General features: G+C 70.7%; 56 protein-coding genes and 2 tRNA genes (2 of these 58 only partly in view). 24 read left to right on the forward strand and 34 right to left on the reverse strand.

All coding sequences use genetic code 11. From position 1 onward, the window contains the following. From P5G59_RS04225 to rplU, 5 genes are all read right to left on the reverse strand, one after another. Window positions 1-588 carry the 5' end (the start) of a glutamate-5-semialdehyde dehydrogenase gene (locus P5G59_RS04225; RefSeq protein ID WP_301216303.1) on the reverse strand. 693 nt of this gene lie to the left of the window's left edge, so only the first 588 of its 1281 coding nucleotides appear in the window; it begins with the start codon at window positions 586-588; its stop codon lies off the left edge, out of view. Between the two features lie 9 nt (window positions 589-597). Beyond that, on the reverse strand, window positions 598-1452 hold the full coding sequence (gene proB / locus P5G59_RS04230; protein WP_301216305.1) for a glutamate 5-kinase: 855 nt from the start codon (window positions 1450-1452) through the stop codon (window positions 598-600). Then, window positions 1449-3002 (reverse strand): GTPase ObgE, encoded by a 1554-nt coding sequence (obgE, locus tag P5G59_RS04235; RefSeq protein ID WP_301216307.1) that lies wholly within the window; start codon window positions 3000-3002, stop codon window positions 1449-1451. The genes proB and obgE overlap by 4 nt, the downstream gene beginning before the upstream one ends. A gap of 84 nt (window positions 3003-3086) precedes the next feature. After that, the gene (gene rpmA, locus P5G59_RS04240) at window positions 3087-3344 is read right to left on the reverse strand and encodes a 50S ribosomal protein L27 (RefSeq protein WP_018190815.1); all 258 of its coding nucleotides are present in this window, start codon (window positions 3342-3344) and stop codon (window positions 3087-3089) included. A gap of 30 nt (window positions 3345-3374) precedes the next feature. Next, window positions 3375-3683 carry a 50S ribosomal protein L21 gene (gene rplU / locus P5G59_RS04245; RefSeq protein WP_175337332.1) on the reverse strand — a complete coding sequence of 103 codons (309 nt, stop codon included), beginning with the start codon at window positions 3681-3683 and terminating at the stop codon, window positions 3375-3377. Window positions 3684-3939: 256 nt separating this feature from the next. On the opposite strand from rplU, the gene P5G59_RS04250 reads away from it, so the two are divergent. After that, on the forward strand, window positions 3940-4206 hold the full coding sequence (locus P5G59_RS04250) for a DUF4031 domain-containing protein (RefSeq protein ID WP_301216312.1): 267 nt from the start codon (window positions 3940-3942) through the stop codon (window positions 4204-4206). Between the two features lie 65 nt (window positions 4207-4271). On the opposite strand, the gene P5G59_RS04255 is transcribed toward P5G59_RS04250, so the two are convergent. Then, window positions 4272-6815: an Rne/Rng family ribonuclease gene (locus P5G59_RS04255; protein WP_301216314.1), complete on the reverse strand. Its 2544-nt coding sequence runs from the start codon at window positions 6813-6815 to the stop codon at window positions 4272-4274. Between the two features lie 309 nt (window positions 6816-7124). Between P5G59_RS04255 and P5G59_RS04260 the strand changes: the two genes are divergently transcribed. Next, entirely contained in the window at window positions 7125-7739 is a 615-nt protein-coding gene (locus P5G59_RS04260; protein WP_301216316.1) for a vitamin K epoxide reductase family protein, read from the forward strand. Window positions 7740-7808: 69 nt separating this feature from the next. On the opposite strand, the gene ndk is transcribed toward P5G59_RS04260, so the two are convergent. From ndk to P5G59_RS04290, 6 genes are all read right to left on the reverse strand, one after another. After that, window positions 7809-8231: a nucleoside-diphosphate kinase gene (gene ndk / locus P5G59_RS04265; RefSeq protein ID WP_301216318.1), complete on the reverse strand. Its 423-nt coding sequence runs from the start codon at window positions 8229-8231 to the stop codon at window positions 7809-7811. Beyond that, on the reverse strand, window positions 8228-8665 hold the full coding sequence (locus P5G59_RS04270) for a DUF4233 domain-containing protein (protein WP_301216320.1): 438 nt from the start codon (window positions 8663-8665) through the stop codon (window positions 8228-8230). Before P5G59_RS04270 ends, ndk begins: the two co-directional genes overlap by 4 nt. Continuing rightward, entirely contained in the window at window positions 8662-10029 is a 1368-nt protein-coding gene (locus P5G59_RS04275) for a bifunctional folylpolyglutamate synthase/dihydrofolate synthase (RefSeq protein ID WP_301216322.1), read from the reverse strand. The genes P5G59_RS04270 and P5G59_RS04275 overlap by 4 nt, the downstream gene beginning before the upstream one ends. After that, entirely contained in the window at window positions 10026-13397 is a 3372-nt protein-coding gene (ileS, locus tag P5G59_RS04280; protein ID WP_301216324.1) for an isoleucine--tRNA ligase, read from the reverse strand. The genes P5G59_RS04275 and ileS overlap by 4 nt, the downstream gene beginning before the upstream one ends. 298 nt (window positions 13398-13695) lie before the next feature. After that, window positions 13696-14091: a hypothetical protein gene (locus P5G59_RS04285; protein WP_301216326.1), complete on the reverse strand. Its 396-nt coding sequence runs from the start codon at window positions 14089-14091 to the stop codon at window positions 13696-13698. Window positions 14092-14195: 104 nt separating this feature from the next. Then, window positions 14196-14813 carry a TetR/AcrR family transcriptional regulator gene (locus tag P5G59_RS04290; protein ID WP_301216328.1) on the reverse strand — a complete coding sequence of 206 codons (618 nt, stop codon included), beginning with the start codon at window positions 14811-14813 and terminating at the stop codon, window positions 14196-14198. Window positions 14814-14877: 64 nt separating this feature from the next. Between P5G59_RS04290 and P5G59_RS04295 the strand changes: the two genes are divergently transcribed. From P5G59_RS04295 to P5G59_RS04315, 5 genes are all read left to right on the forward strand, one after another. Continuing rightward, a complete protein-coding gene (locus P5G59_RS04295; RefSeq protein ID WP_301216329.1) occupies window positions 14878-16200 on the forward strand; it encodes an MFS transporter in 1323 nt (440 codons plus the stop codon). A gap of 94 nt (window positions 16201-16294) precedes the next feature. After that, a complete protein-coding gene (valS, locus tag P5G59_RS04300) occupies window positions 16295-18901 on the forward strand; it encodes a valine--tRNA ligase (RefSeq protein WP_301216331.1) in 2607 nt (868 codons plus the stop codon). Then, complete coding sequence (locus P5G59_RS04305; protein WP_301216333.1) at window positions 18898-19344, forward strand: GNAT family N-acetyltransferase; 447 nt, start codon at window positions 18898-18900, stop codon at window positions 19342-19344. Before valS ends, P5G59_RS04305 begins: the two co-directional genes overlap by 4 nt. 70 nt (window positions 19345-19414) lie before the next feature. Further along, window positions 19415-19888 carry a GNAT family N-acetyltransferase gene (locus P5G59_RS04310; protein ID WP_301216335.1) on the forward strand — a complete coding sequence of 158 codons (474 nt, stop codon included), beginning with the start codon at window positions 19415-19417 and terminating at the stop codon, window positions 19886-19888. Then, window positions 19888-20157 carry a hypothetical protein gene (locus tag P5G59_RS04315; RefSeq protein WP_301216337.1) on the forward strand — a complete coding sequence of 90 codons (270 nt, stop codon included), beginning with the start codon at window positions 19888-19890 and terminating at the stop codon, window positions 20155-20157. The genes P5G59_RS04310 and P5G59_RS04315 overlap by 1 nt, the downstream gene beginning before the upstream one ends. Window positions 20158-20207: 50 nt before the next feature. On the opposite strand, the gene P5G59_RS04320 is transcribed toward P5G59_RS04315, so the two are convergent. Genes P5G59_RS04320 through P5G59_RS04330 form a run of 3 tightly spaced genes read right to left on the reverse strand, consistent with a single transcriptional unit; the run spans window position 20208 to window position 22332 of the window. After that, on the reverse strand, window positions 20208-20393 hold the full coding sequence (locus P5G59_RS04320; protein WP_301216339.1) for a hypothetical protein: 186 nt from the start codon (window positions 20391-20393) through the stop codon (window positions 20208-20210). Then, window positions 20390-21643 carry an MFS transporter gene (locus P5G59_RS04325; protein ID WP_301216341.1) on the reverse strand — a complete coding sequence of 418 codons (1254 nt, stop codon included), beginning with the start codon at window positions 21641-21643 and terminating at the stop codon, window positions 20390-20392. Before P5G59_RS04325 ends, P5G59_RS04320 begins: the two co-directional genes overlap by 4 nt. Next, complete coding sequence (locus P5G59_RS04330) at window positions 21643-22332, reverse strand: ArsR/SmtB family transcription factor (RefSeq protein ID WP_301216343.1); 690 nt, start codon at window positions 22330-22332, stop codon at window positions 21643-21645. Before P5G59_RS04330 ends, P5G59_RS04325 begins: the two co-directional genes overlap by 1 nt. 108 nt (window positions 22333-22440) lie before the next feature. Between P5G59_RS04330 and P5G59_RS04335 the strand changes: the two genes are divergently transcribed. After that, on the forward strand, window positions 22441-24480 hold the full coding sequence (locus P5G59_RS04335; protein ID WP_301216345.1) for a M3 family metallopeptidase: 2040 nt from the start codon (window positions 22441-22443) through the stop codon (window positions 24478-24480). Between the two features lie 131 nt (window positions 24481-24611). Then, window positions 24612-25919 (forward strand): ion channel protein, encoded by a 1308-nt coding sequence (locus P5G59_RS04340; protein ID WP_301216347.1) that lies wholly within the window; start codon window positions 24612-24614, stop codon window positions 25917-25919. Here P5G59_RS04340 and clpX read toward each other — a convergent pair. From clpX to P5G59_RS04375, 7 genes are all read right to left on the reverse strand, one after another. Then, window positions 25876-27150: an ATP-dependent Clp protease ATP-binding subunit ClpX gene (gene clpX, locus P5G59_RS04345; RefSeq protein WP_175337351.1), complete on the reverse strand. Its 1275-nt coding sequence runs from the start codon at window positions 27148-27150 to the stop codon at window positions 25876-25878. The two genes, P5G59_RS04340 and clpX, sit on opposite strands and share 44 nt — an antisense overlap. A gap of 99 nt (window positions 27151-27249) precedes the next feature. Continuing rightward, entirely contained in the window at window positions 27250-27996 is a 747-nt protein-coding gene (locus tag P5G59_RS04350; RefSeq protein ID WP_301216350.1) for an AAA family ATPase, read from the reverse strand. A 13-nt stretch (window positions 27997-28009) separates the two neighbouring features. Next, window positions 28010-28696, reverse strand: coding sequence for an ATP-dependent Clp protease proteolytic subunit (locus P5G59_RS04355; protein ID WP_301216352.1), 687 nt, complete (start codon window positions 28694-28696; stop codon window positions 28010-28012). Between the two features lie 27 nt (window positions 28697-28723). Next, entirely contained in the window at window positions 28724-29317 is a 594-nt protein-coding gene (locus tag P5G59_RS04360) for an ATP-dependent Clp protease proteolytic subunit (protein ID WP_301216354.1), read from the reverse strand. Window positions 29318-29408: 91 nt separating this feature from the next. Next, on the reverse strand, window positions 29409-29897 hold the full coding sequence (locus tag P5G59_RS04365) for a tetratricopeptide repeat protein (RefSeq protein ID WP_301216356.1): 489 nt from the start codon (window positions 29895-29897) through the stop codon (window positions 29409-29411). A 175-nt stretch (window positions 29898-30072) separates the two neighbouring features. Beyond that, window positions 30073-31479: a trigger factor gene (tig, locus tag P5G59_RS04370; protein ID WP_301216358.1), complete on the reverse strand. Its 1407-nt coding sequence runs from the start codon at window positions 31477-31479 to the stop codon at window positions 30073-30075. Window positions 31480-31539: 60 nt separating this feature from the next. Beyond that, window positions 31540-31614 (reverse strand) — tRNA-Pro (locus P5G59_RS04375). A 131-nt stretch (window positions 31615-31745) separates the two neighbouring features. Here P5G59_RS04375 and P5G59_RS04380 point away from each other — a divergent pair. The 4 genes from P5G59_RS04380 to P5G59_RS04395 all read left to right on the forward strand — a co-directional run bounded on the left by P5G59_RS04380 (window position 31746) and on the right by P5G59_RS04395 (window position 34343). Further along, a tRNA-Gly gene (locus P5G59_RS04380) sits at window positions 31746-31816 on the forward strand. Window positions 31817-32227: 411 nt separating this feature from the next. Next, window positions 32228-32572, forward strand: coding sequence for an ArsR/SmtB family transcription factor (locus tag P5G59_RS04385; RefSeq protein ID WP_301216360.1), 345 nt, complete (start codon window positions 32228-32230; stop codon window positions 32570-32572). Next, a complete protein-coding gene (locus P5G59_RS04390) occupies window positions 32569-33225 on the forward strand; it encodes a cation diffusion facilitator family transporter (RefSeq protein ID WP_301216362.1) in 657 nt (218 codons plus the stop codon). The genes P5G59_RS04385 and P5G59_RS04390 overlap by 4 nt, the downstream gene beginning before the upstream one ends. Before the next feature lie 410 nt (window positions 33226-33635). After that, window positions 33636-34343, forward strand: a complete 708-nt coding sequence (locus tag P5G59_RS04395; protein ID WP_301216364.1) for a hypothetical protein — start codon at window positions 33636-33638, stop codon at window positions 34341-34343. Window positions 34344-34363: 20 nt separating this feature from the next. Here P5G59_RS04395 and P5G59_RS04400 read toward each other — a convergent pair whose 3' ends face one another. From P5G59_RS04400 to P5G59_RS04410, 3 genes are all read right to left on the reverse strand, one after another. Then, window positions 34364-34576 (reverse strand): antitoxin, encoded by a 213-nt coding sequence (locus P5G59_RS04400; RefSeq protein ID WP_301216366.1) that lies wholly within the window; start codon window positions 34574-34576, stop codon window positions 34364-34366. A gap of 16 nt (window positions 34577-34592) precedes the next feature. After that, window positions 34593-35243, reverse strand: a complete 651-nt coding sequence (locus tag P5G59_RS04405; RefSeq protein ID WP_301216368.1) for a response regulator transcription factor — start codon at window positions 35241-35243, stop codon at window positions 34593-34595. Between the two features lie 124 nt (window positions 35244-35367). After that, complete coding sequence (locus tag P5G59_RS04410) at window positions 35368-36741, reverse strand: sensor histidine kinase (protein WP_301216370.1); 1374 nt, start codon at window positions 36739-36741, stop codon at window positions 35368-35370. 156 nt (window positions 36742-36897) lie between these two features. Between P5G59_RS04410 and P5G59_RS04415 the strand changes: the two genes are divergently transcribed. Beyond that, window positions 36898-37380 carry a Dps family protein gene (locus tag P5G59_RS04415; RefSeq protein WP_301216372.1) on the forward strand — a complete coding sequence of 161 codons (483 nt, stop codon included), beginning with the start codon at window positions 36898-36900 and terminating at the stop codon, window positions 37378-37380. 221 nt (window positions 37381-37601) lie between these two features. Here P5G59_RS04415 and P5G59_RS04420 read toward each other — a convergent pair whose 3' ends face one another. The 4 genes from P5G59_RS04420 to P5G59_RS04435 are packed head-to-tail and all read right to left on the reverse strand — an operon-like array spanning window position 37602 to window position 41177. After that, on the reverse strand, window positions 37602-39059 hold the full coding sequence (locus P5G59_RS04420; RefSeq protein ID WP_301216374.1) for an amidohydrolase: 1458 nt from the start codon (window positions 39057-39059) through the stop codon (window positions 37602-37604). Further along, entirely contained in the window at window positions 39056-39694 is a 639-nt protein-coding gene (locus P5G59_RS04425; protein WP_301216376.1) for an FMN-binding negative transcriptional regulator, read from the reverse strand. The genes P5G59_RS04420 and P5G59_RS04425 overlap by 4 nt, the downstream gene beginning before the upstream one ends. Before the next feature lie 8 nt (window positions 39695-39702). Continuing rightward, window positions 39703-40689 (reverse strand): Fpg/Nei family DNA glycosylase, encoded by a 987-nt coding sequence (locus P5G59_RS04430; protein ID WP_301216378.1) that lies wholly within the window; start codon window positions 40687-40689, stop codon window positions 39703-39705. Beyond that, window positions 40689-41177, reverse strand: coding sequence for a ribose-5-phosphate isomerase (locus tag P5G59_RS04435; protein WP_301216380.1), 489 nt, complete (start codon window positions 41175-41177; stop codon window positions 40689-40691). The genes P5G59_RS04430 and P5G59_RS04435 overlap by 1 nt, the downstream gene beginning before the upstream one ends. Window positions 41178-41280: 103 nt before the next feature. On the opposite strand from P5G59_RS04435, the gene pepN reads away from it, so the two are divergent. From pepN to P5G59_RS04475, 8 genes are all read left to right on the forward strand, one after another. After that, entirely contained in the window at window positions 41281-43827 is a 2547-nt protein-coding gene (gene pepN / locus P5G59_RS04440) for an aminopeptidase N (protein ID WP_301216382.1), read from the forward strand. A 147-nt stretch (window positions 43828-43974) separates the two neighbouring features. Next, window positions 43975-44886, forward strand: a complete 912-nt coding sequence (locus P5G59_RS04445; protein ID WP_301216384.1) for an ATP-binding cassette domain-containing protein — start codon at window positions 43975-43977, stop codon at window positions 44884-44886. After that, window positions 44883-45752 carry an ABC transporter permease subunit gene (locus P5G59_RS04450; protein ID WP_301216386.1) on the forward strand — a complete coding sequence of 290 codons (870 nt, stop codon included), beginning with the start codon at window positions 44883-44885 and terminating at the stop codon, window positions 45750-45752. The genes P5G59_RS04445 and P5G59_RS04450 overlap by 4 nt, the downstream gene beginning before the upstream one ends. 71 nt (window positions 45753-45823) lie before the next feature. After that, complete coding sequence (locus tag P5G59_RS04455; protein WP_301216388.1) at window positions 45824-47131, forward strand: sensor histidine kinase; 1308 nt, start codon at window positions 45824-45826, stop codon at window positions 47129-47131. Then, on the forward strand, window positions 47128-47802 hold the full coding sequence (locus P5G59_RS04460) for a response regulator (RefSeq protein ID WP_301216390.1): 675 nt from the start codon (window positions 47128-47130) through the stop codon (window positions 47800-47802). Before P5G59_RS04455 ends, P5G59_RS04460 begins: the two co-directional genes overlap by 4 nt. Window positions 47803-47845: 43 nt before the next feature. Beyond that, window positions 47846-49021, forward strand: coding sequence for a mechanosensitive ion channel family protein (locus tag P5G59_RS04465; protein ID WP_301216392.1), 1176 nt, complete (start codon window positions 47846-47848; stop codon window positions 49019-49021). After that, the gene (locus tag P5G59_RS04470; RefSeq protein WP_301216394.1) at window positions 49018-49416 is read left to right on the forward strand and encodes a globin; all 399 of its coding nucleotides are present in this window, start codon (window positions 49018-49020) and stop codon (window positions 49414-49416) included. Before P5G59_RS04465 ends, P5G59_RS04470 begins: the two co-directional genes overlap by 4 nt. A gap of 35 nt (window positions 49417-49451) precedes the next feature. Then, the gene (locus P5G59_RS04475; protein WP_301216396.1) at window positions 49452-51098 is read left to right on the forward strand and encodes an FAD-binding dehydrogenase; all 1647 of its coding nucleotides are present in this window, start codon (window positions 49452-49454) and stop codon (window positions 51096-51098) included. Between the two features lie 85 nt (window positions 51099-51183). Here P5G59_RS04475 and P5G59_RS04480 read toward each other — a convergent pair whose 3' ends face one another. Then, window positions 51184-51873: a DUF8185 domain-containing protein gene (locus tag P5G59_RS04480; protein WP_301216398.1), complete on the reverse strand. Its 690-nt coding sequence runs from the start codon at window positions 51871-51873 to the stop codon at window positions 51184-51186. 42 nt (window positions 51874-51915) lie between these two features. On the opposite strand from P5G59_RS04480, the gene P5G59_RS04485 reads away from it, so the two are divergent. Continuing rightward, window positions 51916-52788, forward strand: coding sequence for an acyl-CoA thioesterase (locus tag P5G59_RS04485; RefSeq protein WP_301216400.1), 873 nt, complete (start codon window positions 51916-51918; stop codon window positions 52786-52788). 15 nt (window positions 52789-52803) lie between these two features. Here P5G59_RS04485 and P5G59_RS04490 read toward each other — a convergent pair whose 3' ends face one another. Both P5G59_RS04490 and P5G59_RS04495 read right to left on the reverse strand, forming a co-directional pair. Beyond that, entirely contained in the window at window positions 52804-53559 is a 756-nt protein-coding gene (locus P5G59_RS04490; protein WP_301216402.1) for a zf-HC2 domain-containing protein, read from the reverse strand. Further along, on the reverse strand, window positions 53556-54113 hold the full coding sequence (locus P5G59_RS04495; RefSeq protein ID WP_301216404.1) for a sigma-70 family RNA polymerase sigma factor: 558 nt from the start codon (window positions 54111-54113) through the stop codon (window positions 53556-53558). The genes P5G59_RS04490 and P5G59_RS04495 overlap by 4 nt, the downstream gene beginning before the upstream one ends. Before the next feature lie 76 nt (window positions 54114-54189). On the opposite strand from P5G59_RS04495, the gene P5G59_RS04500 reads away from it, so the two are divergent. Further along, complete coding sequence (locus tag P5G59_RS04500) at window positions 54190-54612, forward strand: QcrA and Rieske domain-containing protein (protein ID WP_301216406.1); 423 nt, start codon at window positions 54190-54192, stop codon at window positions 54610-54612. A gap of 50 nt (window positions 54613-54662) precedes the next feature. Here the strand turns inward: P5G59_RS04500 and P5G59_RS04505 are convergent, their stop codons facing one another. Together P5G59_RS04505 and ettA are read right to left on the reverse strand one after the other, a co-directional pair. Further along, window positions 54663-55151 (reverse strand): acyl-CoA thioesterase, encoded by a 489-nt coding sequence (locus tag P5G59_RS04505; protein WP_301216408.1) that lies wholly within the window; start codon window positions 55149-55151, stop codon window positions 54663-54665. 11 nt (window positions 55152-55162) lie between these two features. Continuing rightward, window positions 55163-55672 carry the final stretch of an energy-dependent translational throttle protein EttA gene (ettA, locus tag P5G59_RS04510; protein ID WP_175337378.1) on the reverse strand. It continues 1173 nt past the right edge of the window, so only the last 510 of its 1683 coding nucleotides appear in the window; its start codon lies off the right edge, out of view; its stop codon occupies window positions 55163-55165.

A 55672-nucleotide genomic window follows, 5' to 3' on the forward strand; every position in this document is an offset into this window, starting at 1 on the left:
GCCCTCGCGGCCGAAGTCGTCGATGGTCTGCACCGCCTCGGCCGGCAGCCCGGCGGACGCCAGCGCCTCGCGGATCACGCCGACGAGCACCCGGTTGGTCTCGATCGCTGCGCTGCCGCCGCGCAGCACCGCGGCGTTGCCGCTCTTGATGGCGAGGGCCGCGATGTCGATCGTGACGTTCGGCCGTGCCTCGTAGATCGCGCCGACCACGCCGAACGGCACCCGCACCTCGGTGATCTTCACGCCGTTCGGGAGCGCACTGCCGCGCACCGCCTGGCCCACCGGGTCGGTCAGTGCGACGACCTCGAGCACCGCGTCGGCGAGCCCCTGCAGGCGTGCCGGGGTCAGGGTCAAGCGGTCGAGCAGGCCCGTCGACAGGCCGTTCTCGCGGCCGTTGGCGAGGTCGAGCTCGTTGGCCGGGAGGATGTCGGCCGATGCGGCCAGAACGCCGTCGGCGATGGCCCGCAGCGCGCGGTTCTTCTGCTCCGTCGTGGCCGTCGCCAGGGCACGCGACGCCGTCTTGGCGGCGGCCAGCCGCTCCTGCAGCGAGAGGGCGGCCGTGGGGGCCGCACCGGTGATCGAGGACATGCGTCGATTCTAGGACGCGGCCGCGCCCGGAGTGACGGCCGGGACGGAACCTGTGGAAAGCCCGGAGGCGCGCTCTGCTGTGGACGGAGCGGGCGCGAACCACGTCCCGACCCGCTCTCCCCGCAGCGCGTTCGACACCAGCGCGGTCGAGGTCAGCACGACGGCGGTGCCGCGCTCCGCGGCCTGGCGGGCGGCCGAGACCTTGGTGACCGCTCCCCCGGTGCCGACGCCGGACGACCCGGTCGAGCCGATCTCGACGCCCTCCAGCTCGTCGTCCCACCCGACGTGCTCGATGCGCTCCGCGCCGGGCTCCTGCGGCGGGCGGGTGTACAGGGCGTCGACGTCCGACAGCAGGACGAGGAGGTCGGCCTCCACCAGCAGCGCCACCAGCGCTGCCAGCCGGTCGTTGTCGCCGAAGCGGATCTCGTGCGTCGCCACGGTGTCGTTCTCGTTGACGATGGGCAGGATGCGCAGCGAGAGCAGCCGCTCCATCGCCCGCTTCGCGTTGCTCCGGTGCGTCGGGTTCTCCATGTCGCCCGCCGTCAGCAGCACCTGGCCCGCGACGATCTCGTAGCGGTCGAGGCTGTCCTGGTACCGGTAGATCAGCACGTTCTGGCCGACCGCCGCGGCGGCCTGCTGGGTCGCCAGGTCGGTGGGCCGCTCGGAGAGCGAGAGGTACGGGATGCCGGTCGCGATGGCGCCGGAGGAGACCAGGATGACCTGCGTCCCGCGACCGTGGGCCTCCGCGAGGGCGTCGACCAGCGGCCCGATCTGTCCCGCGTTCTCTCCGCTGATGGAGGATGAGCCCACCTTGACGACGATGCGCCGGGCGGACGGGATCTGGCTGCGGTCGTCGATCGTCATCCCTCGCTGCTCTCCCCGCCTGCCGTGCGTGCGGCGTTCTCGTCGTAGTCGTCGTCCTGCCAGAGGCCGGCCTCGCGCTCGCGGATGAGCTCCTCGCGCGCCGCGGCCTTGCCGTCCATCCGCTCGAAGTACTCCTCGCGGCGCTGCGCACGCGTCGGACGCTGGTTGGTGTCCAGGCGCGTGTCGCTGCCGCGCGGCGACGAGATCAGCTCGGCGGTGGAGGTCAGCGTCGGCTCCCAGTCGAAGACCACGCCGTTGTCCCGGCCGATGACCACCGTGGATCCGGCCACGGCGCCCGCACGGACCAGTTCGTCCTCGACGCCGAGCTTCGCCAGCCGGTCGGCCAGGTAGCCGACGGCCTCGTCATTGGCGAAGTCGGTCTGCGCGACCCAGCGCTCCGGCTTGCCGCCGAGGATCCGGTACACCGGGCCGTCGGTGCCGCCCTCGACCTTGACCACGAAGCCGGAGTCGTCGACGGCCTTCGGGCGGATGACGATGCGCGGGCGGGACTCCTCCAGCGCGGCCTGCTCCTTCCGGGCGGTCTCGACGATCTCCGCGAGGGCGAACGACAGCGGCCGCAGGCCCTCGTGGCTGACCGTCGAGATCTCGAAGACGCGGTAGCCGCGCTGCTCGAGCTCCGGCCGGACGAAGTCGGCGAGCTCGCGCGCATCCGGCACGTCGATCTTGTTCAGCGCGACGAGCTGCGGGCGCTCCAGCAGCGGGATCTGCCCCTCCGGCACCGGGTAGGCGGCGAGCTCGGTGAGGATGACCTCCAGGTCGCTGAGCGGGTCGCGGCCCGGCTCCAGCGTCGCGCAGTCCAGCACGTGCAGCAAGGCGGAGCAGCGCTCCACATGCCGCAGGAACTCCAGGCCCAGGCCCTTCCCCTCGCTCGCGCCCTCGATCAGCCCGGGCACGTCGGCGACGGTGTAACGCACGTCGCCCGCCTGCACGACGCCCAGGTTCGGGTGCAGCGTCGTGAACGGGTAGTCGGCGATCTTCGGCTTCGCGGCGGAGAGCGCGGCGATCAGGCTCGACTTGCCCGCCGACGGGTAGCCGACGAGCGCGATGTCGGCGACCGTCTTGAGCTCCAGGCGGATGTCGCCCTCCCAGCCGGGCGTGCCCAGCAGGGCGAAGCCGGGCGCCTTGCGCTTCGGGTTCGCCAGGGCGGCGTTGCCGAGACCGCCGATGCCGCCGGGGGCTGCGACGAAGCGCATCCCGGGCTCGGTCAGGTCGGCGAGCTCCACACCGTCGGCGTCCTTCACCACGGTCCCGACGGGGACGGGAAGCTCGAGGTCTTCGCCGGTGTGGCCGCTGCGGTGGTCGCCCATCCCGAAGCCGCCGTTGTCGCTCGCGCGGTGCGGGTGGCGGTGGTAGCCGAGCAGCGTCGTCACCTGCGGGTCGGCGACGAGGACGATGTCGCCGCCGTTGCCGCCGTTGCCGCCGTCGGGGCCTGCCAGCGGCTTGAACTTCTCCCGGCGCACCGAGACGCACCCGTTGCCGCCGTTTCCGGCGCGCAGATGCAACGTCACGCGATCCACGAACGTCGCCATGGTGTGTCTCCTAGATCCGAGGGGTGAAATGCGGATGGGCGGGCCGAAGCCCGCCCATCCGGAAGGTGATGCTCGCGCTGAGGCTCAGGCCTCGGCAGCGACGATGTTGACGACCTTGCGGCCGCCCTTCGTGCCGAACTCGACCGCACCCGCCGCGAGGGCGAACAGCGTGTCGTCGCCGCCACGGCCGACGTTCACGCCGGGGTGGAAGTGGGTGCCGCGCTGGCGGACCAGGATCTCACCCGCGTTGACGGTCTGGCCGCCGAAGCGCTTCACGCCGAGGCGCTGCGCGTTGGAGTCGCGGCCGTTGCGAGTGGAGCTCGCTCCCTTTTTGTGTGCCATGTCTTCTTCTCCTCGAGAACGGTCTGTCGGCTACTTGATGCCGGTGATCTTGACGCGGGTGAGCTCCTGGCGGTGGCCCTGGCGCTTCTTGTAGCCGGTCTTGTTCTTGAACTTCTGGATGACGATCTTCGGGCCGCGCAGGTCGCCCAGCACCTCGGCCGTCACGGTGACCTTGGCGAGCGACTTGGCGTCGGAGGTGATCTTGTCGCCGTCGACCAGCAGCACCGGCGCGAGCTCGACCTTGCCGTCCTTGTCGGCCTTGATGCGGTCCATCGTCACGATGGTGCCGACCTCGACCTTCTCCTGCCGGCCACCGGCGCGCACAACTGCGTAAACCACTTGTCAGTACCTTTTCATCGGGGAACAGCTCCTGGCGTAGCCTTCGGACCTGGTCCTGCTCTTCAACTGTTCTGGAAAATGAGTCCAGCCGGCTGCTACTGCTGCCGGCGGCTCTCAGAAAACCATGATGGCGGTTCGGGTCGGGCCCGACACACACCAACGGTCAACTTTACCCGACACGCCACTCACCGTCAATTCAGCGGGGGCGTCGGGAGCGCACGATCCCGCCTGCGGGACCGGTTCCTAGAATCATTCTATGACGGTCCTGATCGATCCCCCGGCATGGCCGGCCCACGGCATGTTGTGGTCGCACCTGGTCAGCGACGCGTCGCTCGCGGAGCTGCACGCCTTCGCCGAGGCCAACGGGGTGCAGCGCAGGGCGTTCGACCTCGACCACTACGACGTCCCCGACCGCCGCTACGACGAGCTGGTCGCCGCGGGGGCGCATCCCGTCTCCGGCCACGAGCTGGTCTCACGCCTCATCGCGAGCGGGCTGCGGGTGCGCGCGAAGGACCGCCACTGACGAACAATGGGGCGCAACACGCCGCGTCGCTCGCGCGATAACGGCGTGTTGCGCCCCATGGATGCTTACTCGGACTTGGGTGCGAGCTCCCCGCCGGCGATGACGGCCGTGCTGGCGCGACGGCTGCGGCTGCGGCCCTGACCCGGCTCCTTCGGAGCGGGCAGTGCGTCGAGCACGGAGTCGAGCAGCAGCTCGGTCTCCTCGGCCGACGGGCGCGGCGCGGGCTCGTGCACGACGGCGGGCTCGGGAAGGTCGAGCAGCGGGAGCACGTGCTCCTGCTCCGGCTCGGCCTCGGCGGCCGCGTGGGGCGCTGCGTCGACGTCGGACGCCGCCGGCTCGGCCGCCGGTTCCGTCTCCCCGGCCGGCTCCGTCTCGGGCGCCTGCTGCCGGTCGGCGCCGCCCTTGCCCTTGCGGCGGCGCTTCTTCGTCGCGGTGACCTCGGTCACCACGACCTCCGCGACGCTGATCTCCGTCACCTCGGCGGACGCGTCGGCGTCGTGCGCCTTCGCCTCCTCCTCGTGGTGGATGGTGGAGGCGGCGATCTTGGCGAGCGCGTTCTTGGCGTCGTCGGTGATGGCGTGCGTGCCGGTGTGACCGTTGCCGTTCCCATTCCCGTTGCCGTTCGCGGGGGCGCCGCCGTTGCCGTTGCCGCCCCGGCCGCGCCTGCGCTCGTTCTGCTGCTGCGGCTGCTGCTGCTGGCGGTGCTTCACGACCGGGTCGTGGTGCACGATGACACCGCGTCCTGCGCAGACCTCGCACGCCTCGCTGAAGGTCTCCAGCAGGCCGAGGCCGAGCTTCTTGCGGGTCATCTGCACGAGACCGAGCGAGGTGACCTCGGCGACCTGGTGCTTCGTCCGGTCGCGGCTCAGGCACTCCACCAGGCGGCGCAGCACGAGGTCGCGGTTCGACTCGAGCACCATGTCGATGAAGTCGACGACGATGATGCCGCCGATGTCGCGCAGGCGCAGCTGGCGGACGATCTCCTCTGCGGCCTCGAGGTTGTTCTTGGTGACCGTCTCCTCCAGGTTGCCGCCGGAGCCGACGAACTTGCCGGTGTTGACGTCGACGACTGTCATCGCCTCGGTGCGGTCGATGACCAGCGACCCGCCGGAGGGCAGCCAGACCTTCCGCTCCAGCGCCTTCTCGATCTGCTCGGTGATGCGGAACTCGTCGAACGCGTCCCGATCCCCCGTGTACGCCTCGACGCGGTCGAGGAGGTCGGGGGCGACCTGTCGCAGGTAGTTCTCGATGGTCTGGCGGGCGTCGTCCCCGGCGATGACCAGCTTCTGGAAGTCCTCGTTGAAGACGTCGCGAATGATCTTGATCAGGAGGTCGGGCTCGCTGTGCAGGAGCGCAGGCGCCTGCTGCGACTCGACCCGGGTGCTGATGTCGGCCCACTGCGCCTTCAGACGGTTGACGTCGAGAGTCAGCTGCTCCTCGGTGGCGCCCTCGGCGGCGGTGCGGACGATGACGCCCGCGCTCTCCGGCAGCACCTCCTTGAGGATCTTCTTGAGGCGCGAGCGCTCGGTGTCCGGGAGCTTGCGGCTGATGCCGTTCATGGAGCCGTTCGGCACGTACACCAGGTAGCGGCCGGGCAGCGAGATCTGGCTGGTCAGGCGGGCGCCCTTGTGGCCCACCGGGTCCTTCGTGACCTGCACGAGCACGCGGTCGCCCGCCTTCAGCGCCAGCTCGATGCGGCGCGGCTGGTTGCCGGTCTCGACCGCGTCCCAGTCCACCTCGCCGGAGTAGAGGACGGCGTTGCGGCCGCGGCCGATGTCGACGAAGGCGGCCTCCATGCTCGGGAGGACGTTCTGCACCCGGCCGAGGTAGACGTTGCCGATGAGCGACGCCTCCTGCGAGCGGGCGACGTAGTGCTCGACGAGGACCTTGTCCTCCAGCACGCCGATCTGGATGCGGCCGCCCTTCGAGCGCACCACCATCTGCCGGTCGACGGACTCGCGGCGGGCGAGGAACTCGGCCTCGGTGATGACCGGACGGCGGCGCCCGGCGTCGCGGCCGTCGCGGCGGCGCTGCTTCTTCGCCTCGAGGCGCGTGGAGCCCTTCACCTTCTGCGGCTCGGTGATGAGCTCGGGCTCGCGCGGGGTGCGCACCTTCACGACTGTGTTGGCCGGGTCGTTCGCGCTCTCGCGGCCGGACTCCCCCGCGCGGCGGCGGGAGCGGCGGCGGACACCGCCGGCCGGCTCCTCGTCGTCCTCGGGGAGCGGCGGGAGCGGCAGCACGTCGGGCGCCTGGAACAGCAGCGTGGTCGGCGGCAGCCCCGGGGCGGCGGCTCCGGCGGCCGGGGCCTCCGGCTCGCCGTGCTGCTCCGGGAGCGCAGGCGGCTCGTGCGCGGCGCCGGGACCGGCGGGAGCGGCGGCCTCGGCCGGCGCGGCCTCGGCCTCCGCCTCCGGCGCGTTCGCCTCCGCCGTTCGGGCGTCGGGCGAGCTCGCCTCAGCGGCGGGTGCCGCCGGAGTCTCGGAAGCGTCGGCGTTCTCGGCCTGCGAACCCCGTCTCACGACGCGTCGTGCGCCGAAGAGGCCCTTCCGCTTCCGTCCCCCTGGTTCCGTCTCGTTGTTGTCCGTGTTGTCGATATTCTCGTTATCCACCATCGCTGGTGCACTCCTCGACCGGTGGCGGTTCCCCGCTCACCGGGTACTCTCCGTCGGGAGGCGGCGCGTGCGGCGCCTCCCTCAATCCTGTTCGGATGCCTCCGGGCTCGTGGCGCGGCCTGCATCCGGCTCATGTTCTCGACCGGCCACCAGGGCCGGAAGTTCTCCGGGCGCTCCGGGCGCCCTCAAGCCTTCTGTCGGTGCTCCCGGCCTCGGCCGGGACGACTGCTGCAACGATTATCGCACGGGCCGGGCCCCTGACGGGTCTCCTCCCAGGGCGACACGCAGAGGGCGTGCCATAATCCGAGGGTGTCAGCCAGTCCTGCCGAGGCCGCGTACCGCCGCCCGACCGCACTCGCCATCTTCCTCATCGTCGCCGGAGCCATCGGGTTCTGGGCCGCGTTCATGCTCACGGTGGACAAGTTCCACCTGCTGCAGGATCCCGGCGCCCAGCTCTCCTGCAACTTCTCGGTGCTGGTGGGGTGCTCGAAGAACCTGAACTCCTGGCAGGGGTCCCTGCTGGGCTTCCCGAACCCGATCCTCGGCCTCGCCGGCTGGACCGCGACCATCGCGGTCGGCGTGGGGCTGTTCGCCGTGCGGGCCCGGTTCGCCCGGTGGTACTGGATCGCGTTCAACGTCGGCGTGGTGCTGGCGCTGGCGCTCGTCATCTTCCTGATCACGACGTCGCTGACCGTGCTGAATGTGCTCTGCCCGTGGTGCATGGTCACCTGGGCGGTCACGATCCCGACCTTCTGGGCGGTGACCCTCTACAACCTCAAGGAGGGCAACATCCCCGTCCCCGAGCGGGCGAGGAAGCTCTTCGGCACCCTGTACAGCTGGGTGCCGCTCATCACGCTCGTCTGCTACGCCATCGTGGCGGTGCTGGCGCAGATCCAGCTCGACTGGATCCACCGCGCGTTCTGAGCCGGTTGACGCGACACGCCGCCCGGCCGGGCGGCCGGACGGCGCGTCGCGTCAACCAGGTGGGCCGGTTCAGCCGAACCAGAGGGCGAGCTCGCGCTGGGCGGACTCGGGCGAGTCCGAGCCGTGCACGAGGTTCTGCTGCACCTTGAGACCCCAGTCGCGGGCCAGGTCGCCGCGGATGGTGCCGGGGGCGGCGGTGGTCGGGTCGGTGGCGCCGGCGAGCGAGCGGAAGCCCTCGATGACGCGGTTCCCGGCGAGCCGGATGGCCACAATCGGGCCGGATTCCATGAACTCGACCAGCGGCTCGTAGAAGGGCTTGCCCTCGTGCTCGGCGTAGTGCTGCGCCAGCAGGTCGCGGTCCGCCTGCAGCATCCGCAGGTCGACGAGCGAGTAGCCCTTCGCCTCGATGCGGCGCAGGATCTCGCCGGTCAGGCTGCGGGCGACCCCGTCGGGCTTGATGAGGACGAGGGTCTCTTCGACGGCGGTGGTCATGGGTTCTCCGTTCCGTTGTCGGCCGCGCGGGCGGCCTGATTGTTTCGGTCGATGCGTGCGGCGGCGATCATGCAGTACGCCCACATGGCGGTGAAGATCGCGCCGACGATGAAGAAGGCGGGCACGAGGAGGCCGGCGGCGACCAGCACGAGCTGCACGATCCAGCCGAGGACGACGCCCACGGTGTTCCGCAGCAGCGCGATCGCGACGATCATCAGCACGATCAGCGCGGCTCCCCCGCCGAGCGCGACGGCGGCGGGGAGCGAGTGGAGCCCGAACAGCACGAGCGCGCCGAGGAAGACGACCAGCAGCTCGAAGCCGAGCACGATCGAGCCGAGCGACTCGCGCAACGAGCGCTGACGGCGCGGCCGTCCGGCGCGGGCAGGGGCTGCGTCGTCCGCGCCGCCGTCCGGGCCTGTGGGGGCATCCGTCACGACGCGGCCTGCTTCCACTCCTGCTGCTCGGCGTAGGCCATCGCCTGACCGACGAGCACGATGCTGCCGGCGACGACGACAGCGCGGCGCGGCTCCTCGGCCGCCCACTCGCGCGCCGCCTCGAGAGCGTCGACGGCGTCGGAGTAGACGATCGTCGCCTCGTCGCCGACCTCCTCGCGCACCAGGTCGCCGAAGTCCTCGGCCTCGCGGGCACGCTCCGACTCGGGCCGGGTCACGAAGAACTGCGTGGCCACCGGGGCGAGCGCGCGGATGACGCCGCGCGCATCCTTGTCGCCCAGGATGCCGACGACGAACGTGATCTCGTCGAAGCCGAAGTAGCTGCGCAGCGCCTCGGCGAGCGTCTCGGCCCCGGCCGGGTTGTGCGCCGCGTCGACCAGGATGCTCGGCTCGATGCCGATCAGCTGCAGCCGCCCCGGCGAGGTCGCGGTGGCGAACCCCTCCTCGACCAGGTCGGCCTTGAGCGGCTGCGTGCCGCGGCCGAGGAACGTCTCCACCGCGGCGACCGCGACGGCCGCGTTCTGCGCCTGGTGGTCGCCGTACAGCGGCAGGAAGACGTCCTCGTACGTCGCCGCACGGCCGCGGATCGTGACGAGCTGACCGCCGACGGCGACGCGCGTCGAGGCGACGTCGAAGTCGCCCGGCTGCTCCGCGAAGGTCGACTCCGTCAGCTCGGCCGCCTCGCGCAGCACCCGGTCGGCCTCCGGCGTCTGCCGCGACGACACGACGTCGGCGGACGGCTTCACGATCCCGGACTTGGTGCGGGCGATCTCCTCGACGGTGTCGCCCAGGGACTTGGTGTGATCCAGGGCGATCGGCGTGAACACGGCGACCTGGCCGTCCCCGACGTTGGTCGAGTCCCACTCGCCGCCCATGCCCACCTCGATCACGGCGACGTCGACGGGAGCGTCGGCAAAGGCCGCGTAGGCGAGCGCCGTCAGCGCCTCGAAGAAGGTCAGCGGAGGCTTGCCCGCCCCTTCCAGCTCCGCGTCCACGATCTCCAGGTACGGGCTGATGTCCTCCCAGTTGCGCACCAGCGCCTCGTCCTCGATCGGCTCGCCGTCGATGACGATGCGCTCGTTGAAGCGCACCAGATGCGGGCTGGTCAGGAGCCCCGTGCGCAGGCCGTAGGCGCGCAGCAGGCTCTCCGCGATGCGGCTCGTCGAGGTCTTCCCGTTGGTGCCGGTCACGTGGATGATCGGGTACGCCCGCTGCGGGTCGCCCAGCAGCTCCACGGCACGCCGGGTGGCGTCGAGCCGTCGCTCCGGCGCCCCCTCGCCGACCCGGGCGAGGAGGGCCTGGTAGACCTCGTCCGCCCGCTCCCGGTAGTCGTCCTCGTCGGTCACGACGCCGCCTCCGTCTCCTGCTCCGGGTCCACCTTGGTCACACCGACGGTGAACGCGCCGGCGTTCGCGAACTGCCCGGCGCCGAACTCCTGCCGGAAGCCGGAACCATCCCCCGACGATGCTCCCGCGCCGGAGAGCTGCACGGCTAGAGCCAATGTCTCGGCGGCGATGTCGACGTCGGCGGCGAGGCCGAGCGACTCCGCGTCCTCCGGGCTCTCGAACGAGAGGTGGAGGTGGATGCGGTCGCTCACCTCGAGACCTGCGGCCTTGCGGGTGTCCTGCACGGCGCGGATGACGTCGCGGGCGAGACCCTCGGCCTCGAGCTCCGGCGTGGTCGCGGTGTCGAGCAGCACGAACCCGCCGCCGGCGAGCAGGGCGAGCGCGGACGAGTCGTCGCCGCCGGACGCGGTCTCGAGCACGAGGTCGTACTCCCCTTCGGCCAGCTCGATGCCTGCGACCGTGACGACGCCGTCGGCCTCGGTCCAGTCGCCGGCGCGCGCGGCCTGGATGACCTGCTGCACCTGCTTGCCCAGGCGCGGACCCGCGGCGCGAGCGTTGACGGTCAGCCTGCTGGTGATGCCGTAGTGGGCGGCGCTGTCGTCCTGCAGCTCGACCAGCTCGACCGCCTTGACGTTGAGCTCGTCGCGCAGGATGCCCTCGAACGGCCGCAGCGCCTCCGCGTTCTCGGCGACCACCGTGAGCGTGGCGAGCGGCAGGCGCACACGGCGTCCGGCCTGCTTGCGCAGCGACAGCGCGGTGGAGCTGATGGCACGGATGCGGTCCATCGCGTCCACCAGAGCGTCGTCCGCCGGGAACTCCGCGGCCTCCGGCCAGTCCGTCAGGTGCACGGAGCGGCCACCGGTGAGGTCCTTCCAGATCCGCTCGGTCACGAGCGGCAGGAGCGGAGCCGCGACGCGGGTGAGCGTCTCCAGCACCGTGTACAGCGTGTCGAAGGCCTCCGTGCCCGTTGCCTGCGTGCCGTTGCCGGACTCGTCGACGCCCTCCCAGAACCGGTCGCGCGAGCGGCGCACGTACCAGTTGGTGAGCACGTCGGCGAAGTCGCGCAGCTTGGCGGCGGCGAGGGTGGAGTCAAGCCCGTCCAGGTCGGCCGTCACGGCCTCCACCAGGTCGCGCGTCTTGGCGAGCAGGTAGCGGTCGAGCACGTCGGTGGACGCGGTCGATCGCTTCGCCTCGTAGCCGGTCGCGTTGGCGTACAGCGAGAAGAAGTACCACGTGTTCCACAGCGGGAGCAGCACCTGACGGACGCCCTCGCGGATGCCCTCCTCGGTCACCACGAGGTTGCCGCCGCGCAGCACGGGGCTCGACATCAGGAACCAGCGCATCGCGTCCGATCCGTCGCGGTCGAACACCTCGTTGACGTCCGGGTAGTTGCGCAGCGACTTCGACATCTTCTGCCCATCGCTGCCCAGCACGATGCCGTGGCTGATCACGTTCTTAAACGCGGGCCGGTCGAACAGCGCCGTCGCGAGCGTGTGCAGCAGGTAGAACCAGCCGCGGGTCTGCCCGATGTACTCGACGATGAAGTCGGCCGGGTTGTGGCTGTCGAACCAGTCGCGGTTCTCGAACGGGTAGTGCACCTGGGCGAACGGCATCGAGCCGGAGTCGAACCAGACGTCCAGCACGTCCGGGATGCGGCGCATGGTGGACCGGCCGGTCGGATCGTCCGGGTTCGGCCGGGTCAGCTCGTCGATGAAGGGACGGTGCAGGTCCGGCTCCCCCGCGGCGTTCCGCGGCAGGCGGCCGAAGTCGCGCTCCAGCTCCTCGAGCGAACCGTAGACGTCGACGCGCGGGTACGCCGGGTCGTCGCTCTTCCACACCGGGATCGGCGAGCCGAAGTAGCGGTTGCGGGAGACCGACCAGTCGCGGGCGCCGGCCAGCCACTTGCCGAACTGGCCGTCCTTGACGTTCTCGGGCACCCAGGTGATCTCCTGGTTGAGCTCGCCCATCCGGTCGCGGAAGTCGGTCACGCGCACGAACCAGCTCGACACCGCCTTGTAGATCAGCGGGTTGCGGCAGCGCCAGCAGTGCGGGTACGAGTGCTCGTAGCTCGCCTGGCGGAGGAGGCGCCCCTCCTCCTTCAGCATGCGGGTCAGCGGCTTGTTGGCGTCGAACACCTGAAGGCCCGCGACGTCGGCGACGTCGGGCAGGAAGCGGCCGCCGTCGTCCACCGAGATGATGACCGGGATGCCGGCCTTCTCGGTGACGCGCTGGTCGTCCTCGCCGTAGGCGGGCGCCTGGTGCACGATGCCGGTGCCGTCCTCGACCGTGACGTAGTCGTCGACGAGGATGCGCCACGCGTTCTGCGTGCCCCACTTCTCGGTGTCGGCGTAGTAGTCCCAGAGCCGGTCGTACTCGACGCCCTCCAGCTCGGAGCCGCGGAGCGTGCCGGTGACGGCCGCGAGCGCATCGGCGGCGGACTCGTAGCCGAGGTCCTTCGCGTAGTTGCCCAGGAGGCTCGCGGCGATCAGGTAGCGACCGCTCAGCACATCCTGGTCGGGGGCTCCGGCGGAGTCGGCTGCACCGTTCGGCCCGGAGGGGACGACCGCGTACTCGATGTCGGGGCCGACCGCGAGCGCCAGGTTCGTGGGCAGCGTCCAGGGCGTCGTGGTCCAGGCCAGCGCCCGGACGCCGGTGAGGCCCAGCACCTCCGCCTTCTCGCCGACGAGGGGGAAGGTGACGGTGACCGTCTGGTCCTGACGCATCTTGTAGACGTCGTCGTCCATCCGCAGCTCGTGGTTGGACAGCGGCGTCTGGTCACGCCAGCAGTACGGAAGCACGCGGTAGCCCTCGTAGGCGAGGCCCTTCTCGTGCAGCTGCTTGAACGCCCAGATCACGGACTCCATGTAGGTGGTGTCGAGCGTCTTGTAGTCGTTGTCGAAGTCGACCCAGCGCGCCTGGCGGGTGACGTACTCGCGCCACTCGCGGGTGTAGCGGAGCACGGAGTCCTTCGCGGCCTGGTTGAAGGCGGCGAGGCCCATCTCCTCGATCTGGCTCTTGTCGGTGATGCCGAGCTGCCGCTCCGCCTCCAGCTCCGCCGGAAGGCCGTGCGTGTCCCAGCCGAAGCGCCGCTCCACCTTCTTGCCGCGCATGGTCTGGAAGCGCGGGAAGACGTCCTTGGCGTAGCCGGTCAGCAGGTGGCCGTAGTGCGGGAGGCCGTTGGCGAACGGCGGGCCGTCGTAGAAGACCCACTCCTCGGCGCCGTCGCGGTTGTCGATGGAGGCGCGGAAGGTCCCGTCCTCGTCCCAGAACTTCAGGACGTCGGTCTCGATCTCGGGGAACGCCGGCGACGGGGTGACCTCGGCGCGCTGGTTGCGCTCGGCATCGTCCGCGGACTTGGGGTACGGCATCTCTCTCCTGGCAGGTTCACGTGCTGCACGAGGACGCCGGACGCTCTCACGTCCGTCGCGGTACCACCCCGCTTGCCCGCTCCGCCGCCGTCGCCGGGGAGGGCCTCTCCTTCTTCGGCTGTGACGGGCCGGCCCCGTTCGGTTCTACTGAGCGCTCGCGCGCCGTTCTTCCGAAGACTCCCCGGCGATACCCGGATCACAGTCTGTCCGTCCATTCTATATCCCCGCCGAGTTGCACGTCGTGGCGGCCATTCGGCCGAAATAGCCGCCACGACGCGCAACTCGGCGGGGCGAGAGGTCAGGCGGCGCTGAGGGATCGCCGCAGCCGGTCCGCCAGGGAGCGGACGTCGGCGTCCCGCCAGGTGAGGGAGCCCCCGTCCTCGCCCACCGGGACGACCGGCAGGACGGTCTCGCGCCCGGCCCGGTCGACGGTCACGAGGATCGCAAGCGCCACGACCGGCATGGGAGGGGCCGAACTGACCTCGCCGACACCGATCGAGCGGATGTCGGACGCCGGGACAGACACGATCGCGTGTCCGCTCCGGCTCGTGACGACCAGTGCCTCGCCCGCGACGGATACGCGCAGGGCGTAGGCCGTGAAGGGAAGCGACCCGCCCAGTCGTCGCACGGCGGTCGCGGTAGACGGATGACGCACCGCCGTGAACTCCGCCACATCCGACGATCCGGACTCCATGCCCGGAGCGTAGCCGACGCAGGCCGCTCTCGCGCGACTGCGGTCCCGCGGAACGTCTGCGGGTGCGCGCGCACCAGCAGACGTGACGGGAGGCCGCAGTCGCGCTAGAGGAAGGGGGCGTAGCCCGCGCAGACGGGGGCGACCGCGGTGCGCACGAGCGGGGTGAGCGGGCCGCGGCGGACGCCGGCACGCGCCCAGGCCGCGGCGGCGGAGACAGCGGCGCCGACGACCGCGGTCGCGGCGGCCCGCGGAAGCAGCGCGTCCGACGGAAGTCCCGCCCGCTGGGCGATGAAGGTTTCCAGCCGGCGCACCAGCGCCAGGAAACGGGGAAGCGCGGAGGCCTGCAGCTCCGCATCCGTGCCCATCAGCTCCACCTGGGTCACCGCCAGTGGGAGCCGGCCGGGGCCGAACGCGTCGGCGAGGCGCGTGAGCGCGTCGAGCACGGCGTCCATCGGGGCGGCATCGGCGGGTGCGGCCGCGAGCGTGTCGTCGAAGGCGGCGAGCGCTTCGTCGACCTCCAGCCAGAGCAGGTCGCTCTTCGCGCCGAAGTAGTTGAAGAAGGTGGCCCGGCTGACCCCGGCGCGGCGGGCGATGTCGTCGACGGTGGTGCCGGCGTAGGTCTGCTCGAGGAAGAGTTCGGCGGCGGCCTCCGCGATCATGCCGCGGGACGAGGAGCGCGGCCGGCCGGCGCCGGCGGGGCGGGCGGAATGCGCGAGCGCCATCGTGCGTTCCCCTTCCGTGCCATTATTGGACCCGGTCCAGATTCTACCGTTCAGAAGGACACCCGTGACTACCACCACCACTCCCGTCCGCAGCGAGACCGATCGCCCCGGGATCACCCCGGGCACCGCGCGCCGCGTCACCATCGCGTCGTTCGTCGGCACCGCGCTCGAGTCGTACGACTTCTATCTCTACGCGTACTTCGCCGCGTTCTTCGTCGGACCGCTGTTCTTCGCGCCGCTCGGCGCGTTCGGCGGGGCGCTGGCCGGGTTCCTCGCCATCGCCGCCGGGTTCGTCATCCGCCCGATCGGCGCGATCGTGTTCGGCAACCTGGGCGACCGGATCGGGCGCCGTCCCACACTGCTGATCACCATCCTGATCATGGGACTCTCCACCGGGCTCGTCGGCGTGCTGCCGACCTACGCGGCGGCGGGATGGTTCGGCGCGATCGCGATCGTGCTGCTGCGCCTGCTGCAGGGCTTCTCCGTCGGCGGCGAGTGGGGCGGAGCGATCCTGCTCGCCACCGAGTACGCGAACCCGAAGAAGCGCGGCTTCTACGCGGCGCTCCCCCAGCTCGGCTCGCCGGTGGGCTCCATCCTGAGCGCCGTCGTCTTCATCGTCCTCACGCTCACCATGTCGACCGCGGACATCGCGGCGTGGGGCTGGCGCATCCCGTTCCTGACCGCGTTCCCGCTGCTGCTGGTCTCGCTCTACCTGCGCTGGTCGATCGACGAGACGCCGGTGTTCCGCAAGCTGCTGGAGACCGGCAAGCGCGACGCCTTCCCGGTGGTCGACGTGTTCCGCAAGGCCCCCGCCGGCTTCGTCATCGGGATCGGCGCGGCCATCCTCGGCATCGGCTCCTACTCGCTGATGAACACCTACATGGTCGACTACGGCACCTCCGTGCTCGGCTTCAAGTACCAGGACCTGCTGGTCGCCACGACCATCGGCGGACTGCTGCAGCTGGTGACCATCCCGCTCTTCGGCGCGTGGGCGGCCCGTATCGGCTCGGCGAAGGTCGTCGCCTACGGTGCGATCGGGACGCTGATCGTGGCATTCCCGATGTACTTCCTGCTGCAGTACGCGAACTTCGGCGTCCTTGTGGGCAGCATGATCATCGGCGGCATCCTGCCGACCCTGTCGTGGGCGGCCCTCGGCGGTCTGATGTCGGACCTGTTCCCGAGCGAGGTCCGCTACAGCGGGCTGTCGGTCGCGTACAGCATCGCGGCGCTGCTCACGTCGTTCGTTCCCGCGCTCACGCTCATCTTCGGCCAGGCCACCGGCAATGCCTGGTGGCACCCGGGCATCGTGCTCGTCGTCATGTCGGCGATCACCCTGGTGGCGGCCCTCTTCGCCGCCCGGCGGAAGCCCTTCGTCGACGAGGTCTGAACCGGGGCTCTGGCGCGTTCGGTAGTCTTGTAGGGATCCCACACTCAGGCACCTCGAGGACACGGTGCCGCACATATCGAATCGGAGGACCCCCATGAGCACGCCGAACGTGCCAGAAAAGCCCGCGCTGGAAGGGCTGGAGACCAAGTGGGGTGACCGCTGGCAGAGCGACGGCACCTTCCGGTTCGATCGGGAGGCCGCGCTCGCCGCCGGCCGCGACGGGGTCTACTCGATCGACACCCCGCCGCCCACGGCGTCCGGTTCGCTGCACATCGGCCACGTCTTCAGCTACACGCACACCGACGTGATCGCGCGCTTCCAGCGGATGAGCGGGCGGAACGTGTTCTACCCGATGGGCTGGGACGACAACGGCCTGCCGACCGAGCGCCGCGTCCAGAACTACTACGGCGTGCGCTGCGACCCGTCGCTCCCCTACGACCCGGACTTCACCCCACCCTTCGAGGGCGGCGACAACAAGAGCACCAAGGCCGCCGACCAGAAGCCGATCTCGCGCCGCAACTTCATCGAGCTGTGCGAGCGGCTGACCGAGGAGGACGAGAAGCAGTTCGAGGCGCTGTGGCGCACCCTCGGCCTCTCGGTGGACTGGTCGCAGACGTACCGCACGATCGGGCGCGACTCGATCCGCACCTCGCAGCTGGCGTTCCTGCGCAACATCGAGCGCGGCGAGGCGTACCAGGCGCTCGCGCCGACGCTATGGGACATCACCTTCCGCACCGCGGTCGCGCAGGCCGAGCTGGAGGACCGCGAGCAGCCGTCCGCATACCACCGCGTCGCCTTCCACGGCGAGGGCGGCCCGGTCTACATCGAGACCACGCGCCCGGAGCTTCTCCCCGCCTGCGTGGCGCTCGTGGCGCACCCGGACGACGAGCGGTACCAGCCGCTCTTCGGCACGACCGTCCGCACCCCGCTGTTCGACGTCGAGGTGCCAGTTGTGGCGCACCACCTGGCGCAGCCGGACAAGGGATCGGGCATCGCCATGATCTGCACCTTCGGCGACATCACCGACGTCACCTGGTGGCGCGAGCTCGACCTCCCGAACCGCGCGATCATCGGCTTCGACGGCCGCATCCTGCCCGAGCCGCCGGAGGCGATCACCTCGGACGCCGGCCGCGAGGCGTACGCGGAGCTCGCCGGCAAGACTGTGTTCTCGGCGAAGCAGACCGTGGTGGAGCTGCTGCGCGCCTCGGGCGACCTGATCGGCGAGCCGAAGCCGATCCAGCACCCGGTCAAGTTCTTCGAGAAGGGCGACCGCCCGCTCGAGATCGTCTCCACCCGCCAGTGGTACGTCAAGAACGGCGCCCGCGACGAGGAGCTGCGCCAGCGGCTCATCGAGCTGGGCCGCGAGATCGACTGGCACCCCGACTTCATGCGCGTGCGGTACGAGAACTGGGTGAACGGCCTCACCGGCGACTGGCTGATCTCGCGCCAGCGCTACTTCGGCGTGCCGATCCCGGTCTGGTACCCGCTCGACGGCGACGGCAACCCCGTCTTCGACCAGCCGATCCTGCCCGCGCAGGAGCAGCTCCCGGTCGACCCGTCCTCCGACCCGGCACCCGGCTACGACGAGGCGCAGCGCGGCCAGGCCGGCGGCTTCGTGGGCGAGCACGACGTGATGGACACGTGGATGACGTCCTCCCTCACCCCGCAGCTGGCGGGCGGCTGGATGCGAGACGACGAGCTCTTCGACGCCGTCTTCCCGTTCGACCTGCGCCCGCAGGGCCAGGACATCATCCGCACCTGGCTGTTCTCCACCCTGCTGCGCGCGAAGCTCGAGAGCGACGTCGCGCCATGGCGCAACGCCGCCCTGTCCGGCTTCATCGTCGACCCCGACCGCAAGAAGATGTCCAAGTCGAAGGGCAACGTCGTGACCCCGGCCGACATCCTGGAGCGGCACGGCTCCGACGCCGTGCGCTACTGGGCCGCGTCCAGCCGGCTCGGCACCGACGCGGCGTTCGACCCGCAGAACCCGACCCAGATCAAGATCGGCCGCAGGCTCGCGATCAAGCTGCTCAACGCGGCGAAGTTCATCCTCGGCTTCGAGGCGCCCGCCTCGCTCGACCTGGCGCAGGTGACCAGCCCGCTGGACCGCAGCATGCTGCAGAACCTCGCCGACGTCGTGGCCGACGCCACCGCCGCGCTCGAGAACTACGACCACGCGCGGGCGCTGGAGACGATGGAGACGTTCTTCTGGACGTTCTGCGACGACTACCTGGAGCTCGTGAAGGAGCGCGCCTACGGGGACGCCACGGCCGAGCAGGCCTCCGCAGTGGTCGCCCTGCGTGTCGCCCTCTCGGCGTTCCTGCGCCTGTTCGCGCCCGTGCTGCCGTTCGCGGCCGAGGAGGCGTGGAGCTGGTCTGAGACCGGCTCCGTGCACCACGCCGCGTGGCCGGCCGCCGACGAGGTGGCGCAGGACTGGAATGCCGACCGCGCCGTGCTGGCGATCGTCGGGCGCGCGCTGACCGGCATCCGCGGGGCCAAGACCGCTGCGAAGGCGTCGCAGCGCACCCCCGTCGACTCGGCGGTCATCGCCGGTCCGGCGGACGAGATCGCGGCCGTCGAGTCGGCCGCGGGCGACCTCCGCTCGGTGGGCAGAATTGCGGACCTGCGCTTCGCCTCCGCCGACGAGCTCTCGGTGACCGATATTCTGCTCGCCACAGCCCCGAGCGAGGAGGAACGATGACGGTGACCGTGCGACCGGTGCGGGACAACGAGTTCTTCACCTGGCTCGACCTGTACGCAGGCTACGGCGACTTCTACGAGAGCCCGGTGACGGACGAGAAGGCGCTGCTGGTCTGGAGCTGGATCTCCGATCCCGGCAACGAGCTGGAGGCGTACTTCGCCGTCGACGAGGAGGACACGCCCATCGGCCTCGCGCACGTGCGCGAGTTCGTGCGTCCGCTCGACGGCAGCAAGGGCCTGTACCTCGACGACCTGTTCGTGAGCCCCGACTCCCGCGGCGCCGGTGCAGGCGCCGCCCTGCTGGAGGCCGTCCGCGAGCAGGCCAAGGAGCGCGGCCTCTCGGTCGTCCGCTGGATCACGGCGAAGGACAACGAGACGGCCCGCCGCCTGTACGACAGGTTCGCCGAGAAGACCAAGTGGGTCACGTACGACCTCGTCCCCTGAACCCGACCGCGATATGGTCGGAACACGCCCGGAGACCTCTTCCGGGCGCGCACAGCGAACGGAGGAATCCATGTCGATCGAGGTTCGACCGGTCAGGGACGGCGATTTCTTCGCCTGGCTCGATGTGTACGCCGAGTACGCCCGGTTCTACGAGACCGAGCTGACCGACCAGAAGGCGCTCGTCCTCTGGTCCTGGCTGACCGACCCCGAGCACGAGGAGGACGGCTACGTCGCCGTCGACGGGGACCGGATCGTCGGCCTCGCCCACGTGCGCGAGTTCGCCCGGCCGCTGGAGGGCGACCGCGGGCTGTTCCTCGACGACCTGTTCGTCGTCGAGGAGGAGCGCGGCAAGGGCGTCGGCTCCGCCCTCATCCAGAAGGCCCGTGCCCTCGCCGAGGAGCGCGGACTCGGCGTCGTGCAGTGGATCACCGCACAGGACAACGCCACGGCGCAGAAGCTCTACGACGCCGTCGCCAGCCGCACGTCGTGGGTCACCTACGAGATCGACCTGGCGTCCGCCCCTGTCGAGGCGGGGCGCGCCTGATGCAGCTCGGGACGCGCTGGGCCGTCGGCGACGAGTCGCCCGCAGCCCTGCCGGAGGTCGTGTCGTACGCCGTCCGCACGGTCGAGGAGGAGCTCGTCGCCACCGACGTCGAGACCGCCGGCTGGAGCTGGACGCTGACGTGGCTCGAAGGCAAGCCCGTGGTCACGCTCGACGACGGCACCGAGATCCGCTACAACCAGGCCGAGGACTCCGCGACGATCACGCAGCCGGTCGAGGTGGAGGCATCCGACTACGACGAGGAGCCGTAGGCTCCCGCACTCGACACGCCGCGCGTTCGCCTCGCGAACACAGACGATCGTCAGCGCGGCAGCTGCGGGAGGGTGCGCGTGGCGTCGTGGCGGGCGCGCTCGACCAGCGCGACGCGGTCGGCATGGTGCGCCTCCCGCGCGAGCGGGCGGTCGCCCCAGGCGGTCAGCGCGCGCCCGAGGCGGAGCGCGACGCGGTGCGTGAGCGGACGGTAGGTGGAGACGAGGACGGCGGTCATGACGGTTGTCCTTCCGGAACGGGCGCTTCGGCCGGCGTCTGGGCCGACGCGGAGAGGATGAGACGCGACGCGACGAGCGTCGCCACGACCACCAGCCCGCCGCCGATGACGAACGGCAGCCGGAGGTCGATGCGGGCGACGAAGCCGCCCAGGACGGTGGCGATCGGGGTGAGCCCCCAGCCGATGGTGCGGACGATGCCGAGCGCGCGGCCGAGCATGTCGCTCGGGATGACGGCCTGGCGCAGCGCGCCCCACGGCACGTTCCAGACGGCGACGCCGAACGCGCCGAACGCGTACGCGCCGATGGCGACGACGACGTTGCCGGTGAGCCCGACGCCCACGATGCCGACCCCGCTGACCAGGATCGCCCAGAACATCACCCGCCCCCGGCCGAACCGCTCGACGAACCGGCTCGACACCAGCGCGCCCACGAGGGCGCCGATGCCGATCGCCGCCGTCACCACGCCGACCAGCGCAGCCGGCACGTGGAAGGTCTGCAGGAGGAGCAGCACGACGCTGCCCTGGGCGAACGCCAGCGCGGACGCCGTGAACGACGTGAGCAGGATCATCCACCGCAGGAAGCGGTCGTTCCAGAGGAAGCGCACGACGGCCGAGAGCGGCGGACGCGCCACGGACTCCCCCGCCGAGCCCGCCCGGTGGGCATGGGCCGCGGCGGCCGGGATGCTGAGCGCCAGCAGCCCCGCCACGAGGAAGCCGGCGCCGGTCAGCCAGACCGGGAGCACGATCGCGGCCGCGAACAGGAAGCCCGCGAGCGGGGTCGCGATGAAGTTCTGGATGGTGATCTCGGCCGACTGCATCCGCCCGTTCGCGCGGTCCAGCTGACCGCGGCCGACCAGCGCCGGGACGACGGTGGTGGTCGCGTTGTCGAACACCGTCTCGCCGAGCCCGAACGCCAGCACGCAGGCGTAGAGCGACCAGATCGTCAGCTCGCCGGTCGTGATCAGCAGCGCGACCACGGCGGCGACCGCGAAGCGAAGCGAGTTCGCCACCGCCATCGCGATGCGGCGGTCGACCCGGTCGAGCAGCATACCGGCCGGGATGCCGAAGAACAGCCACGGCAGGAACGTGACGGCGCTCAGTCCCGCGATGAGGGCCGGGTCGCGGGTCAGCGTCGTCGCGATCAGCGGCACCGCCGTGCGGCCGATGCCATCGGCGAGGTTGCTGGCGATCGCGGCCGTCCAGAGCCGGGAGAAGCCGGCGCCGAGCGGTTCGCGGGTGGCGGAGGGCATCAGCGGTCCTCCTGCTCCACCAGCGGGAACGCGTTGAACTGGACCTGCACGCGCTTGCGCTCGGCTGGGGGCTCCGTGCGGGCGTCGGCCTCGGCGTCCTCCGCCTTCCACTTCGCCTTCAGCCGGTCCTGCAGCGCGTAGTACTCGCGGCCGAATTCGGCCAGCTGCTCGCGCGTCACCTCGAGGTGGGAGGTGGAGAGCGTGCTGGACTCCATCCAGTCGAAGCCGAACGTGTCGAGCCCACGGCGAAGGAAGGCGGCCAGCCGACGTTCGTTGTTCTGCTGCCAGCCCAGCGAGATCAGCTCGTTCGCCTCGCGGCCTGCGGGCGTGCCGAGGGTCTCGGGCGAGCCGATGGTCACACCGCCGGGAGCCATGCGCCACCAGCGCTCACGGCCGGAGCCGCGCTCGGTGTCCTCGACGATGATGTCGTGCCGGGCGAGCTGGCGGAGGTGGTAGCTGGTCGCCCCGCTCGACTCCCCCAGCCGCTCGGCCAGCATGCTGGCGGTGGCCGGGCCGAAGTCGGACAGCTCGTTCATGATCTCGACGCGCAGCGGATGGGCCAGCGCCCGGAGGGCCGCCATGCCCAGCGCATCCTCGAACGGGTCCCTCCCGCCCACCACGCCGGGCGCGGCCGGGTTCGCGGTGCCGGAGGGGTCTGCGGTGGTCTCGTCGGGACGGTCGTCGCTCATAGCCACCACGGTAGCAATGCAAAGCTTTCTTTGCAAGCAAGTCTTTGCATATTCTTCTTTGCAACGATTCCTTTGCTTCCGCCGCACTGCGGTGTCTAGGCTGGAGCAATGGCCGATACCGCGAATCCCTTCTTCACCCCGAGCACGCTCCCCTACCAGCTGCCGCCGTTCGCCGAGATCCGCGACGAGCACTACCTCCCCGCGTTCGAGCGGGGCATGGAGGAGCAGCTGGCCGAGGTGGACGCGATCGTCCGCACCGAGGAGCCGACCACCTTCGAGAACACGATGCTGCCGCTGGAGCGCTCCGGCCAGATCCTGCAGCGCGTCGCCGAGGTGTTCTTCAACAAGAGCTCCTCCGACAGCACCGACTTCACCAATGCCCTGGAGGAGGAGATCGCGCCGCGGCTCGCCGCCCACCAGGACGCCATCCGCCTGAACCCCGCCCTCTCCGCCCGCATCGCCGACCTGCACGCGCGCCTCGACGAGCTGGGCCTCGACGACGAGTCGCGCTACCTCGTCGAGCGGTACCACACCGAGTTCACGCTCGCCGGCGCCGGTCTCGACGATGCGGACAAAGAGCGCCTGCGCGAGTACAACCAGCGCCTGTCGACCCTCACCACCCGGTTCGAGAAGAACCTGCTCGCCGACACGAACGAGCTCGCCGTCGTCTTCGACACGGCCGAGGAGCTGGCCGGGCTCGGCGAGGGCGAGCTCTCCGCCGCCGCCCAGGCCGCCGCCGACCGCGGGCTCGACGGCAAGTATGTCGTCACCCTCGTGCTGCCGACCGGCCACCCGTGGCTGGCCGACCTCACCGGGCGGTCGTCGCGCGAGCGCATCATGACGGCCTCCCGTGCCCGCGGCACGCACGGCGGCGAGCACGACACCCGCGACCTGGTGCTGGAGATCACCCGCCTCCGGGCGGAGCGCGCCCGCCTGCTCGGGTTCGACACGCACGCGGCCTACGTGACGGCCGACCAGACCGCCCGCACCCCGGAGGCTGTGGCCGACATGCTCGGCCGCCTGGCCCCGGCCGCCGCCCGCAACGCGCGCGCCGAGCAGGCCGACCTGCAGCGCCTGATGCCGGAGGGGCAGACCGTCGAGGCGTGGGACTGGGCCCACCTGACCGGCGCCGTGCGCGCGGAGAAGTACGATGTCGACTTCGCTGCGATGCGACCGTACTTCGAGGCCGAGCGCGTGCTGCACGACGGAGTCTTCTACGCCGCGACCCGGCTCTACGGCATCACCTTCGCCGAGCGTCCGGACCTCGTCGCGTACCACCCCGATGCCCGCGTCTTCGAGGTGCGCAACGAGGACGGCTCCGAGCTCGGCCTCTACATCCTCGACCTGTACACGCGCGACTCCAAGCGCGGCGGCGCGTGGATGAACCCACTGATCTCGCAGTCCTCGCTGCTGGGCTACCCGACCGTCGTGGTCAACAACCTCAATGTGCCGAAGCCCGCTGCCGGCGAGCCGACGCTGCTCACCTACGACGAGACCAACACGCTGTTCCACGAGTTCGGCCACGCCCTGCACGGCCTGTTCGCCCGGGTGACGTACCCGAAGTTCGCGGGCACCAACGTCTTCCGCGACTTCGTCGAGTTCCCGAGCCAGGTGAACGAGATGTGGATGCTCTGGCCCGAGATCCTCGAGAACTACGCCGTCCACCACGTCACCGGTGAGCGGATGCCGCAGGAGCTCGTCGACAAGCTGCACGCCGCCGAGTCGTTCAACGAGGGCTTCGCGACCAGCGAGTACCTCGCCGCGGCACTCCTCGACCAGGAGTGGCACCGTATCACCGCCGACGACACGGTCGACGACGTCGCCGCGTTCGAGGCCGCAGCGCTCGAACGCGTGGGACTCGACAATCCGGCCGTGCCGCCGCGGTACGCGAGCACGTACTTCGCGCACACCTTCTCGGGCGGGTACGACGCCGGCTACTACTCCTACATCTGGAGCGAGGTGCTCGACGCCGACACGGTCGAGTGGTTCCGCGAGAACGGCGGCCTGACGCGCGAGAACGGCGACCGGTTCCGGTCGCGCCTGCTCGGCGTCGGCGGCTCGAAGGACCCGCTGGAGGCGTACCGCGACTTCCGCGGGCGGGACGCGCAGCTCGAGCCGCTGCTCAAGCGCCGCGGCCTCGACCGCTGACCGTCTCCCGGCCCGTCCCCACCGTCGCTCTCCCGATCCTCGCTCTGCCGCCCGGCAGGGCGAGGATCGCAGGCTAGCCGCCGCCGACCGCGGCCCTCTACTCTGAGCGCAACCGCGGGAGGGGGTCCGGGATGTCGTCGACCGGTCAGCAGGAGATGCCCGCGCCCACCGCGCGCAGCCTCGCGCTGCTGAGCATTCCGGCCGTCGTCATCGGCGTGGTCAGCGCGCTGACCCTGTGGGCGGTGGACGAGCTGGCCGGCCTGGTCGAGGACGGCGTGTGGACGGCGCTCCCCCATGCCCTCGGCGTCGACCCGTCCTCTGGGTGGTGGATCTTCCTCGTGCTGACGGTCACCGGGTTCGCGGTCGGGCTCACGGTGTGGCTGGTGCCCGGTCATGCCGGACCGGACTCGGCCACCACGGAGCTCGTCGCTCCCCCGCTGCGCATCGGCGTGGTGCCCTCGCTCGCCCTGGCCGCGATCCTGGGGCTCGCCGGCGGCGTGAGCCTGGGGCCGGAGAACCCGATCATCGCGATCAACATCAGCATCCTGGTCACCCTGGTCGGGAGGCTGTGGAAGGCGGTGCCTGCGCAGATCGTCATGCTCATGGCCGCGTCCGGAACGATCGGCGCCCTCTTCGGCACCCCGGTCGCCGCGGCGCTGGTGTTCACCGGGATCGTCGCGTCGGTGCGCGGCGGCGGCGCGCTCTGGGACAAGCTGTTCCTGCCGCTGGTGTCGGCGGCGGCCGGTTCGCTCACGATGACGCTGCTCGCGCATCCCCACTTCGCGATCCCGATGCCCGCGTACACGACGATCACGGGCTGGGACCTGCTGGCGGCGCTCATCATCGGGTCCGTGTCGACCGCGGTCGGCATCGCGGCGGCGGCCCTGTTCCCCGTGGTGCACCGGGTGTTCCACGCGCTGCGGCATCCACTGCTGATCACGCTCGCCGGCGGTGTCGTACTCGGCCTCGTGGGGGCGCTCGGCGGCCCGATCACGCTGTTCAAGGGGCTGCAGCAGATGGGCGAGCTCGTGCAGAACCGCGCCGACTACTCTCCTGGCCAGCTGGCGCTGATCACCGTGGTGAAGTTCGTCGCGCTGCTCGTCGCTGCGAGCGCGGGCTTCCGAGGCGGGCGCGTGTTCCCGTCGGTCTTCATCGGCGCGGCGATCGGCACACTCGCAGCGGCGCTCGTGCCCGGCATTCCCGTTCAGGTCGCGGTGGCGTCCGCCGTCCTCGGAATCACACTCGCGGTCACGAAGGACGGCTGGATCGCGATCTTCGTCGGGGTCGCGGTCACCTCGAACCTCTTGGTGCTGCCCATCCTGTGCCTCGCCGTGCTTCCGGCGTGGCTGATGGTGACCCGGGCGCCGGAGATGCTGATCACCCCGGCGCCGGCGGTTACGCCGACTTCTCCTCGCGCCGCGGGCGGTGCGGGACTATAGTCGGCGCCGCGTTCTCGAGCACGGCCTCCTTGGTGACCACAACGCGAGCAACCTCGGAGCTGGACGGCACCTCGAACATGATCGGGCCGAGCACCTCCTCCATGATCGCGCGCAGACCACGGGCGCCGGTCTTGCGCAGCACCGCGAGGTCGGCGATCGCCTCGAGGGCGGCGTGGTCGAACTCCAGCTGCACGCCATCGAGCTCGAACATGCGCTGATACTGACGAACGAGCGCGTTCTTCGGCTCGGTCAGGATCTGCATCAGAGCGTCCTGGTCGAGCGGCGTGACCGTGGTGACGACGGGAAGACGGCCGATGAACTCGGGGATGAGACCGAACTTGTGCAGGTCTTCCGGCAGCACCTCGCTGAAGAGGTTGATGTCGTCGCCCTTGGAGTGCAGCGGAGCGCCGAAGCCGATGCCCTTCTTGCCCGCGCGGGAGGAGATGATCTCCTCCAGCCCCGCGAAGGCGCCGGCGACGATGAACAGCACGTTCGTCGTGTCGATCTGGATGAACTCCTGGTGCGGGTGCTTGCGTCCGCCCTGCGGCGGGACGGAGGCGACCGTGCCCTCCAGGATCTTCAGCAGCGCCTGCTGCACACCCTCGCCCGACACGTCGCGTGTGATCGACGGGTTCTCGGCCTTGCGGGCGATCTTGTCGACCTCGTCGATGTAGATGATGCCCGTCTCGGCCCGCTTGACGTCGTAGTCGGCGGCCTGGATGAGCTTCAGCAGGATGTTCTCGACGTCTTCGCCGACGTAGCCGGCCTCGGTCAGCGCGGTCGCGTCGGCGACGGCGAACGGCACGTTGAGGCGGCGGGCCAGGGTCTGCGCGAGGTAGGTCTTGCCGCAGCCGGTCGGGCCGATGAGCAGGATGTTCGACTTGGCGATCTCGACGTCGTCGATCGTGTCGGCCGAGGTGATGGACTGCTTGGCGCGGACCCGCTTGTAGTGGTTGTACACCGCGACGGCCAGGGAGCGCTTCGCCTGCTCCTGCCCGATCACGTACTCCTCCAGGAACCCGAAGATCTCCTTGGGCTTCGGCAGGTCGAACTCGCTCGACGCCTCCTCGCCCGCCTCGGCGAGTCGTTCCTCGATGATCTCGTTGCAGAGCTCGACGCACTCGTCGCAGATGTACACGCCAGGACCGGCGATGAGCTGCTGGACCTGCTTCTGGCTCTTGCCACAGAAGGAACACTTGAGCAGATCGGCGCTTTCCCCGATGCGTGCCATCCCTCTCCCCTCCTTCTTCGGGTGTCTTCCGTCGAGCCTAACCCGTGAGACCGACATTGGCGCGCATGTCGGCCGTTTTGCTTCACACGGCGGTTCTGCTCACAGCAGATGACGGAAGTAGCGCTCCGGAGCGTCGAGGAACGAACGCCAGTGCCGGACGATCTCCAGCTCCTCCCACGTCGTCTCGCGGATGCCCCACTCCCCCAGTTCGAGCAGGTGCGCGCCGGGAAGGGCTGCCAGGATCGGCGAGTGCGTCGCGCACAGCACCTGCGTGCCCCGCTTGGTCATCACGTCCAGGTTCGCCAGCCACGTCAGCGTGGACTGGAACGACAGCGCGGCCTCCGGCTCGTCGAGGCAGACGAGGCCTGCGACGAACTGCGGGTGGTTGAGCTTGTCCGCCAGCAGGGCGTTGAACGACTCGCCATGGCTCATCTCGTGCAGCAGCGGGTCGCCCGGCCCCCTGACCGACTCCGCGTAGCTGTAGTAGCCGTGCATGGTCTCCGCGCGCAGGAAGAAGCCCCAGCGCGGGGCCCACGGCGCCCGCTCCAGCAGCAGCCAGTCGGCGAGCGGCGACTCGGTGGGGCGCGTCACATGCCTGCCCTGGTTGCTCCCGCCCTCCGGCGGCAGCCCGTAGGCGGTCGCGACCGCCTCCACGATCGTCGACTTGCCCGCGCCGTTCTCGCCGACCAGCATCGTCACGCCGGCCGGCAGATCGAGCCCCTCCCGCAGCAGCTGGCGCACGGCGGGGATGTCGGCCGGCCAGCGGTCCGGGTCGTACCCGGCGCTCGGCGACCTCCGGATACGACGAACGGGACGGTCGTCGAAGCGACCGTCCCGTTCCGTCATGGAGCGAAGGCTACTACTTCACCAGCGCCGGGAGCGTCTTGCGGCTCGTCAGCACCTGGTCGATGAGGCCGTACTCGAGGGCCTCCTGGGCGCCGAGGATCTTGTCGCGGTCGATGTCCTTGTTGACCTGCTCCACCGTGCGGTTGGAGTGCTTCGCGAGCGTCTCCTCCAGCCAGGTGCGCATGCGCATGATCTCGTTCGCCTGGATCTCGATGTCGGACGCCTGCCCCTGACCGGCCTCGCCGACGGCGGGCTGGTGGATGAGGATGCGGGCGTTCGGCAGCGCGAGGCGCTTGCCCGGGGTTCCTGCGGCGGTGAGCACGGCGGCGGCCGACGCGGCCTGGCCGAGCACGACCGTCTGGATCTGCGGGCGGATGTACTGCATCGTGTCGTAGATCGCCGTCATCGCGGTGAACGAGCCACCGGGCGAGTTGATGTACATGACGATGTCGCGGTCCGGGTCCTGGCTCTCGAGCACGAGGAGCTGGGCCATGATGTCGTCGGCCGACGCGTCGTCCACCTGCACGCCGAGGAAGATGATGCGGTCCTCGAAGAGCTTCGCGTACGGGTCCTGGCGCTTGTAGCCGTAGGCCGTGCGCTCCTCGAAGCTGGGCAGGATGTAGCGGGAGCCGGGCGCCTGGATGCCACCGAAGGCCTGACCGCCGATTCCGGCGGAACCGCCGAGCATGGGGGTGTTCATACTGTTTTCCTTATCCTTCAGGCGTCGTCAGTTCTTGTCCGGCTCGGTGCCGCCGCCGCCGGCGACGTCGAGGGCCGACTCGCGGATGTGGTCGACGAAGCCGTACTCGAGGGCCTCCTGGGCGGAGAACCAGCGATCGCGGTCGCCGTCGGCGTTGACCTGCTCGACCGACTTGCCGGTCGCGTCGGCGGTGATCTGCGCCAGACGGTTCTTCATGTCGATGATGAGCTGCGCTTGCGTCTGGATGTCGCTCGCCGTTCCACCGAATCCGCCGTGCGGCTGGTGCAGCAGCACGCGCGCGTTCGGCGTGATGTAGCGCTTGCCCTTGGTGCCCGCGGTGAGCAGCAGCTGCCCCATCGAGGCGGCCATGCCGATGCCGACGGTGACGATGTCGTTCGGGACGAACTGCATCGTGTCGTAGATCGCCATGCCGGCCGTGATCGAGCCGCCCGGGGAGTTGATGTAGAGGTAGATGTCCCGCTTCGGGTCCTCCGCAGCGAGGAGCAGCAGCTTCGCGGCGATCTCGTTCGCGTTCTCGTCCCGCACCTCGGAGCCGAGCCAGATGATCCGGTCCTTCAGCAGTCGGTCGAATACGTTGGGCTGGATACCCATGTCGGCCATGTTCGCTCCATTTCCTTTGTCGCTTGGCATCGAATCTATCGGAGCGTGAGGCGCATTTCGGTGCTGTTCGCCCTGGGCAGAGAAGGGGCCGTCAGTCGTCGTCGAGCGCGGCGGCGTACGCCGTCACGGCGCGGCCGTAACGGGGCAGGTGCGGGGCGAGGGCGCCGAGCGCCTCGCGCAGCGCGTCGGCCCGCATCCCGTCGTCGAAGAGCGCGAGCGCGGCGAACGCACGGGCGGCGTCGGCGAGGGGATGCTCGGGCTCGGCGAGCAGGAAGTCGCGCAGCAGCGCGAGCGCCTCGGCCGGCCGGTCGAGGTTGCGCAGGGTGCTCGCGAGCTGCACGATCGCCTGCCCGCGGTACGGCTCGTCCAGGCCGTGGGCGAGCGCTGCGCGGTAGAACGGCTCGGCGTCGGCCTCGCGGCCGGCGAAGTCGCGGGCGCTCGCGGCCTCGAAGAGCGCCTCGGGGTCGTCCGCGGGACGTTCTGCCACGAGCGCGTCGATCGCGGCGAGCGTCGCATCCTCGGTGCCGTCGGCGGCGTCCGTCCACACGGCGTCCACCCGTTCCCGCCAGTCGTCGCTCATCCGCGCTCCTCCGCTCCCGCTGTGCTGCCTATCGTGCCAGACGGCCCTTCGGGCCATCCATGGGACGCAACACGCCGTTATCGCCGCGGCATTACGGCGTGTCACGTCCCATGGATGCGCGAAAGCCGGGCAGCGCGTGGTGCGCGGCCCGGCTGTCGCGACGGGGAAGGGCGACTTACTTGTCGTCGGCCTTCTTCTTGGTGGAGCGCTTCTTCGGCTTCTCCTCGGCGGCGGGGGCCTCCTCGGCGGCTTCGCCGCCATCGGACGGGGTCTCGGCGGCTTCGCCGCCGTCGGCGTCCTCGGAGTCGGGGAGGGCGGTGAACTCGGCCAGGTCGACCGGCTTGCCGTCGGTGTCGACGACCTTCACCTTGCCGAGGATGATCGCGAGCGCCTTGTTGCGGGCGACCTCGCCGACCATCGACGGGATCTGGCCGTTCTCGCTGAGGATCTTCACGAACTCGTTCGGGTCCATGCCGTACTGGCCGGCGCCCTGGATGAGGTACTGGGTGAGCTCGTCCTGGCTGACCTTGATGTCCTCGTTCTGCGCGACCTCGTCGAGGAGGATCTGCGTCTTGAACGTCTTCTCGCTGGACTCCTTGACCTCGGCGCGGTGCACGTCGTCCTCGAGGCGGTTCTCCTGCTCCAGGTGGCGGTGGACCTCGTCCTCCACCAGCTGCTCCGGAACCGGGATCTCGACCAGCTCGAGGAGCTTGTCGACCAGCTGGTCGCGCGCGGCCGTGCCCTGGCCGAACACCTTGGCGCGCTCGACCTGCGTGCGCAGGCTCTGGCGCAGCTCGCCGATGGTGTCGAACTCGCTGGCGATCTGGGCGAAGTCGTCGTCGGCCTCCGGGAGCTCGCGCTCCTTGACGGCGTTCAGCGTGACGGTGATCTGCGCGTTCTCGCCCTCGTGGTCGCCACCCATGAGCGGGGCCTCGAAGGTGGTGGTCTCGCCGGCAGTGAGGGTGTCGAGCGCCTCGTCGATGCCGTCGATGAGCTCGCCGGAGCCGATCTCGTACGAGATGTTGGCGGCGGTGTCGACCTCCTCGCCACCGATCTCGGCGGTCAGGTCGATCTGGGCGAAGTCGCCGGTCTTGGCCGGGCGGTCCACGGTGACGAGGGTGCCGAAGCGGCTGCGGAGGCGGTCCAGCTCCTCCTCGACGTCATCCACCGACACCTCGGCCTTGTCGACCGTGATGGTGATGTCGTCGAAGTTCGGCAGGGTCACCTCGGGGCGCACATCCACCTCGATGGTGAGCAGCAGGTCGCCCGAGAAGTCCTTCTCGTTCGGCCACTCGGTGATGTCCGCCTCCGGGCGGCCGAGCGGACGGACGTCGTTCTCCTCGATGGCACGGCGGTAGAACCCGTCGAGACCCTCGTTGACCGCGTGCTCCAGGACGGCGGCCTTGCCGACCCGCTGGTCGATGATGGGCGGCGGCACCTTGCCCTTGCGGAAACCGGGGATGGTCACCTGCTCGGCGATGTGCTCGTACGCGTGGGTGATGGACGGCTTCAGCTCCTCCGGCGTCACCGAGATGGTGAGCTTGGTGCGGGTGGGGCTGAGCTTCTCGACCGTGGTCTTCACGATGTCTGGGTTCTCCTGAATGATCGAACGATGGTCTTCTCGGAAGGAACGAGGTCCTCGTCGGGGCGACAGGATTCGAACCTGCGACCTCCCGCTCCCAAAGCGGGCGCTCTAGCCAAGCTGAGCTACGCCCCGGCTTGCGGCGCGAAAGACCGCCACCGAGTCTACTGCACGCGGCAAGGGACGCGGCACGGTGCGACCGTGTACTACGATGGTCTCCGGCCGCCGCGCAGAGGGCGGCCGCGGCGCCGCCTCCACGGCGCTCCGGGGATGTAGCTCAATGGTAGAGCCTCAGTCTTCCAAACTGATTACGCGGGTTCGATTCCCGTCATCCCCTCCGTTACAGACACTGGGCGAGCGGCACGTCGAGCGGAGAGCTCCGGAACGCGATCCCGGTCAAAACCCCGTGAGCACGAGATCCTCCGTGACTACCTCGCCAAGATCGCCACGGCCACTGGCACGAAGTCACCCGACCACCGGGTGGGCTATCTCGACGGCTACGCCGAGCCCGGGTTCTACGAGAACGAGATCACCCAAGGAACAACTGATGCTGTTGCGGCGCGCTCACCTGCGCGACGGGGTCCCGGATGACGTCGCGACGGGCACTCAGGTTCGGGCCTAAGGAAGCGCACTGGCCGCGAAGTCGAGGCGCTCAAGTGCGCGGGAATACAAACCGTCGGTCAGATGGACAGCGTCTCGCAGTCTGAAGCCCGGAAGACAGTACACCGATCGCTGTACTATCGCTTTTATGACCATCAGCACTCCAGCCGCAACGGTGACCCATACTGCCGCGCTGGCGCGGTTCGGCCACGCCCTATCCGACGCCACTCGCGTTGGAATATTGCTGACCCTGCGCGAGGCACCCGCGTTCCCGACCGATCTCGCTGATTCGCTCGGGGTGTCCCGTCAGGTGATGTCGAACCAGCTCGCCTGCCTCCGAGGGTGCGGCCTGGTCGAAGCCATCCCCGAGGGGCGGCGTATGTGGTACCGGCTGGCCGATAGACACATCGCTCCCGCCTTGGATGAACTGCTGCGTGTGACCCTGTTTGTGGAGCCAGGCTGCTGTGCGGGAGAGGAATGCCACTGCGCATGAGCACCGCCACCATCGACCGCACCGTCGTTCTTCACCGTCGCATCCGCTGGATCGTGGCCGCGACGATTGCCTACAACCTCATCGAGGCCGTCGTTGCGATTGCGGCAGGCACCGTGGCATCGTCCGGTGCTCTCGTCGGCTTCGGGTTGGACTCGACGATTGAGGTTCTCTCCGCTGCTGCCGTCGCATGGCAGTTCACGCGTCGCGACCCCGAGCGATGGGAGAAGCCCACATTGCGGGTGATCTCCATCGCCTTCTTCGCGCTGGCGGGGTACGTGGTCATTAGCTCATCGCTGACGGCGCTCGGTCGCGTGGACATTCACCATTCACCGGTCGGAATCGTTCTGACCGCCCTCAGCGTTATCGTCATGCCTTTCCTGTCCTTCGCGGAGCGCCGCGCTGGACGCGAGCTCGGCTCGGCGGCGGCGGTAGCTGACTCGAAGCAGACGTTGATCTGCACATACCTCTCCGCCTCTGTCCTTATCGGCCTCCTGCTCAACTCGTTGTTCGGCTTGTGGTGGGCTGACCCGCTCGCCGGTCTGGTGATCTCAGTCTTCGCTATTCGCGAGGGAATAGAGGCGTGGAAGGGTGATGCGTGCGCAACCTCCGTCGGCATGCTCCTCGACGAAGACGGCCACGAGGATGTCCCGTAGCCCGATAGCAACTGACAGGAGCCTGTCCACTCGCGTGCCAGGGGAAACCCCTCCTGGAAACTGATCGCGCAATACCCGTCAGACAGGCGAAAAACCCCGTGACCGCGCATCGCCGACGAGCACCGAGCCGCACCGTCGCACCGTGAGTAACGGGGCTTGAACCTGCGACCTCCCCAGGAAATCACTGGTGAGAACGGGGCATGACGGCTCAGCGCGGCCTACACCGGTTCACCTCGGATCAAGTCTCACGGGCGCCTTTCAAACTGATTACGCGGGTTCGATCCCCTATCTCCGGCTTCTTCCGCGATTGACACCGCTCGTCACGATTGCACCCGCTCGCCCCACCGCAGACGTGACGCAAGCCCGCAGTCGCTGTCGCCAGCAGCCGCCGCACGCGCCACAATGACCGCATGGCGCCCCCATCCCCGCCGGACGACGCGCCCGGGCCCGCGCCCCACGCGCCGCCGCCCGAGCACCTCTCCGACGCGCAGCGCAGCCTGCGCGCGCAGCTGCTCGCGACCGAGCACTGGAGCCTGCTGGCGTCGCGCAGCACGACGCAGAGCGAGGTGCTCACCCGCATCGCGATCTTCCTGACGCTGGTGTCGGCGGGGCTGGTGACGCTCGGGTTTATCGGGCAGGCGAGCGGGTTCCACGGGTGGTTCGGGATCGCGGCGCTCGGCGTGCTGTTGGTGCTCGCGCTGCTCGGGCTGATCACGATGGTGCGGGTGTTCAACACGTCCGACGAGGACATGATGTACGTCGTCGCCATGAACCGGTTGCGGGCGGCGTACCTCGACCTCGATCCGGGACTCGGACGGTACCTCTACGCGTCGGCCAACGACGATGAGCAGGGCATCCGGACGACGTACCACTTCTTCTACGAGCGGGGCGCGAGTCCTGTGCTCGGCAGCTCGATGATGCTGATCGCGGTCGTGGAGTCGATCGTCCTCGGGCTGCTCGTCGGCAGTGCGACCGCATCCCTCGGGGCGGCGCCGGCGCTCGCGATCGTCGTCGGGGTGGTCGTCGCCGTCGTCGGCGTCGTGCTGGCGATGCTGTGGGGCTTCTCGATCTACCGGCGGGCCGTCGCGTCACTGCGGCCGGTCAACCCCAGCCGCTGACTCCGACCCCGCCGCGACCGCTACTCGTTGCCGACGTGCTTGTCGGCCTCGTCGCGGGCGCCGTCGATCTTGTCGTCGAACTTGCCGCCGGTGACCTTCTTGGCCGCCCCGGCGACGCCGTCGAGCAGCTTGTCGCTGATGTCCTCGGCCTGCCCGGAGTTCAGGGCGTCCTTGACCTTCGGGTCGTTCAGGAACTCCTGCGCCTTCTTCGTGATGTCGTCGAATCCCGCCATGCGGCCATCCAACACCTCAGCGCTGCAGGAACGCCAGTACCGCCAGCACCCGGCGGTGGTCGTCCCCGGAGTCCTCCAGGGCGAGCTTCTGGAAGATCGAGGTCACGTTCTTCTCCACCGCGCCGACGCCGACGACCATGCGGGACGCGATGGCCGCGTTCGTCCGCCCCTCCGCCATCAGCTCCAGCACCTCGCGCTCGCGCGGCGTCAGGGTGGCGAGCGGGTCAGTCCGGCGGGTCAGCAGCTCGCGCACCACCTGCGGGTCGAGCACGGTGCCGCCGGCCGCGACGCGGGTGACCGCATCCTGGAGCTCGTCGAGGGAGGCGATGCGGTCCTTGAGGAGGTAGCCGGTCCTGCCCTCTCCCCCGGCCAGCAGCTCCTGCGCGTAGGTCGACTCGACGTACTGGGACAGTAGCAGCACGGCGATCGACGGATGCTCGCGCCGGATCCGCAGCGCCGCCCGCACGCCCTCGTCGCGGAACGTCGGCGGCATCCGCACATCGAGCACCACCACGTCCGGCATCAGGTCGGGCAGCGCCTCCAGCAGCGTGTCCGCATCGCCGAACGCGCCGACGGTGTCGAAGCCGGCCTCGTCGAACAGGCGGATGAGGCCCTCCCGCAGCAGCACGGAGTCGTCGGCGACGACGACGCGGAGAGGGGTGGGCACCCATCCACCCTAGGGGCCCTGCGCGCAGCGACGCGACTGCGGTGGTCCGGAAGGTCTGCGGGTGCTCGCGCAGGCGCAGACGTTCCGGACCACCGCAGTCGCGGAGGCGGGCGGGACGGACGGGTCAGGTGAGCGGGATGCGCGCGCCGATCCGGGTCGGGCCGCCGGCGGGGCTGTCGACGACGAGCTCGCCGCGCAGGCCGCGCACCCGCTCCTCCAGCCCGCGCAGGCCGTGGCCGGCGACCGGCGACGCGCCACCGCGGCCGTTGTCGGTGAGCCAGACGTTCAGCCACGGGGTGCCCGCGTCGTCCACGCTTCGATCGAGGAAGAGCCGCGCGGACGAGGCGCCCGAGTGCTTGGCCAGGTTGGCGGCGAGCTCCGCGAGCACGTAGTACGCGTTGCGCTCGATCTCGGGACTGAACCGCTCCCCGGCCGGTAGCGACGACTCCACCGTCATCGGGATGGGACTGCGCGCGGCGAGCGACTCTGCGGCAGCCACGAGACCCCGGTCCTGCAGGATCGGCGGCGCGAACCCACGGGACAGCGCGCGCAGCTCCTCCAGCGTGTCGCCGGCCTGCTGCCGCGCCTCGGCGAGCAGTGTCGCGGCGGCCTCCGGGTCGTCGGACAGCTTGCGCTCGGCCGCGGCGATGTCCATCTGCAACCGGATGAGGCGCTGCTGCGGGCCGTCGTGCAGGTCGCGCTCCAGGCGGCGCAGCGCCTGATCCTCCGCGGCGACGGCGGCACCGCGCGACGCGGACAGGTCGGCGACCTCGCGCTGCAGCTCCTCCGACGGCCAGCGGCCGAGCAGGCCGCGAGCGACGGCCTCGTGGATGACGGTCAGTCCGCGCGTGACGAACGGCAGCGTGACGGCGAAGACGATGCCGAGGAGGAACTCCAGGATGCGGTCGCCGACCACCGGGTCGAACGTCGAGTTCACGCGGAACACGGCATCCACGATCGTGCTCGACAGGTAAAAGCTGCGGTCGCCCTGCGGGATGAAGCCCTGCCAGATCCACCCGGTCAGGCCGCCGAGGGCGATCGAGGTCCAGACGATGGTGACGGTCCAGGAGAAGATGCTGACGATCGGGTTGACGATCGCGCCGTGCAGCAGGTACAGCCAGTAGTGGCCGTTCGCGAACGGCGAGATGAGCCCGCGCCAGAACGACACCGGGGTGCCGGGCTTGCGCCACACCGGACGCGGGATGGACGGGCGGCCCGCCCAATCCAGCCGGGTCAGCTCGACGACACCGAAACCGCGCGCGGTGTAGAAGGTCGCGACGAGCACGAAGAAGCCGATGTAGATGACGATCGTGCCGACGCCCAGCCAGAACAGTGCCAGCAGCACGGACAGGCCGACGATCGCGATCGGCATGGTGAGCAGCAGGAAGCCGAGCTCCCGGGGCACGCCGCGCCACAGCGACCCGTAGCCGGTACGGGCGGACGACGGCGGTGCGGGGGTCACAGCATCCAGCGTGGCAGAAGAGGAGGTGGTGGTCATGCTTCGAGCCTGGCCGGAGGGGCGCATCCGCCCCATCCCGCCGGCCGCCGAACCGGTCCGGGGGTTAACCCCTCCTTACTTAGCGGAGCCTTCGCTTCGTTGCGGAATTCCCAGCGCTCGGTAGCGTTGAGGCAGGCAGACGAAAGGACACCACCCATGACGGACATCGCCGCAACCCAGAGTGTCTCCAACCCCGACGTCGCCGCGGGGGTCGCACAGTTCCTGAGCCCCGTGGTGGTCGACCTGACCGCCATCGTGGTCAACGGCAAGCAGGCGCACTGGCACGTGCGCGGAGCCAACTTCATCGGCGTGCACGAGCTGCTCGACACGATCGTCGACCACGCCCAGGAGTGGGCCGACCTCGCCGCGGAGCGCATCGTCGCCCTCGGCCTCCCGGTGGACGCGCGCCTCGGCACCGTCGCCGCCAAGACGACCACGCCGGAGCTGACCGCCGGCTTCCGCCCCTCCACCGAGACCATCGCCGAGGTCATCGCGCAGCTCGACGCCGCGCTCGCCGGGGTGAACACGGCCGTGCGCGAGCTGGCCGAGCTCGACCAGACGTCGCAGGATGTGGCGATCGAGATCGCCCGCGGGCTCGACAAGGACCGCTGGTTCCTGTTCGCGCACATCAGCGAGTAGCACCCGCTGCGAAGGGCCGTCCGCGTGAGCGGGCGGCCCTTCGTGCGTTTCGGGCGCGATCGAAGCTGCAGCCGTCGGGGCGCGTGCGCTCGGGCTGTGGACAGCGGTGGATGTTGAAAGTCGAATGGAGGCGTCGGATAGTCCGTCTGGGCTGACTCCCGTCGGAGATTCGGCCGGATCGCGTGCGAATCTCCGACACTACGTCGGCGCAGCCTGCTCGCTCAGCGCAGCGCGTCGTGCGTGAAGCGGCCGGCGAGGAGGGTGGCGGCGACCGGCATCGTCCGCAGGTCGTCGGGCGCAGCGGCGAGCGGGTCGCGGTCGAGCACCGCGAGGTCGGCCGGCTGACCGGACGCGACGGAGGAGCGGACGGACGCGGCGAGGGCCGCCTCCACCGGCAGACGCTGCTCGGGATGCCACGGCTCGCGGCCGTCGCGGGCGCGGCCCACGGCGGAGGCGATCGCGGCCCAGGGGTCGAGTGGCGCCACGGGCGCATCCGAGCCGAAGGCGAGGCGCGCGCCGCTGCGGTGCAGCTCGGCCAGCGGGAAGGCGCGGTCGGTGCGACCCGCCCAGAGGCGGTCGGCGACGTCCCGGTCGTCCATGGCGTGCTCGGGCTGGACGCTCGCGATGACGCCGAGGCGGGCGAACCCGGGCACGTCGGCGGCGTCGATCAGCTGCGCGTGCTCGATGCGGCCACCGGCACCGACCGCCTCGAAGGCGTCGAGCGCTCGGCGGTTCGCCTCGTCGCCGATGGCGTGCACCGCGGGCTCCAGGCCGTGGGAGACGGCGAAGCGCATCCGGTCGATCAGCTCCGCCTGAGACAGGTTGGCGACGCCGTGGCCGCCGTCGGGGTACGGGTGCTCGCACAGCGCGGTGCGGGTGTTGAGGGAACCGTCGGAGATGACCTTGAACGGGCCGACCGTGAGCAGGCCGTCGGTGCCGTCGATCGTCGCGCCCGTGCGGAGACCCAGCTCGGCGGCGCGGTCGAGGCCGTCCGCGTAGATGCCGAACTCGACCCGGAGGATGCCCTCGCCGGCCGCGAGGCGGCGCGTCCAGACGTCGAGGTTCCAGCCATACTCGAGGTCGACGATCCCGACGACGCCCCGCGGCGCGGCGGACCGCGCGGCGTCGGCCGCCCACCGGTCGAGGGTCGCGTCGTCGGCGGTGGCGAGGCGGCTGGTGACGGCGAAGCTGGCGTCCTCGCGCAGCACGGCGTCCGTCGATCCCGGCGCGAAGCGGGCGGCGGCCGCGGTGTTCAGCCACGAGCAGTGCAGGTCGCCCGCGACGAGCACCACCGGGCGATCGCCCGCCGCCGCATCCAGCAGCTCGCGCGTCGGCACGTCGGGCCAGAGGGCGTCGTGGAAGCCGAAGCCGACGACGAGATCGTCTCCCGGCTGCGCGGCGGCGCGCTCCCGGACGAGCGCCGCCGCCTCGGCCGCCGACGCGGCCCGCGAGACGTCCAGGCGCCGGGCGGTCTGCGCCCACTGGGTGAAGTGCACGTGCTGGTCCCAGAGGCCGGGCACCAGCCACCGCCCGTCGAGCGCGACACGCTCGGCCCCATGCCCCTCCGCACCCGAGGGCACGACAGAGTGGATGCGGCCCTCGACGAGCAGCACATCCACCGCGCCGTCGCGCCCGGGGAGGCGGCCGCCGGTCAGCAACAGCGGGGGCGCCGCCGTCATCGTGCGGCGCGGCGGCGGTCGTGCACGAGCTGCATCTCGCGGAGCAGGCCGGCGCTCGCGTACGGTCCGTCGCCGCCGAGCTCGGCCATGATCGAGTCGACGATGTGGTCGGGCCGGTTCTGGCTCATCTTCTGCTTCGCGACGATGCGGGTCGGCGTGAGCCGCAGCCCGACCGTGCCCGAGACGATGCGCTCGGCGTAGGCGGCGTCCTCCAGCGTTCCGCGCATGCGGCGGGGCGACGGGAGTTCGTCCTCGAAGTGGTCCACCAGGCGCGCGAGCACGTCGAGGTTCTCCTCGTCGCTCAGCAGCTCGGGCACGCCGGAGAAGTGAGCGGCGACGAAGTTCCACGTCGGCACGGCCGGCTTCTCGTCGTACCAGCCGGAGGAGATGTAACCGTGCGGGCCCTGCACGATCACGAGCAGCTCGTGCTCGCCCAACTCGTGCAGCTGCTCGTCCGGCCGGCCGACGTGGCTGAGCAGGCTCAGCTCGTCGCGGGTGTCGTCGAGAATGACCGGATAGTGGGAGGCGACCAGCCCGGCGGAGGTGCTGCTCACGAACGTGGCCCACGGGTTCTCGCGCACGAGCCGCTTGAGCTCGGCGGGCTCGGTGAGCGTGAAGCTCGGGTTCTGTCGCACGGCTCCTCCTAGGCCTGGTCGACCGGGCACCAGTACAGCTTGCGGCCGCCCAGCTCCTCCATCACGATGTTGGTCCCGCACACGCGGCACGGCAGGCCCTCGCGCTTGTAGACCCAGTGCCGGTCGTCGCGGCTCGCCATCGCCTTGCGGTAGGACTCGTCGTCCAGGTCGTCCATCGTCATCATCTGGCCGGTCTCGACGCCGATCCGCAGCAGGTGCACCCAGTCGCGCCAGAGCGCCCGAACGGTGTCCTCCGGCACCTTCTTGCCGGGCGTGTGCGGGTTCTGCCGCGCACGGAACAGCAGCTCTGCACGGTAGACGTTGCCGATGCCGCTGACGACGCTCTGGTCCATGAGCAGCAGCGCGATCGACGTCGGCTTGCGCCGCACGATCGAGACGAAGCGCTCCTCCGCCTCCGGCCCGTCGTCGACCTGCGGATCGGGGCCGAGTTTGGCGATGACCGCATCCACCTGGGCCGGGTCGAGCACCTCGCACGCCGTCGGGCCGCGCAGGTCGGCGACGGCCGTGTCGGTCAGCAGGCGCACGCGCACCTGGCCGATCGGCTCCGGCGGGAAGGACGTGATCTCGGCCTCCACCTTCTCGGACTCGGCCATGCGCAGCCGGGTGCGCCGGGGCGCGCCGATGGAGTGGAGGGAGTTCTCACCGGCCGAGTCGAGGATCGGGTCGAGGTCGGTGCCGCGCTGGTTGGTCTGCCCCATGCGGCCGTTGGCGCTCGCGATCGTCGGGTCGATGCTGATGTCGCCGGCGAAATCCCACGCGCCGTAGAGGCCGAGGTGGACGCGCAGCCAGAGCCCGTTGTCGAACTCCAGGAACATCTGCTTGCCGACGGCCTTCGCGTCGGTCATCACGTGACCGTCGATGCGCGTGGCATCGGCGGCGAACCGGCCCTGCGGCGACGAGACCGCGACCCGGTGGCCGACGAAGTTGGCCGCGAACTGCCGCGCGATGCGGTGGACGGAGTGGCCTTCTGGCATCAGTGGTCCACGTTCTTGCCCGCGATGTCGCCGGTGGCCTCGTACTCCGCCAGCTGCGCGATGCGCCGCACGTGCCGCTCCTCGAACGAGAACGGCTCGGCGATGAAGGTGTCGATGAAGCTCGTCGCCTCCTCGACCGTGTGCTGGCGGGCCCCCATCGCGATGACGTTGGCGTCGTTGTGCTGCCGTGCGAGGAGGGCGGTGGACTCGCTCCACACCAGTGCGGCGCGCACGCCCTTCACCTTGTTGGCCGCGATCTGCTCGCCGTTGCCGGAGCCGCCGAAGACGATGCCGAGCGCCTCGACGCCCGCCTGCTGGTCGCGCACGACGGCGGCCGCCGCGTTGATGCAGAAGGCCGGGTAGTCGTCGATGGGGTCGTACTCGGTCGGGCCGTGATCGATCACCTCGTGACCCGCCGCCGTCAGGTGCTCCTGCAGGTGCGTGCTGAAGTCGAGGCCGGCGTGGTCGGTGGCGATGTGGATGCGCATATCCACAGTTTAGGGACGACCACCGACCCCGCCCGCGCCGGTGGCTAAGGTGGTTGCCGTGGACACGATCCACGCCGTCCCATGATCGCTCAAGGAGTCAGCGTTGCCCGGAGAAAACCTCACCCGCATCGAAGCACAGGAGCGCGCGTCGCTCGTCCGCACCCACTCGTACGACGTCAGCCTCGATCTGACCACCGGGCCGGAGACCTTCCGCAGCACCACGACCGTGCGGTTCTCGGCGAAGGAGGGGGCGTCGACGTTCATCGACGCGATCACGCGGACGGTGCACTCGGTCACCCTGAACGGCGTGGAGCTCGACCCCGCCGCGGTGAGCGACGGCGTGCGCATCCAGCTCGACGGCCTCAAGGACGAGAACGAGCTGACCGTCGACGCCGACGCGATCTACACCAACACCGGAGAGGGACTGCACCGCTTCGTCGACCCGGTCGACGGCGAGGTGTACCTGTACAGCCAGTTCGAGGTGCCGGACTCGCGGCGCATGTTCGCCGTGTTCGAGCAGCCCGATCTGAAGGCGCAGTTCACGTTCACCGTCACCGCGCCGGCCCACTGGGCGGTCGTGAGCAACTCCCCCACGCCCGAGCCGACCCACGCCGGCGACGACAAGAAGGTCTGGGCGTTCGCTCCGACCCCGGTCATCTCCTCGTACATCACCGCGCTGATCGCCGGCCCCTACGAGTCGGTCCACAGCGAGCTCACCAGCCGCGACGGCCGCACCATCCCGCTCGGCGTGTACGCGCGCAAGAGCCTGGCCGAGTACCTCGACGCCGACTACATCTTCGACAAGACGCGCGAGGGCTTCGCCTTCTACGAGGAGCGCTTCGACTACGCCTACCCGTTCGAGAAGTACGACCAGCTGTTCGTGCCGGAGTTCAACGCGGGCGCGATGGAGAACGCGGGCGCGGTCACCTTCACCGAGACCTACGTCTTCCGGTCGAAGGTCACCGACGCGATCAAGGAGCGCCGGGTCGTCACGGTCCTGCACGAGCTGGCCCACATGTGGTTCGGCGACCTGGTCACCATGAAGTGGTGGAACGACCTCTGGCTGAACGAGTCGTTCGCGGAGTACGCCTCCACCCTGGCCACCGCGGAGGCCACCGAGTGGACCGAGGCGTGGACCACGTTCGCCGCCATGGAGAAGAGCTGGGCGTACCGCCAGGACCAGCTGCCCTCGACGCACCCGATCGTCGCCACGATCAACGACCTGGAGGACGTGCAGGTCAACTTCGACGGCATCACGTACGCCAAGGGCGCCTCGGTGCTCAAGCAGCTGGTCGCCTGGGTCGGCCAGGACGACTTCCTCGCCGGTGTCGCGCAGTACTTCAAGAAGCACGCGCACGGCAACACCGAGCTCAAGGACCTGCTGGTGGAGCTTGAGGCCACGAGCGGCCGCGACCTGACCGACTGGTCGAAGAAGTGGCTCGAGACGGCCGGGGTCAACACCCTGCGCCCGGAGCTGTCGGTGGACGCGGACGGCACGATCACGTCGTTCGCCGTGCTGCAGTCCGCTGCGGCCGACTACCCGACCATCCGCCCGCACCGCCTCGCGATCGGCCTCTACAACCTCAGGGAAGGCAAGCTGGTACGCGACCAGCGCCTGGAGCTGGACGTCGACGGCGAGCGCACCGATGTCGCCGAGCTGGTCGGCACGAAGCGCCCCGACCTGGTGCTGATCAACGACGACGACCTCGCGTACGCGAAGATCCGTCTCGACGAGGCGTCGCTGGCGGTCGCGATCGAGCACCTCTCCGACATCGAGAGCCCGCTGGCCCGCTCGCTGGTCTGGGGCGCCGTCTGGGATGCGACCCGCGACGCCGAGACGAGCGCGAGCGACTACGTGCGCCTGGTGCTGGGCAACATCGCCTCGGAGACCGAGTCGACCACCATCCGCACCACGCTGAACCAGCTCGTGCTCGCCGCGAACGCCTACGTCGCTCCGGAGCGGCAGACGGAGACCGCGCACGCCGCAGCCGACGCGCTGTGGGAGCTCGCGAAGGGCGCCGAGGCGGGCAGCGACGCGCAGTTCCAGTTCGTGAAGTTCTTCGCGGCCCTCGCCTCGACGGACGAGCAGCTGGCGACCATCGCGGGCCTCCGCGACGGCTCGATCGCCCTCGACGGCCTCACGGTCGACACCGATCTGTCGTGGGAGCTGCTCATCGCGCTCGTCGCGGGCGGCGCGGCGGGCACCGCCGAGATCGACGCGGCCCTCGCAGCGGACAACACCGCGAACGGCGGCCAGTTCGCCGCGCAGGCGCGCGCCAGCATCCCGACGCTCGAGGGAAAGCAGGCGGCGTGGGACTCGGTGTTCGGCTCCGACAACCTGCCGAACACGATCGTCCGCTACACCGGGATCGGCTTCCAGCGCGCGAAGGACAAGAGCGTGCTCGCCGCCTTCGTCGGGCCGTACTTCGCGGCGCTGCAGGGCATCTGGACCTCGCGCACCTACAAGATCGCGGAGTACCTGGTCGAGGGCATGTACCCGGCGCCGCTCGCGAACGAGGAGCTGCGCGACGCGACCCGCGCCTGGCTCGACGCCAACAACGAGCCGGCGGCGCTCCGCCGCATGGTGGTGGAGAACCTCGCCGGGGTGGAGCGCGCGCTCGCCGCGCAGAAGCGCGACGCCTCCGCCTGAGCGACTGCGCCACCCTGTCACGTCTGCGGCTGCGCGCGCGGCCGCAGACGTGACATACCGCAGCAGTCGCGGGTCGGACCGGACCGAGTGCAGCGTCGTACCGGGGGACGATGACGCCGCGGCACGTGCGCCCCTAGTCTCGGAGGCATGATCCAACTCGATCACCTCACCAAACGATTCGGTTCCAAGACCGCCGTCGACGACATCACCGTGACCATCCAGCCGGGCAAGGTCACCGGCTTCCTCGGGCCGAACGGCGCGGGCAAGTCGACGACCATGCGCATGATCATGGGGCTCGACCGCCCCTCCGGCGGCCGCGCCCTCATCAACGGGAAGCGCTACGCCGAGTTCCGCTCCCCGCTCACCGAGGTGGGCGCGCTGCTCGACGCGAAGGCCGTGCACACCGGCCGCACCGCGTACTCGCACCTGCTGGCGATGGCCGCGACCCACGGCATCCCGAAGGCCCGCGTGCACGAGGTCATCGGCATGACCGGCCTCGACTCGGTCGCGACCAAGCGCGTCGGCGGCTTCTCGCTCGGCATGGGGCAGCGGCTCGGGATCGCCGCGGCCATGCTCGGCGACCCGGCCACCCTCATCCTCGACGAGCCGGTCAACGGCCTCGACCCCGAGGGCGTGCTGTGGGTGCGCCAGTTCGCGCGTCACCTGGCGAGCCAGGGCCGCACGGTGTTCCTCTCGTCGCACCTGATGAGCGAGATGGCCCAGACCGCCGACCACATCGTGATCCTCGGCCGCGGTCGCGTGCTCGCCGACGCCCCGGTCGACCAGATCCTCGCCGGCGCCACCCGCCACGCGGTGCGCGTCCGCACGCCGCAGCCGGAGGAGCTGGCGCGTGCCGTCGCCGGCGCCGACGTCGCCATCACCGGCGTCGAGGCCCAGCTGTTCGAGGTCACCGGCCTCACCGCCGCCCAGATCGGCGAGGCGGCCGCGCGCAACGGGATCGTGCTGCACGAGCTGACCCCGCTCAGCGCCTCGCTCGAGGAGGCCTACCTCGAACTCACCCAGGACGACGTCGAGTACCGCACGGAGGTCAGCCGATGAGCACCGCCACCGCATCCACCCACACCGCCCCTGGGCACCCGCACTCCTCGCTCGGGCGGCTCAACTTCGCCCGCGTGGTCCGCTCCGAGTGGATCAAGCTGCGCACGCTGCGCTCCACCTTCTGGACGCTTGGCAGCGCCGTCGTCCTGGTCGTGGGCATCGCGACGCTCGTCGCGGCGGCCATCCCGGAGAAGTCCGTGCTGGTGGGCGAGGTGCCCGCCGCGCGGCGTGCCGCGATCGAGGCGCAGGCCTCGGCGTTCGGCACCACCGCGGCCACCTCCGGCCTGACGTTCGCGTCGCTGGTCATCGCGGTCCTCGGTGTGCTCGTCATCAGCGGCGAGTTCTCGACCGGGATGATCCGCTCCTCCTTCACGGCCGTCCCCCGCCGGTTCCCGGTGTTCGCGGCCAAGACGCTGGTGCTGTTCGTCGTCGCCTTCGTCATCGGGCTGATCTCGTCGGCCGCGTCGTGGGCGGTCGCCATCCCGATCCTGAACGGGAAGGGCTACAGCGGTGACCTCACCTCCTCCGACACGCTCTGGGCGATCCTCGGAGCCGCGCTCTACCTCGGGCTCGTCGCCGTGTTCTCGCTCGGCGTCGGCGCCATCCTGAAGTCCACCGCCGGCGGCATCGCCGCTGCGCTCGGCGTGCTGCTCGTGCTGCCGATCATCGCAAGTGTGGTCAGCGGCCTGACCCGCACCGAGTGGCTGGCCGACGCCCAGCGCTACCTGCTGAGCAACGCGGGGCAGGGCATCTCGGGCGTCGCCAACGGCGGCCTCGAGCCGTGGGTGAACGTCGTCACGGTCCTCGTCTGGTCCGCGGTCGCCTTCATCGTCGGCGCCGTGCTGCTGCAGCGCAGGGACGCCTGACCGGTCACGTGACCCAGGGCGCCACGACGACGGACACCCCGGGCGGGCTCGAACTTCCGAGACCGCCCGGGGTGATCCGTCGTTTCCTGGCGGCGCATCCCGTCGTCGTGGATGTGGCGGTCGCGGCCGTCTACCTCCTCCCGTCGCTGCTCGGGGCGATCGTGCTCTCGGCGCGGAATCCGACGCCGCAGGAGATCGTGCACATCGCGCTCACCGCGGTCGCCGGCATCGCGCTGCTCGCCCGGCGGCGCCAGCCGGCGGTCGTCTTCGCGCTCGCCACCGTCCTCCTCGGCGCGAGCGTGTTCCTCGGCCGGGACATGGATGTGGTGCCCACCCTGATCGCGCTGTACGCGCTCGCGGTCTACCGCTCCATCCGGTCCGCCTGGGTCGCGTTCGGCGTGACCGCCGCGGTCACGGTCGTCACCGTCACCGTGGAGACCGTGCTCGCCCAGGTGCGCGCGTTCACGCCGCTGGAGACGGCCGCGGTGCCCTCCGGCATCCTCGTGCTCTCGTTCTCGGTCGTCGCCGTGCTCATCGGCAGCAACGTCGGCAATCGGCGGAGGTACCTGGACGCTCTCATCGACCGCGCCCGCCAGCTCGCCCGCGAGCGCGACCAGCAGGCCGAGATCGCCGCGGCCGCCGAGCGCGGCAGGATCGCGCGCGAGATGCACGACATCGTCTCGCACAGCCTCACCGTGATGATCACGCTGGCGGACGGCTCCGCCCGGCTGGTCGACTCGGCCGCCCGTGCTGAGGGCGCGGCAGCGCGAGCAGACGATGCTCCGACGCCGCTCGAGCGCTCGGCCGAGACGATGCGGCTGGTCGCCGAGACCGGCCGCGGCGCCCTCGCCGACATGCGCCGCCTGCTGGGCGTGCTGCGCGACGGCGACGGGAACGCGGCCCGCGAACCGCAACCCGGCGTGGCCGAGCTCGGCGACCTCGTCGAGACGTTCCGCGCCGCGGGCCTGCCGGTGCGGATCACCGTCTCCGGAACTCCCCCGGACGACGTCGGCCAGCAGCTGACCGTCTACCGCGTGGTGCAGGAGGGCCTCACCAACGCGCTCCGCTACGCCTCCACGGCGACCGCGGTCCGCGTCGTGATCGTCTTCCAGCCCGGCACGGTCGTCATCACGGTCGACGACGACGCCGCCCTCCACCCGGACGCGGCGCAAGGCTCCGGTCGTGGCCTCGTCGGCGTGCGCGAGCGTGTCGGCCTGTACAGCGGGACGATGGAGGCGGGCCCGCGACCGGGCGGCGGCTGGCGTGTGCGGACCGTGTTCGACGCGGTGCGCGGCCGGCCGGACGCCGACGCGGCCCCGAGCCCGGCCGTCACCGCAGCGCCTCCCACCCCCGACCCCACGCTCGAGGAGACTCCATGACCGACGCCCCCGTCCGCATCCTGCTCGTCGACGACCAGCAGCTGGTGCGCCTCGGCTTCCGGATGGTGCTGGAGGCGGAGCCGGACCTGGCCGTCGTCGGCGAGGCCGGCGACGGCGCGGAGGCCGTGCGGCTGACCTCGGCGCTCAAACCCGACGTGGTGCTGATGGACGTCCGGATGCCGGTGCTCGACGGCATCGAGGCGACCCGGCGGATCGTGGAGGCCGACCCGGCCGCCCGCATCATCATCCTGACCACGTTCGACCTCGACGAGTACGCCTTCGGCGGCCTGCGCGCGGGCGCGAGCGGCTTCCTGCTGAAAGACGCCCGTCCCGAAGAGCTGACCTCTGCCGTCCGTGCGGTCGCCGCGGGCGACGCCGCCGTCTCCGGCCGGGTCACCCGGGCGATGCTCGAACTGTTCGCCGACCACCTGCCCGCCGCCGGGTCGACGGCCCGGGGCGGCGCGGACCCGGCCGCCGCCCTGACCCCGCGCGAGCGCGAGATCCTGCTCGCCATCGGCGAAGGCCTCAGCAACGGGGAGATCGGCGCGCGCTTCTACCTGACCGAGTCGACGGTGAAGACGCACGTCGGCCGCGTGCTGTCGAAGCTGCAGCTGCGCGACCGGGTCCACGCGGTGATCTTCGCGTACGAGAACGGACTCCTGGAGCGGTGAGTTCAGGCTCCGCCAAGCGGGTCGTCGGTAGGCTCGGTGGGGTATGGGAATCCTGAAAGCGAACTTCTGGACCGACCTCGGCTCCTGGGCCGCCGAGGCCGGATGGAACATCCTCAGCGCGGCGTGCATCGTCGGCGGCGCCTTCCTGCTCAGCTGGATCCTGCGCGTGGTCATCCGCAAGGTGGTCGCGCGCATCGTCAGCGGCGTCAAGAAGGGGCAGAACGTCTCCGACACGCAGGCGCTGGTCGCCTCGCCGCTGGCGGCGGTGCGGCTGGTGCAGCGCACGCGGACGCTGGGCTCCGTGCTGACGAACATCGTCAACGTCACCATCGGGATCATCGCGATCATCCTCATCCTGAACGTGTTCGCGGCGAACGTGCTCGGCTCGCTCGCCCTGCTCACGGCCGCGATCGGCGCCGGCCTCGGTTTCGGCGCGCAGAACATCGTCAAGGACGTGCTCAACGGCCTGTTCATGGTGATGGAGGACCAGCTCGGCGTCGGCGACGTGGTCGACCTCGGGTCGGCGACCGGTGTGGTGGAGGCCGTCGGAATCCGGGTCACCCAGGTGCGCGACGTGAACGGGACCCTGTGGTTCGTGCGCAACGGCGAGATCCTCCGCGTCGGCAACATGTCGCAGGGCTGGGCGCGCGTGATCATCGACCTCGCTGTGCCGTACGACGCCGACATCGAGGCGGTGCAGGCGAAGATGATGGAGGCCGCCACCGCGCTCGCGACGAGCACGAAATGGCGCTCGCGCATCCTGGACAAGCCGGAGCTGTGGGGGCTGGAGTCCATCTCCGCCGACGCCATGGTCATCCGCCTGGTGCTCAAGACGCGCACCACCGCGAAGGACGACGTCTCGCGCGAGCTGCGCGTCCGCCTCAAGCAGGCGCTCGACGAGCTGGGAGTGAAGCTGCCGTCGCTCTCCGCTGTCGTGCTGACCGGCTTCGACAGCGCGGCGAGCGTCGCCGGAGCGAAGCCCCCGCGCACCCGCCCGAGCCAGGTCGTGAACCCCGAGCCGCCGCTCAAGGGCCGCAAGGCGCGCGCGGCGGCGAAGCGGCAGGCGGCCGACGCGGGCCCGGCGCAGGCGCAGGCACAGCCCGCCGCGCCCAAGAGCCCGAAGCCGCCCGCCAAGCGGCCGGCCGACCCGGGCGCGATCCGCATCCAGCCGGCCATCGAGAACCAGCCGAAGCCCGACGGCGACGGGACGAAGCCGTGAGCATCCCGGTCGGTCCGCAGCCCAGCTTCTTCGACCAGATCGGCGGTCACGAGACCTTCCAGCGCCTCGTCGACGCGTTCTACGACGGCGTCGCCGCCGATCCCGTGCTGCGGCCGATGTACCCGGAGGAGGACCTCGGGCCGGCGAAGGAGCGGCTCGTGCTGTTCCTGGAGCAGTACTGGGGCGGTCCGACGACGTACAGCCAGCAGCGCGGCCACCCCCGCCTGCGGATGCGGCACAACCCGTTCAAGGTCAACCCGGACGCCCGCGACCGCTGGCTGGCCCACATGCGCGTCGCGGTCGACGGCCTGGGACTTGCGCCGCTGCAGGAGGAGACGCTCTGGAATTACCTGGAGCGGGCCGCGTTCGCTATGGTCAACACATTCGAGGAGTAGCCCTCGCAGCCATCCCGGTGCCGAAGGAGACACGGATGACCAAGGAACCCGACGCGATCGTCGTCGGCGCCGGCCTCTCCGGGCTGGTCGCCGCATCCGAACTGCTCGACGCGGGACGGCGGGTGACCATCGTCGAACAGGAGCCGTCGGCCTCCTTCGGCGGGCAGGCGTGGTGGTCGTTCGGCGGTCTGTTCCTCATCGACTCCCCCGAGCAGCGCAGGATGGGCGTGCACGACTCCCTCGCGCTCGCCCGCGACGACTGGTTCGGCACCGCCGGTTTCGACCGCGCCGAGGACCACTGGCCGCGGCAGTGGGCGGAGGCGTACCTGCAGTTCGCGGCGGGCGAGAAGCGCGCCTGGCTGCACGAGAAGGGCGTGCGGTTCTTCCCGGTCGTCGGCTGGGCCGAGCGCGGGGACGGACGCGCGGGCGGCCACGGCAACTCGGTGCCGCGGTTCCACATCACCTGGGGCACGGGACCCGGGGTGGTGGAGCCGTTCGCGCGCCGCGTGCAGTCGGCCGCGGCGAACGGCCGGGCGGCGATCCGCAACCGCCACCGGGTGGACGAGCTGATCGTCGAGGACGGCCGCGTCGTCGGCGTGCGCGGCGCGGTGCTCGCGCCCGACTCCGCCGAGCGCGGCGCTCCGAGCAATCGCGAGGTCGTCGGCGACTTCGAGCTGCGGGCGCCCGTCGTGATCGTGGCCTCCGGCGGCATCGGCGGCAACCACGACCTGGTGCGGGCGGCCTGGCCGGCACGGCTGGGCGAACCCCCGGCGCACATGCTCTCGGGCGTTCCGGCGCACGTCGACGGGCGGATGCTCGGCATCGCGGAGACCGCGGGCGCGCACCTGATCAACGGCGACCGGATGTGGCACTACACCGAGGGCATCCAGAACTGGGACCCGGTGTGGGAGCGGCACGGCATCCGCATCCTCCCGGGCCCATCGTCGCTGTGGCTGGACGCGCACGGGGACCGGCTGCCCTCGCCGCTCTACCCCGGGTTCGACACGCTCGGGACGCTGGAGCACCTGCGCCGGACCGGGTCGGACTACAGCTGGTTCGTGCTGACGCAGAAGATCATCGAGAAGGAGTTCGCGCTCTCCGGCAGCGAGCAGAATCCCGATCTGACCGGCAAGGACGTCCGGCTGCTCGCCAAGCGGGCCGCGCCGGGCGCTCCGGGGCCCGTGGAAGCGTTCAAGCAGCACGGCGCGGACTTCGTCGTCGCCGACACGCTCGACGAGCTCCTGGCCGGGATGCAGCGCATCGCGGACGTGCCGCTCGACACCGAGCTCGTGGCCCGGCACGTGCGCGAGCGCGACCGGCAGCTCGACAACGACTTCGGCAAGGACCTGCAGCTGGCCGCCATCCGCTCGGCGCGGAAGTACCGGGGCGACCGGCTCATCCGGGTGGCGTCGCCGCACAAGCTGCTCGACCCGGCGGCGGGGCCGCTGATCGCGGTGAAGCTGCACATCCTGACCCGCAAGAGCCTGGGCGGGATCGAGACGGACCTCGACGGCCGCGTGCTCGGCGCCGACGGTGCGCCGGTGCCCGGGCTCTTCGCCGTCGGCGAGGCGGCCGGCTTCGGCGGGGGCGGGATGCACGGCTACCGCGCGCTGGAGGGCACGTTCCTCGGCGGCTGCCTCTTCTCCGGCCGCCAGGCCGGTCGCGCCGCCGCCCGTCCCTGAGCTTCCGCCCACCGTCGAGTCCGCAAAGACTCTACGGCCGCACGGCGTGTCGCGTGCAGTCTTTGCGGACTCGACGGGGGTGGGGTCAGCGGCGGAGGGACCAGGAGGTGCGGCGGACGAGAGTGTGGCCGCGGCGGGTGGTGAGGCGCGTCCAGGTGCCGGTCTCGTGGATGGTGACCGGGGTGTCGTCGCCGAGGAAGCCGAGGCTGTCGGCGGCGAACGCGGCTCCGGTCGGGACGTATTCGAGGCCCTCGATGGGACGGCCCCACACCTCGGCGCGGACGCGCTGCACGAGCTGCTCGCCGGTGCCGGTGGGAACCGCTTCGGCGACCTCCGCCACGCCCGCCTGCGCGAGCGACCTCAGCAGCTCGGACGTCGTCTCCCCCACCGCGCGCCAGCCGCCGCGCGGCGGCGAGATGCCCGCCCAGGTGACCGTGGAGACCTCGAGCGGCAGGCGGATCTCCAGCGGGGCGCCGTCGGACTCCTCCGCCGCCTCCGCGCTCTCGCGCACCCGGGCCACCCGGTCGAGCAGCGACCGGATGGGGACGACGACGTCGAACGTCACGTCGGCCCCCGTCGCGAAGGTGCGCAGGCCCAGCACGGTGGGCGTCTCGTCCAGGAGACCGCGCGGATACAGGATCGCCGTGTAGACGGCGAGGACCCCGGAGCCGGCGATCAGGCGCACCGACCCCTCCTCGACGCGGGCCGCCCTCGACAGATAGGTCTGCAGATCGGCGACGGCGAGGGTGTCCACAAGAGAAAACGACTGGCTCATCGGATGTCTAAACTACCAACAGACCACCGACTTGGAGGCACCGTGACCGAGCCCCTGGCTTCCCTTCTCACCGCGCTCGATCTCACCGACACCGGTGCCCGCACCAGCGAGGACATCTTCACCGGCCCGTCCCAGTGGATGCCGCTGGGCCGCGTGTTCGGCGGCCAGGTGCTTGCTCAGTCCATCGTCGCCGCGACGCGCACGGTCGAGGACGACCGGAGCATCCACTCGATGCACGGGTACTTCCTGCGGCCGGGCGACGTGAACTTCCCGATCACGTTCTCCGTCGACCGCATCCACGACGGCCGGTCGTTCTCGACGCGGCGCACCCAGGCGTACCAGAACGGGCTGCCGATCCTGTCGATGATCGCGTCGTACCAGACCGAGGACGACGGACTGGAGCACCAGGTCTCGATGCCGGAGGGGCTGCCCGAGCCGGAGGACCTGCCCTCGACGGCGTCGACCCTGGAGGACGTGCAGCATCCGGTCGCCCAATATTGGGCCAGCCAGCGGCCGTTCGACATGCGGCACGTGACCTCGCCTGTGTACCTCTCGGTCGAGGGCGAGCACGTCGCGGAGCAGGCGGTCTGGTTCCGCACCATCGGCGAGATGCCCGACGACCCCGCGCTGCACCGCGCGGCGCTCGCCTACGTGAGCGACTACACGATCATGGAGTCGATCATGCGGCGGCACGGGATCGCATGGGCGACCCCCGGGCTCAAGGCGGCGAGCCTCGACCACGCCATGTGGTGGCACCGCCCGGCCCGGGTGGACGAGTGGCTGCTGTACGTGCAGGAGTCGCCGACCGCCGGCGGCGGGCGCGGGCTGGCGCAGGGCCGCATCTTCACGCGCGACGGCCGCCTCGTGGCGAGCGTCGCCCAGGAGGCGACCATCCGGCTGCCGCGCGCGGACTGAACCGCCTGCCTGCGCTCAGTCGAAGGTGCTGCGCAGCAGCACGGTCCCATCGCCCGCCGAGCGGATGTCGACCGACGCGATGTCGGCCACCGGCACGCTCGTCGTCGCCACCGGCGTCGCGGTGGTGCCCTCGTCGGCCGTCCAGGTGGACACCTGGTACTGCTTGCCCGCACGGTCGGTGACGACCATCGCGTAGCCCCAGGCGTGCCCGCCGCCGTCCGCACCCACGCGCGCGTAGCTGCAGCGCGAGTCGATGCGCGTGCCCCACGGCTCCGAGGTCAGCCGGAGGTCGGCGCTGAGCGGGCTCGGCTCCACCTGCTGCATGACGACGTCGGCGCTGGGGGTCGCCGGCTGGAGCACGGCGGGCAGCACGAAGGCGCCGACGCCGACGAGCACCGCGGCCGCGGCGGCGGACAGCCCGGCCACGAGCCAGCGGCTGCGTGCCCGGCGCCGTCGGGCCCTGTGCAGAAGCGACGGGAGCAGGTTCTCGCCCGGGGCCTGGCCTGCGGCGAGCTCGGTCGTCGCGGTCTCACCGGCGGCCGAGTCCGCGGTCGCTGCGGTGGGCGCCGCCGCAGGCTCGGCGATCAGCGCCAGGGCGTCCTCGCGCGGGACGCGGGACAGGATGCCGGGCAGCCCGGCCAGCTCGGTCAGCCCCTCGGCGCACCGCTCGCACTCGCGCAGATGCGCCTCGTAGGCCCGGCGGTCGGTCGGCGAGAGGGCGCCGAGCACGTAGGCGGCGTCCCAGGTCGCGAACTCCTCATGCGTGGTCACGCTGACGTCACCCCTCTCTCCTGCAGTGCGAGCCGGAGCGCCCGCAGGCCGTAGTGCAGGCGCGACTTGACCGTCCCCTCCGGGATATCGAGCTCGCGGGCGATCTCGGCGACCGAGCGGCCGCCGTAGTAGGCGTGGACGATGACGGCCCTGTGCTCGTGCGACAGCTCCGCGAGCGCGTCGGATACGAGCCACGCGTCGAGCACCGCGTCGGCCTGGTCGCCGGGGGTCGGGCGCTCCGGGAGCGTGTCGGTGCCGAACTCGTGGCGGTTGGCGGCGCTCCGCTTGCCGTCGATGACGAGGTTGCGGGCGACGGTGAACATCCACGTGCGCGCCGACTGCTGCGACTGGTCGAGGACGGACGGCTTCCGCCAGGCGCGCAGCAGGGTCTCCTGCACGATGTCGTCGGCCATGGCCCTGTCGCCGGTGAGGTGGACGACGTACCGCCACACGGCCTGCGCGTGCTGGTCGTGCAGCTCGCGCAGCAGGCGGGCGTCCTCATCCGGCATGTTCACCTCCACCTCGTACACGATGCAGCGGACGGAAAGGTTCATCGGGGAGCGTTGAACCGATCCCGCGTCTTCCTCGTGACTACCGTAGGAGATGCACCCGCCGACCGTGAGGACCACGATGACCGACCGCGCACCGCTCACCCGCCGCACCCTCGTCACGATCGGCGGTGCCTCCGCCGGTACCTTGCTGCTCGCCGCCTGCACGGCGGCCGGCGCCGACGGAAACGTCACGGGGACCGACAGCGGAGGCTCGACCAAGGTCTCGCTGAAGTCGATCCCGGTGGGCGGCGCCGTGTCCGCCACGCTCGGCGGCAAGCCGATCGTGGTGTCGCAGCCGAGCGCCGGCCAGGTGGTCGCGTTCAGCGCGGTGTGCACGCACGCCGGCTGCACCGTGGCACCGCAGGGCAAGGAGTTCGACTGCCCATGTCACGGCTCGCGCTTCGACGCCTCCACCGGCGACGTGCTGAACGGCCCGGCGAGCAACCCGCTGCCGAAGCTCAAGGCCACGGTCTCGGGCGACTCGGTGACGGTCACGGCGTAGGCGTACCGCGAGCCGTGCGGCGTCGGCCCCGCAGCGTTGGCCCGGCGGCGTCAGCCGCGCTTGGCGAACGCCACCGGCTCCTCGAGGTACGGCGTCCACGCGGCGCGCTCGCGCTCGTTGATGCGCCGTGGACGCTGGGACGTGGCGTCGACGAGCACGATCGTGGTCGCCGCACGCGAGTACAGCGTCGCCGGCTCCGTACCCTCCGGCGACCAGACCTCGTAGCAGACCTCGAGGCTCGCCCCGCCGAGCCGCCCGAGCCAGAGCTGGACGTCGAGCGGCTGGCGGAGGTACGGGATGGGCGCGAGGTACTCGATCTCCTGCCGCGCGATCAGCGTGAGCGTGTCGGCGCCCGGCCGTCCGTCGAGCACGGCGGTCGAGCCGCCGACCGCCTCCCCGCTGCCCTGGCCGCTGTCGTCGGTCACCCAGAACGCCTCGATGCGCGCCTCCTCCAGGAGGCGCAGCATCTCGGCGTTGTTGACGTGACCGTACGCGTCGAGGTCGCTCCAGCGGAGCTTGATCGGGACGTGGAGTCGCATCGCCGGTCGCCTCAGTCGCGCGTGAGCTTGCGGTACGCGGAACGGTTGGGCTTCGCGGCGTCGGGACCGAGGCGCTCGACCTTGTTCTCCTCGTACGCCTCGAAGTTGCCCTCGAACCAGTACCAGTCGGCCGGGTTCTCGTCGGTGCCCTCGTAGGCGAGGATGTGGGTCGCGATCCGGTCGAGGAACCACCGGTCGTGGGTGATGACCACCGCGCAGCCCGGGAACTCGAGCAGGGCGTTCTCGAGGCTCGACAGGGTCTCGACGTCGAGGTCGTTGGTCGGCTCGTCGAGGAGCAGCAGGTTGCCGCCCTGCTTGAGCGTGAGCGCCAGGTTGAGGCGGTTGCGCTCACCACCGGAGAGCACCCCGGCCTTCTTCTGCTGGTCCGGTCCCTTGAACCCGAAGGTCGAGACGTACGCGCGCGACGGCACCTCGGTCTTGCCGACCTGGATGTAGTCGAGCCCGTCGGAGACGACCTCCCACACGTTCTTGTTCGGGTCGATGCCGCCGCGGGTCTGGTC

The organism is Leifsonia virtsii (assembly GCF_030433675.1).
Classification (GTDB): domain Bacteria; phylum Actinomycetota; class Actinomycetes; order Actinomycetales; family Microbacteriaceae; genus Leifsonia; species Leifsonia virtsii.

Bases quoted from the DNA above. Each gene is read 5' to 3' on its own strand.
- P5G59_RS04365 (WP_301216356.1), bottom strand. From the start codon at position 29,897: ATGAGCGACGACTGGCGGGAACGGGTGGACGCCGTGTGGACGGACGCC.
- P5G59_RS04420 (WP_301216374.1), bottom strand. From the start codon at position 39,059: ATGACGGCGGCGCCCCCGCTGTTGCTGACCGGCGGCCGCCTCCCCGGG.
- ileS (WP_301216324.1), bottom strand. From the start codon at position 13,397: ATGCCGTACCCCAAGTCCGCGGACGATGCCGAGCGCAACCAGCGCGCC.
- proB (WP_301216305.1), bottom strand. From the start codon at position 1,452: ATGACGATCGACGACCGCAGCCAGATCCCGTCCGCCCGGCGCATCGTC.
- P5G59_RS04305 (WP_301216333.1), top strand. From the start codon at position 18,898: ATGACGGTGACCGTGCGACCGGTGCGGGACAACGAGTTCTTCACCTGG.
- P5G59_RS04410 (WP_301216370.1), bottom strand. From the start codon at position 36,741: ATGACCACCACCTCCTCTTCTGCCACGCTGGATGCTGTGACCCCCGCA.
- P5G59_RS04465 (WP_301216392.1), top strand. From the start codon at position 47,846: ATGGGAATCCTGAAAGCGAACTTCTGGACCGACCTCGGCTCCTGGGCC.
- P5G59_RS04320 (WP_301216339.1), bottom strand. From the start codon at position 20,393: ATGACCGCCGTCCTCGTCTCCACCTACCGTCCGCTCACGCACCGCGTC.
- P5G59_RS04450 (WP_301216386.1), top strand. From the start codon at position 44,883: ATGAGCACCGCCACCGCATCCACCCACACCGCCCCTGGGCACCCGCAC.
- P5G59_RS04385 (WP_301216360.1), top strand. From the start codon at position 32,228: ATGACCATCAGCACTCCAGCCGCAACGGTGACCCATACTGCCGCGCTG.
- P5G59_RS04505 (WP_301216408.1), bottom strand. From the start codon at position 55,151: ATGCGACTCCACGTCCCGATCAAGCTCCGCTGGAGCGACCTCGACGCG.
- P5G59_RS04315 (WP_301216337.1), top strand. From the start codon at position 19,888: ATGCAGCTCGGGACGCGCTGGGCCGTCGGCGACGAGTCGCCCGCAGCC.
- P5G59_RS04430 (WP_301216378.1), bottom strand. From the start codon at position 40,689: ATGCCAGAAGGCCACTCCGTCCACCGCATCGCGCGGCAGTTCGCGGCC.
- P5G59_RS04460 (WP_301216390.1), top strand. From the start codon at position 47,128: ATGACCGACGCCCCCGTCCGCATCCTGCTCGTCGACGACCAGCAGCTG.
- rpmA (WP_018190815.1), bottom strand. From the start codon at position 3,344: ATGGCACACAAAAAGGGAGCGAGCTCCACTCGCAACGGCCGCGACTCC.
- P5G59_RS04480 (WP_301216398.1), bottom strand. From the start codon at position 51,873: ATGAGCCAGTCGTTTTCTCTTGTGGACACCCTCGCCGTCGCCGATCTG.
- P5G59_RS04350 (WP_301216350.1), bottom strand. From the start codon at position 27,996: ATGACGGAACGGGACGGTCGCTTCGACGACCGTCCCGTTCGTCGTATC.
- P5G59_RS04395 (WP_301216364.1), top strand. From the start codon at position 33,636: ATGGCGCCCCCATCCCCGCCGGACGACGCGCCCGGGCCCGCGCCCCAC.
- P5G59_RS04310 (WP_301216335.1), top strand. From the start codon at position 19,415: ATGTCGATCGAGGTTCGACCGGTCAGGGACGGCGATTTCTTCGCCTGG.
- P5G59_RS04415 (WP_301216372.1), top strand. From the start codon at position 36,898: ATGACGGACATCGCCGCAACCCAGAGTGTCTCCAACCCCGACGTCGCC.
- P5G59_RS04325 (WP_301216341.1), bottom strand. From the start codon at position 21,643: ATGCCCTCCGCCACCCGCGAACCGCTCGGCGCCGGCTTCTCCCGGCTC.
- P5G59_RS04400 (WP_301216366.1), bottom strand. From the start codon at position 34,576: ATGGCGGGATTCGACGACATCACGAAGAAGGCGCAGGAGTTCCTGAAC.
- P5G59_RS04255 (WP_301216314.1), bottom strand. From the start codon at position 6,815: ATGGTGGATAACGAGAATATCGACAACACGGACAACAACGAGACGGAA.
- P5G59_RS04390 (WP_301216362.1), top strand. From the start codon at position 32,569: ATGAGCACCGCCACCATCGACCGCACCGTCGTTCTTCACCGTCGCATC.
- P5G59_RS04495 (WP_301216404.1), bottom strand. From the start codon at position 54,113: ATGAACCTTTCCGTCCGCTGCATCGTGTACGAGGTGGAGGTGAACATG.
- clpX (WP_175337351.1), bottom strand. From the start codon at position 27,150: ATGGCACGCATCGGGGAAAGCGCCGATCTGCTCAAGTGTTCCTTCTGT.
- obgE (WP_301216307.1), bottom strand. From the start codon at position 3,002: ATGGCGACGTTCGTGGATCGCGTGACGTTGCATCTGCGCGCCGGAAAC.
- P5G59_RS04475 (WP_301216396.1), top strand. From the start codon at position 49,452: ATGACCAAGGAACCCGACGCGATCGTCGTCGGCGCCGGCCTCTCCGGG.
- P5G59_RS04290 (WP_301216328.1), bottom strand. From the start codon at position 14,813: ATGGCGCTCGCGCATTCCGCCCGCCCCGCCGGCGCCGGCCGGCCGCGC.
- P5G59_RS04355 (WP_301216352.1), bottom strand. From the start codon at position 28,696: ATGAACACCCCCATGCTCGGCGGTTCCGCCGGAATCGGCGGTCAGGCC.
- P5G59_RS04360 (WP_301216354.1), bottom strand. From the start codon at position 29,317: ATGGCCGACATGGGTATCCAGCCCAACGTATTCGACCGACTGCTGAAG.
- P5G59_RS04285 (WP_301216326.1), bottom strand. From the start codon at position 14,091: ATGGAGTCCGGATCGTCGGATGTGGCGGAGTTCACGGCGGTGCGTCAT.
- P5G59_RS04250 (WP_301216312.1), top strand. From the start codon at position 3,940: ATGACGGTCCTGATCGATCCCCCGGCATGGCCGGCCCACGGCATGTTG.
- valS (WP_301216331.1), top strand. From the start codon at position 16,295: ATGAGCACGCCGAACGTGCCAGAAAAGCCCGCGCTGGAAGGGCTGGAG.
- P5G59_RS04340 (WP_301216347.1), top strand. From the start codon at position 24,612: ATGTCGTCGACCGGTCAGCAGGAGATGCCCGCGCCCACCGCGCGCAGC.
- ndk (WP_301216318.1), bottom strand. From the start codon at position 8,231: ATGACCACCGCCGTCGAAGAGACCCTCGTCCTCATCAAGCCCGACGGG.
- P5G59_RS04330 (WP_301216343.1), bottom strand. From the start codon at position 22,332: ATGAGCGACGACCGTCCCGACGAGACCACCGCAGACCCCTCCGGCACC.
- P5G59_RS04500 (WP_301216406.1), top strand. From the start codon at position 54,190: ATGACCGACCGCGCACCGCTCACCCGCCGCACCCTCGTCACGATCGGC.
- P5G59_RS04335 (WP_301216345.1), top strand. From the start codon at position 22,441: ATGGCCGATACCGCGAATCCCTTCTTCACCCCGAGCACGCTCCCCTAC.
- P5G59_RS04435 (WP_301216380.1), bottom strand. From the start codon at position 41,177: ATGCGCATCCACATCGCCACCGACCACGCCGGCCTCGACTTCAGCACG.
- P5G59_RS04445 (WP_301216384.1), top strand. From the start codon at position 43,975: ATGATCCAACTCGATCACCTCACCAAACGATTCGGTTCCAAGACCGCC.